The following is a 55857-nucleotide window of genomic DNA, read 5'->3' as shown; positions in this document are numbered from 1 at the left end:
CGCCTGTGGCGCACCAAACGCCGCACCCAACAGGACGGCCAAGGAAAGCGTTGCGTTCTTCTTGATCATTGCCAATCTCCTTGGGTCTTCTAGCGGCGAGCGCCGGCCGGGCCGGCAGGGGTTTCAGCGCTGGGCGTTCCTTCGTCGGAAGGCTCCATGTCTTCGTCCCGGAATTCGTTGCCTTGCGCGTTCTCGCTGGCGTCAGTAGGTTTGACGGGCGCAGGCGTGCTTGCTGCGCCGCCCTTTCCGTCTGCCGGGCCTGGTGGCAGGTCGTCCGGTGTGGAAGTCGCTTCTACAGCGTTGTCCTGAAAGGATGGCTGCCCAACGGAAGTCTTCGGTTCCATATGCGTCCCCTCGGGTTCGGTAAGGCCATCGGAATCGTGGCCGCTGGTCAGGCCAGCAAGTGGCGTGCCCGGGGAAAACCGATGGCCGCCCGGCCCCTATGACAAACCCGAATTCGCTCCCCAATTTCTGTTTGTAACCAGAGCGACTGGTGACCGGCATTCGGAAATATATTCAAAAGACCAAGCGGCGCCGGCGAGCGCCCTTCCCCCGTTGCTGGACTACCGGAGCGCGACGATGGCTGACAAGAGGAAGGACAAGAACGAGAAGGGCAAAAACGCCCCTGACGCGACTGAATCAGGCGCTTTGTCCAAGAGGGAGTACGAAAATGAACTGGCTCGCCTGCATGTCGAGCTGGTCAAGCTGCAGGAATGGGTGGTGCATACGGGGGCGAAAGTCTGCATCGTGTTCGAAGGCCGGGATGGCGCCGGCAAAGGCGGCACGATCAAGGCCATCACCGAGCGCGTCAGCCCCCGTGTCTTCCGGGTGGTCGCCCTGCCCGCGCCCACCGAGCGCGAAAAATCCCAGATGTACATGCAACGCTATCTGCCGCACCTGCCCGCGGCCGGCGAAGTGGTGATCTTCGACCGCAGCTGGTACAACCGCGCCGGGGTGGAACGGGTAATGGGATTCTGCACGCAGGCGCAGGTCGACGTGTTCCTGAAGGCCGTGCCGCTTGTCGAACGGGTGATGATCGACTCCGGCATCCTGTTGTTCAAATACTGGCTGGAAGTCAGCGAAGAAGAACAGACCCGCCGGCTGCAGTCGCGCATCAATGACGAGCGCAAGACGTGGAAGCTGACGAAGATGGACCTGGATTCGTACAGCCGCTGGTACGACTATTCCCGTGCCCGCGACGACATGTTCCGAGCCACCGACACGTCGGCGTCTCCCTGGTTCGTGGGGCGTTCCAACGATAAAAAGCGGGTGCGCCTGAATATCATCAGCCACCTGCTGGACCACATTCCCTATACGGCCCCGCCCAAGGAAAAGGTCAAACTGCCCAAGCGGCAGAAGGACAAGGGCTACACCGAGCCCGACCACCCGTTCCGCTTCGTGGCCGAAAAATTCTGACTTGCAAAGGAATTCCTCATGGCAGCCCTGCTGATCAATCAAGTCGAAGAGAGCACGTCGGACGACGACATCCGTTCGTTCTTGTTGAAATACGGATTCCCGCCACTGGACCGGGTGCAGCGCGTACCGAGCGAGGGCGCACGCCCGGCGGTGCTGGTTACGTTCGATGGCGCGACGGAAGCAGAGCTGAAGGCCCTGCTGCCCCGCATCCATCAGGTGTTCTGGAAAAACCATACGATCACGGCGCTGGTGATGCGAGCCCCGATCGCAGACTGAACCCGGGCACCGGGATGCCGGCGCCCGGGTTGCCCACTACCACGCGGCGCGGGGGCGGTAGGTCTCCCTGACATAGCTCGCCAGTTCCGCCTCTACCGTGGACATCGACGGCGCCTGCTCCCGCTCCGGATGCAGCAGCTGCTGGGCTGCGGCAAGGGTGCGCAATGCGCGACGTTCGCCAACACTCAGTTGCGCGGGGGTGGCCGAACCTGCGTTGTACGTGAATTCTTTCATGACGCTTCTCCAGGGGACTTTGAAAGACCTACGTCACGGCAGGAGCAAGTAGCGTGCCCAACCCCGCTACGGATCAGTATTTGATGCTGACCCGGGCCCACACGCGGCGTCCGGGTTCGTTCACCGCCGTGTTGGCCGGATAGCCGAAACCCGCGTTGCCGGCCAGGTTCAGGTGTTCGCTGTAGGTCCTGTCGAACAGGTTGTCCACGCCCAGCGCAAGCTTCACGTTCCGGCTCACCACATAACCGGCGTTGACGGAAAAGACGCCGAAACCCGCGCTGGGTCCGAAATCCTTGCCGACGACGTTGCCTTCGTTAAGCGCGTAGCGATTTTGCGGCGCGACGATGCGCCACAACGCGCCAGCCGACCACGTGCCATCGTCGTAGGCCGCGCTGAGCTTGGCTTCCAGCGGTGGAATTTGAGGCAGCGGGCGGCCGTCGCTGCGGTTCTGGGCCCAGGCGTAGGCCAGCGTCGCGCCCAGCTTCCAGGTGGGCGTTATGGCATAAGAGGTGCCGAATTCTCCACCGAATATCCGGGCATCCACGTTGGTGGCCTGCGATGACGCTCCCATCATCCCGCCCGACGTGTAATTGAACAGGATGAAGTCGTTCACATAGCCCGCGTAACCCGAGAACCAGACGTCCAGCGATTCCGTCCTGTATTGCGCTCCGAAATCCAGCTGGGTAGTTTTTTCCGGCTTGACGCCCTGGAACGCGTTGACGGAACCGGCCGGCCCCTGATCGGGGGAAAACAGTTCCCAGTAATCTGGAAAGCGTTCCACGTGGCCAAGGCCGATGTACACCGTGGCGGGCAGCGCAGCCAGGTCTTTTTCATAACGCAGGAAGCCGCTGGGCAGCGTGTCGCTCCGGCGCTCGTTGGCGGTGGGATTGGGCATGGGCATCATGCCGCCGGTGGTTTGCCGGAAGTCCTTTGCCGACGCCCAGTCCACCCGCGCGCCGCCGATGACGCGGCTGTCGGCCGCCGCCCGCCAGGTCAGCTCGCCGAATACGCCGGTGTTGGAAAAGTCGGCATCCTTGACCCACGGCTGATTGCGGTAGGACATGCTGTCCGTGCCGCTGCGGGACCGATGGCGGCTCTGCTGGAAGTCCAGGCCGGCCACCAGGCCCAGATTTTCCGCAAGGTTCCACGTGCTGGCGAAACGGCCGCCCCAGGTGGCGCGGTCCACGTCCGCGGCCATCGCCATCGACATGGCGCTGGACGGATCCGGCGCGCGCAGCGTGTAGTTGTCCATGACGTGGTCGGCGTAGTTGTAGTAGAGCTGCGCCTCGACCTGGTTCAGCACCGGCCCGATGTTTCGCTTTTCAAAGCGCAGCCCGAAGCTTTCGCGCTTGAACTGAGAGCCATCCATGCCGCGCCCGGCGTAGCGCGCCTCGCCGTCGCCGGTGCCCGCCGTCAGTTCATACAGCGTGTCCGCATCCGGCGTAAAGCCCAGCGTGACATCCGCGTTCCACTTGTCCCAGCGAGACGGCACGGTGTTGCCATCGCCGTCCTTGTAGTCCTGAGAGTGCGAATGGTTGGCCGTGATGCGGGTGTAGACCTTTTCGTTGCCGACGGTCAGGTCCGCTGTCTGGTCGTTGCGCCCGAACGAGCCGCCCACCAGGCTGCCGTCAAAGCGCACGCCCGCCTCGGTGAACTGGGGCGTGTCGCGGTCGAAGCGGATGGTGCCTGCCGAGGCGCCCGGCCCCCACAACACGGTCTGCGGTCCCTTGATGACCGTGAGCTCGTCGAAGTTTTCCGGAGAAATATAGGAGCTGGGGGCATCCATGCGCGCCGGGCACGCGCCCGGCATGGAGGTGCCGTTGGTCAGGATGTTCAGCCGGGATCCGAACATGCCGCGCAATATAGGATCGCCATTGGTGCCGCCGTTGCGCACCGCCGAAAAGCCGGGGATGGTCTTGAGGTAGTCGGTGCCGTCGCTGGCCGGCAGCGGCTGGCGCGGAAGCTTTGGATCCGTGGTGAAGGTCAGGGGCGCGCTGGGCGCCACGCCCATGATGACCACGGGGTCCATCGTGGCGACGCCGTCGGCCGCCGATTGGCCCCATGCGGGGAAAGTGGCGGCCACTGCGGCGGCCAGGCAGGTCATGCGTAAAAATTGCTGTTTGATGCACATATCGGGATCTCGACCATCTGGGATCGTTGAATTCAGTGATCCGGTGTCCCGCGGATTTGCCGATGCGACAGGCGCAGCCAGGCGCATGGCGCCCACAACGGGGCCATGCCAGACGCGACGTATCGGGATTCCGCTGACGGACGGCGCGTCGCGCGCCCGGCATGGGCGGCGCGATGCAGACCGGTGATGCTTAATAGCGGTCCGTCAGGCGAAGTGCGGCGGTGCGCGCGGCTGCTGCTGCAACCGGGCGACTGCGCTGGAGAAATGAGAGACGACCGCAGGGGCCGCCGCATCGGGTTGCGCAAGCGTGGGAAGCAGCCACGCCAGCAGCCAGAGTTCGGGCAGCGTCGCGCCGCCCAGCATGGCGCAGCCGGCAACGCAGCAATGCGGCAAGGCGCCGCTGTGCTGCTCGCCTTGGTCGGCGCCTGCGATATCCAATGAGACGACGCGCGGCCCGCTGGCCGTGCAGATGATGGTGGTGGCGCCTGCGCTTCCGGCTCCGCTGCGGGGAGCGGCCAGCGCCGAGGATGCGATCAGCGCCTGAAAGACGAAGAGGACCGCTGCGAACAGCGAAATCCATCGTCTACCTGTGGTGGCGCACCAGTGCATCAGCATCCCCTTGACGGCGCAGATGGTAGCACGCAGGACAACGCCGATTTGGCGTAAATCCAGGGCCTGCGCAGGCCGGGCGGCGGCAATCTGCGCCGCCCGTTGATGCAGATCAAGCGACGTTGGCCGCCGGTCTCGCCGCACGCCAGCGCACCACGTCAACAACCAGGAACACCAACAGGCTCACGCCCATTACCGGCAGGCACCAGCCCAGCGCCACCGCCACGGCGGCGGCCGCGATACGGCCCGGCCAGGACAGCTCGGCCCATGCCTGCGTCAGTGTCTGGCTTGTGGCGCCTGCGGCCGGGCGGCGCAGCCACCACATTCGGTAGCCCAGGATGATCATCGTCGTCAGCGCGATCCCGATGGCGGCCATCAATAGCTGATTCGGCCATCCGAAGAGGATGCCCATGTGCATGTCCACGCCCCACCGGATCAGCTTGGCGATGAGCGGGAACGTGTCGAAGTCCGCCCGGCTCGTGATGGCATAGGTGGTGGGGTCGACAGCAATGGTGTCGACCTGCGTGGGCCATGAGCGGTCGACTTCGCGCACCAGCCAGGCCTGGTCGGCGGCGCGCGGCGGACGGATCTCAAGTTGGTTGCTGTCGATGCCGCCCTGGCGCGCGGCCTGCACCACGCGATCGAAGCCGGCCGGGATATCAGCCGCGGCTGGCGCCATCGCGGCGTGGTCATGGTGCCCGCCGTGATGATCCGCGTGCTCGCCCGGCGCCGGCATGCCGGCGCCGGCGGCGCCCGGAAGCTTCATGGAGACCGACGGCGTGATCCAGCCAAGCTGTGCGCGCAGCTGATCCACGCGGGCCCCCGCCCAGTTCGACCACGTCAGGCCCGTGGCGGACAGGAACAGCAGCCCGATGCCCACCCAAAGGCCCAGCAGGCCATGCCACCGGCGGGCGCGCAGCCGCGGGCTGCGCGCGGCTGACGCCCTGTCCCGTCCGCGCTTCGCAAACCACAGGACGACGCCGCCCAGGGTGGCCAGCCACAGCCACGAGGCAGCCAGTTCGCTGTAGTTGCGGCCCACTTCGCCCAGCATCAGGTTGCGGTGCAGGTAGTCCAGCGTGGTCCGGAACGGCAGCGTGCCGCTGGTGCCGTAGACGATCATGTCACCCTGGATCTGCAGCGTGACGGGGTCGACGAACAGCGCGCGGCTTTCGGAATCGCCCATACCGGCCTGGGTGAACATGACACGGGTGGTCTCGCCGGGGCCCGGCGCGGGCCGCACGGCGAACAGGCGCGGACCCGGACCGATGCGACGTTGTGCGGCCTCAACCTGATCCGCAAGGGGGCGGGCCGGGCCGGTGGAAGCCGTGCGGATCTGGTCCGCGTAGATCAGGTTTTCAATCTGCGGCGTCAGCACGAAAAGCGTGCCGGTCACCGCGGCGACCAGGATGAAAGGACCGACGAACAGTCCAACGTAGAAATGCAGCCGCGTGATCAGCGCGAGCAACGCGCTGCCGCTCGCGGACCGCGCCCGCGCCGATGCGCTGGGAGTATCCAGGATTTGTGTGGACATGGTGTACTCGAAAACAACGGACGCCGCCCGCGGTGGGCGGCAATCGTGCGCGCGGCGCGCGCACGGCGACGAAGGTCATCCGAAGGTTCGAGGCGGGGCCCGTTGCCCCAGCGGCGGCCCGGCGGCCGGCATGGGCGGACGCGGGCTGTCGGACAGACGCGGTGCCTGGACGAAACCGCGCAGCAGCACGGGAGCCAGCGCGATGGCGGGAGGAAGCATCAGCGCCTGGTGCGCGCTGATTCCGAATGGACATTCCTGGCCGGCTGCGACATGGCCCGACTGTCCCGTCTGCCCTTCGTGGCCGTGGTGTCCATGATGCGGATCAGCATGCGCCAGCCCGTGAGCTTCCGCATGCGCATCCTGGACGGGCCGCAGGGCCATACCCGGAAACGCCCCGCCGCCGGCCGCGCAGAAGCCAAGGGCCAGACGCCCCTGCTGCAGCGCCTGTACGTCGGGCATGTACCCCACGGGCACGAACGCGCGCGCTGCCAGCAAGACAAGCAGCAGCAGGTGCGCCAGTGTGGTGGCGCACGCAATGCGAGGGGGTCTACAGGAAGATCGGGCGCGCATGCACTCATTCCCGGCGGCGGCCGATTCCGTCGCCAAGCGCGCATTGTAACCGTGGCTCCCCGTTCCGATCGGAAGGAATGGCCTTCAGAAGACGTTGTCCGCCAGGGGCGGAACGCAGCCGTTTAAGACAATTGAGACTTATTATTGCTAGAATTCCGCCTGACACCTCCCTTAAATGGGACCACATGCCTTGCACACGGGACAGCTTCTGAATGGCCAAGCCATCGCGCTCCAAATTATGGTTCTTAGTACACAGTTGGCTGGCTCTGCCAATCTGGGTGTTCCTTTTCTTCATCTGTGCGACCGGAACCATCGCCGTCATCAGCCAGGAAATCGTCTGGCTCATCAACCCCGCAGTGCGCGCCCAAGCGCCCGACGCCGACACGCCCCGCATGGGATACCAGGCGCTGATTGACTCCATCGCCAAGCAGGAGCCCCAGGCTTCGGTGCAGCGCCTGTCCTGGCCCGAGGAATCCCAATTCGCCCTGACCGCAGCTGTTGGCTATCCGGGCGCGCGGTTCACGTCGATCTACGTCAATCCCTATACCGGCGTGGTGCAGGGCCCTGCCCTGAGCTTCGATCTTCGACAGTTCATGCGCGCGCTGCACGGCTGGCTGCTGATTCCGTTCAACAACGGCTACAGCTGGGGCTGGTACCTGGTTTCCCTGCTGTCGCTGCCGATGCTGGCGTCGCTGATCACGGGCCTTGTCGTCTACAAGCGCTTCTGGCGCGCGTATTTCCAGAAGCCGCGCCTGCGCGTCGGACAGGGCGCGCGCATTTTCTGGGGCGACTTCCACCGCCTGTCCGGCCTGTGGTCCGTCTGGTTCATCCTGCTGATTTCGATCAGCGCGATCTGGTTCCTGGTGCAGGCGGTGCTGGGCGATACCGCCACGACCATCTCCACGCAAGGCGTGCCCGCCGTCGTGGCGCGCGACCAGGTGCCCACCGTGGCGCCCGGCCAAACCGTCAAGCGCTTGCCGCTCGATGAGGTCGTCGCCATCGCCGAACGCGAATTGCCCGGCCTGGACACGCAGCACGTGTTCTTCCCCGGCAACGCCTATGACCCGATCACCATATCAGGCCGGGGCGCCTATCCCCTGATGTTCCAGTACGCCAAGATCAACCCGTACAACGGCGATGTCGAGGAAGTGCGCCGCCTGTCGGATCGCAATGGCCTGGAGTTCTTCACCGAATCCATGCGGCCGCTGCACACGGGCGACTTCGGCGGCTTCTGGCTGAAGGTGGTGTGGTTCCTGTTCGGCCTGCTGCTGACGATGATGTCGCTCAGCGGCCTGCTGATCTGGACCAAGCGCACCGCGCAAGCCACCGCCAAGGCGCTGCGCCCCGCGCGCGCCGACCGTTCCGCCGCTCGCGAGGTGACCGAATGAGCAAGACCGCAACGCTGGACGCCGCGGCGCCCAAGACCAGTATCTGGCGCCGCTGGCGGTTCCACCTGAGCGCGCTGCTGCTCATCCTGCCCATCATCTATGTCCCGAAGTATTTCGAGAATCTGGCGCTGTCGCGCGGGTTGATGGGGCTGGGCCAGCGCCCCGCCGGCGACGTGCAGGTGGGCCCCTGGAAGCTGCAGTTTGCCGAATGGCAGGTCCAACCGCCCAAGTCGGATCCGGCCGGCATGGTCAAGACTTTCACGATGGCCCAGTGCGCCGGCTGCGAGAAACAGATCCGCGCGGTCTACGTGCGTGTCGGCAAGCCGCGCAGCCTGCGCGCCGCGGGTTCGATCTTCTTTGGCAGTCCCCACCGGGCGTTCGCCACCGTGCCGATCCCGCCGCGGACCGCCCCGGACGCTGATCTGTGGATCACCGTGGAAGGCTGGGACGGATCGATGCATCAGGCCGCCTGGCCCATCGCCACGGCGTCGCCCGTCACCGCCGAATGGCTGAAGAAACAAGGAGCTAAACAATGAATGCGTTTTTCGCGAACGGCGTCCGCGCCGCGCTGCTTGGCGCCCTGCTGAGCGCCAGCACCGCCGCCCTGGCGCACAATCCCATGGCCGAATGCAAGGCCGAGGGCAAGGAGCAGATCCAGTGCACCGGCGGCTTTTCCGACGGCAGCGGCGCCGCGGGCGTCACCATGGACGTGATCTCCTACGATGAGCAGATCCTTGTGCCGGGCAAGCTGGACCAGGATTCCAAGCTCACGTTCAAGCGGCCCAATGGCGAGTTCTACGTGCTGTTCGATGCCGGTCCTGGCCACGTCGTGGAAATCGATCACGTAGACATCCAGTAAGCGGCCGCGACAAGCAGCATGCATACTCAAGTCATCCGCCCGGCCGGCGCCGGGCACGAAACGCTTGCCGTGCTGGGCGCATGCCTGGTAATCGTCGCCGCCGCGGCCGGCTACATCGGCCTGCGCGAGGCCCCGCCCGAAAAGGCGGCGCTGGCCGCCAGCCAGATAGACGCGCGGCGCGACCTCACCCCTGCCGAACAGGGCATCTACGCGGACCTGCGCGTCGCCTACGAAGAGATCGGTTTTGCCCTGCAGGCGGGCGAACCGTTGCCTTCCGTGGCCGACCTGTCCGCGCAGGGCCTGCCCCCGTTCGTGGCGGACAACAGCACCGCGGCGCGTGGCGGCCATGCCTGGCGCCTGCAACGGCAGGCAGGCCACGCCCTGTACGTCGGCCAGACCGCCGATTCCGCCCTGGCGGGCTCCTTCCTGCTGCGCGCCGAAGACGGCGCCAAGAATGGCCACGGCCATGACCACGGCAAGGAAGCCGACGCCCAAGCGGATGTCTGGCTCGCCCGTGATGCGGGGGCGCGCGTTCCCGATCCGGCCGACGACGCCGCGCTGGCGGCGGCGGGCTGGCGGCAGGTCGTCGCCCAGTTCGATGCCGGTGTGACCCGCCAGAGCAAGCCCTGACCGCCCTCCTTCCCCATCGTCCTTCGACACGAGCCTACGGATTTATGTCTGCATTTTCGTCTTTCACCTTGATCCTGCGCCGCTGCGCCCGACCGCTGGCCGCCCTGGCGCTGCTGGCCTTTGCCGCGCTGTCGCCCGCCCATGCGGAAGACGCCAAGCGCCTGCGCATCGGCGTGACGCTGCACCCCTACTACAGCTATGTCGCGAACATCGTCGGCGACAAGGCCGAGGTCGTGCCGCTGATTCCCGTGGGCTTCAATCCGCACGCCTATGAACCGCGGGCGGAAGACATCAAACGCATCGGGACGCTGGACGTGGTGGTGCTCAACGGCATCGGGCACGACGACTTCGCGGACCGGATGATCGCCGCCAGTGAAAAGCCCAAGATCCCCGTGATCGAGGCAAACGCGCAGGTGCCGCTGCTTGCAGCAGTGGGCATGGCGGCACGCGGCGGCGGCGATTCGGGCAAGGTCGTGAATCCGCACACGTTCCTGTCCATCACCGCGTCCATCGCGCAGATCAACACCATCTCGCGTGAGCTGGGCCGCATCGATCCCGCCAACGCACAGGCGTACACGGCGAATGCCCGCGCCTACGGCCAGCGGCTGCGCAAGCTGCGCGCCGACGCGCTGGGCCAGCTGGTTTCGGCGCCCAACGCGGACCTGCGCGTGGCCACGATCCACGGCGCCTACGACTACCTGCTGCGCGAGTTTGGCCTGGAAGTGACGGCCGTTGTGGAACCCGCTCACGGCATTGAACCCAGCCCCGCGCAGCTCAAGGGCACCATCGAGCAGTTGCGCGCGGCGGACGTGAAGGTGATCTTCTCGGAACTGAATTTCCCGTCCGCCTATGTCGAAACCATCCAGCGCGAGACCGGGGTGAAGCTTTACGCGCTGTCGCATATCTCCTACGGCGAGTACAGCGCCGAGCAATATGAAAACGAAATGAAGCGCAACCTGGCGACGGTGGTGCGCGCCATCGAAGAGGCTGGCGCGTGACCGCCCCCTTCGCCGCCCACCCGAACACCGCGCTCGGGCCTGCGCTTGCGTTCGAGAACGTCTCGCTGACGCTGGGCCGCACCGACATCCTGAGCGACGTCGGCTTCACCGTGGCGGCCGGCAGCGTGCATGCGCTGGTTGGCCCCAATGGCGGAGGCAAGAGTTCGCTGGTCAAGACGCTGCTGGGCCAGATGCCGCATCGCGGCAAGCTCAGCGTGTCCTGGCCCGGCGACCGCCCCGGCGTCATTGGCTACATCCCGCAGGCGCTGGAGTTCGATCGCGGCCTTCCCATGACCGTCAATGATTTCATGGCCGCGATGTGCCAGCGCAAACCCGCGTTCCTGGGTCTGTCGCGCGCGCGATCGGGCGAAATCAACGCGGCGCTGGAACGCGTGGGCATGCAGGACAAGCGAAATCGCCGCATGGGCGCCCTGTCCGGGGGCGAACGGCAGCGCGTGCTGCTGGCCCAGGGCCTGGTGCCCAGCCCGGCGCTGGTCGTCCTGGACGAGCCCATGTCCGCGCTCGATGAAGCCGGCGTGCGCGTGTTCGAGGAACTGCTGGAAAGCTGGCGCGCGCAGCGCGTGACCGTGCTGTGGATCGAGCATGACCTGGAAGCCGTCGGCCGGCTGGCCGATCGCGTCACGGGCCTGAACCGCCAGTTGCTCTGCGACGGCCCGCCCGCGCAGGTGCTGACGCCGGACCGGCTGCTTGCCTTGTTTTCGACCCGGCCGCGCGTGGGCAGCGTGCCGCAGGAGCGCGCAGCATGAACGCCTTTTTCGATAGCCTTCGGCAACTGGTGCAAGGCGCGGCGGAATCCGGGATCTTGCCCGGTTCGCTGGCCTACGGCTTTGTCGTCAACGCCCTGCTTGCCGGCCTGATCATCGGGCCGGTGCTGGGCGGCCTGGGCACTCTTGTGGTGGTCAAGCGCTTCGCCTTCTTTTCCGAAGCCGTCGGCCATGCCGCGCTGACGGGCGTGGCGATCGGCATCCTGCTGGGCGAACCCTACACCGGTCCCTACGGCAGCCTGTTCAGCTATTGCCTGATCTTCGGCATCCTGCTGAATTTCCTCAGCAACCGCACGCGGCTTACGCCCGACACGCTGATCGGCGTATTCCTGTCGGTGTCGCTGGCGCTGGGCGCAAGCCTGTTGCTCGTCCTGTCCGGGCGCATCAACATCCACATCCTTGAGAACGTGCTGTTCGGGTCGGTGCTGACCGTCAACAGCAATGACCTGTCGGTGCTGACCTGCGTGGCGGTGCTGGCCCTGGCCCTGGCGCTGCCGAACTACAACCGGCTGATGCTGGCCAGCTTCAACCCGCAATTGGCCGCGGTGCGCGGCGTGCCCGTGAAGGCGATGGATTATCTGTTCGTGATCCTGGTAACCCTGGTCACCGTGGCCTCCGTCAAGGTGATCGGCGCCATCCTGGTGGGCGCGCTGCTGGTGATTCCAGCGGCCGCGGCGCGCATGCTGGCGCAGTCGCTCAAGAGCTTCTTCGCGCTGTCGGTGCTGCTGGCCATGGTCAGCACGCTGGCCGGCATCATGTTGCCGATCGAGCTTGAGCTGCCGGTGCCGTCCGGCGCGGCCATCATTCTGGTCGCGGGGATTTTGTTTGGGATCGCCGCCTTGGCGCGCAGCCTTGCGCCGGGCCTGAAAGGAAATGCAGCATGAATCTGAAGTCGCATTGCACAACGTTGCGCCACGCCGCGCTGGCCGTGGCCCTGGCGTCGGCATTAGGAACCGCCGCCGTCGCGCAGGCGCAGGACGCCCCCCGCAGCGGCCGTGCCGCCCGCGCGGCGCAAACCGAAGCCGCGCCAGCCACGCCCGCCACGCCGGCCTCGGCGACCGTGCTGGCCGCGCATCCGGTGGTCTACGCGTTGACGAGCAAGCTGGCCGAAGGCACGGGCATCCGCGTTGAACGGGCCGCCCCCGCCAACATGCCGCCCACGCGCCTGACCTCGTATTTCAACGGTCGCGGTGGCGCCGCGCTGCAAAAGGCAGCGGCGTCCGCCGACGCCGCAGTAGGCCTGCGCTCGATCTGGCCCGACGATCCGCTGTATCAGACCGCGCGCCGCACGAACATCCGCATCGTTGAAATCGACGCCGCGCGTCCGCTGGACGGGGCGCTCAACGGCATCGCCCTGCAGAACGACACGCGGCCCGGCGGCCAGTTTGGCGCCTACCCCTGGCTGAGCATCGTCAACCTGGGGCGCATGGCCGATATCGTCGCCGCTGACCTCGGACGCCTGTCTCCGGCGGACGACAAGCGCATCGGCGAGAACCTGGGGCACATCAAGCGCACCCTGGTCGAACTGAACGCCAAGGGTCAGGCCGGGCTGGCGCAGGCCGAGAACGTGGCGGTGATCAGCCTGTCCGAACGCCTGCCTTACCTGATCGCCGAGTTCAACCTGGACCTCATCGAGACTGACGCGCGCGATGACAAGGAATGGACACCCGAAGCGCTGGCTGCCCTGACCGGCAAGCTGAAGGACAACGGCGCGGCCGCGGCGCTGCTGCATCGCGAACCCACGCCCGAATTGCGGCAGGCCATCGAGGCCGGCGGCGCCCGCGCCGTGGTGCTGGCCACCGACGGAGCCGACCCGATAGCCGAGCTCCAGGGCAACGCGCAACTGCTGCTGCAAGCGCTGGCGCCCACCGCCCCGGCTACCGCGCAGAAATGACGGGCCGCGGCGGGTAACGCAATCACCGGCCGCGAAATTTGCGCGCTATCCCGCCGTCTCCGCCGCGCCGGCCGCGGCGGCTTCCCTCAGGCAGTCGATCAATTGCAGGCTGCTGGCCGGCAGCGCGGCGCCGCGCTGCGTGATGATTCCGACGGGTGGAAGGTGCAGCGGCAGCGGCACATCAAGAATCTTGCACAGGCCCTGCCCTTCAAAACTCCTGGCCGCAGAGCGGGCCAGGAATCCCACGCCGCCCCGACTGCCCACGAAGGTCAGCGTGGCCAGATAAGACGACGTCTCCATCAGGTCGGCCGACGGCTGCACGCCGTGCCGATGAAACTGCTGTTCCAGCTTGACGCGTAGCGACGCCCAGGGCGGCGGCATGACGCAGGGCACGGCGGCCAGATCCGCCCAGGCCGGCGCCGCCATGGCCGCCACCGCGCTGCGCGGCCCCGCCACCACCACCATCGGCTCTTCATACAGCGTCTCGGTCTGCAGGTCGGGCGCCGCATAACCCGGTTCAAGCCGGCCCACGAAGAGGTCCAGCTCGCCCAGTCGCAGCTTCGGCAGCAGGTGCGTCAGGTCGCCTTCTTCGATCTGCACCGCGGCGCGCGCGGACCGCGCCTTCAGCGCCTCTACCGCCCGCGCCATCAGCACCGGCATCGCGACGGCCATCGACCCGACGCGTGTCTTGCCCGCCGCGCCGCTCGCCGCGGCGTCGATCTCGTCGCGCGTGCGTTCGTACTGCGCCAGCACGCCGCGCGCGAATCGCACCACCGCTACGCCCGCGGGCGTGGGTTCCGTGCCCCGCACCGACCGCTCAAACAGCGCGAAGCCCAGCATGGCCTCGACTTCGGACAGCATGCGCGACACCGCGGGCTGGCTGACCGCCATGAACTCGGCCGTCCGGCCAAGATGCCGGAATTCGTCCAGCGCGACCACGAGTTGCAGGTGCCTGAGCTTGAGATTCGAACGAAACACGCGGTCCAGGTGCGCCATGACCGGTCCTTTTCATATCAAAGACGTTATCAATCGATGCGCCAATTCTATTGGATAGTTATATATAAGCTCACGAGAATAGGTCCAGGTCGCCCGGCAGCCTTATTGGCGAACCTTAAAAAATAACGACACCGGAGACAATCCATGAGGCACATCCCACCCCCTGACCTGCGCAGGCGCAGGCTGTTGCAAGGCGCTGCCGGCATCGGAGCGGCCAGCTTGCTGGCCCCCTTCGCCGCGCGCGCCGCCGACTACCCGCAGCGCCCCATCACCTTCATCTGTCCATGGCCGGTTGGCGGCACGGCCGACCAGTCGATGCGCGCGCTGTGCCAGGTCGCGTCCGGCGTGCTGGGGCAATCCATCGTGGTGGAAAACCGCGCGGGCGCCTCGGGCATGATCGGCACCAAGTCCCTGTCGCAAGCCCAGCCTGACGGCTACACAATCGGGCAGATTCCGATTTCGGTCACGCGCTTCTCGCAGCTTGGGCTGCTGCAGCTCGATCCCCGCGAAGAGCTGACCTACCTTGCCCGCACGTCCGGTCAGACCTTCGGCATCGCGGTGCTGGCCAGTTCGCCCTTCAAGACGCTGAACGACGTCGTGGCCCATGCCAAGGCCAATCCCGGGCGGGTGAGCTATGGCCACGCCGGCGTGGGCGGCGCCACGCACGTGGGCATGGAGGAATTCGCGATGGCGGCGGGCGTACGCTTCAACGCGATTGCCTACAAGGGCGGCGCGGCGGCGCTGCAGGACGTGCTGGGCGGGCAGATCGACCTGCTGGCCGACTCCAGTTCCTGGGCGCCGCATGTCGAATCGGGCAAGCTGCGCCTCCTGGCGACATGGGGCGAAGCCCGCGCGACGCGCTTCAAGGATGCGCCCACCTTGAAGGAACTGGGCTACGCCGTGGTCGTCGAAGCGCCCAATGGCATCGGCGCGCCCAAGGGCCTGGATCCGGCGATCGAGCGCAAGCTGCGCGACGCCTTCCGCACCGCGGTCAAGAGCGACGCGTTCAAGCAGGTCGCCGATCGCATCGATGCGCCGGTAATGTACCTGGACGGCCCGGACTACAAAGCCTACGTCGCGTCGGTCTACCAGCAGGAGACCGCGTTGATCGCGCGCCTGAAGCTGAAAGAAATGCTGCAAAAGGGTTGATTGCACGGTGAATCCCTCCCCTTTGATCCGGCTGCACGCCAACGACAATGTGCTGATCGCCCGGCATGCCCTGGAACTGGGCATGTCCCTGCCCGCCCTGGGCCTGCGCGTTCGCGCGCAGGTGCCGGGCGGCCACAAGATCGCCGCCAACCGCATTCCGGCGGGCGCGCCGGTGCGCAAGTACGACGCCATCATCGGGGTGGCGGCGCGCGACATCGAGGCCGGCGACCACGTGCACACGCACAATCTGGCGCTGACCGACTTCGAGCGAGATCCGGCGTTCTGCCGCGACGCCAGGCCCGTGGCCTTGCTGGACGAGGCCGAGCGCGCCACCTTCCAGGGTTTTTTGCGTGCCGACGGACGCGTCGGCACGCGAAATTTCATCGGCATCCTGGCGTCGGTGAACTGTTCCGCGACGGTCATCCATCACATTGCGCAGCACTTCACGCCGGATCGCCTGGCCGCGTTTCCCCACGTGGATGGCGTCGTGGCGTTCGCGCAGACGAGCGGCTGCGGCATGTCGTCGCCCAGCGAGCACTTCGACGTCCTGCGGCGCACGCTGGCGGGCTATGCCCGGCATCCGAACCTGGCGGGCGTCCTGATCGTGGGCCTGGGCTGCGAGCGCAACCAGGTGGCTTCGCTGGTCGAGTCGCAGGCGCTGGAGGGGGACGAGCGGGTGCGCACGCTGGTCATGCAGGATACCGGCGGCACGCGCGCGACCATCGCAGCGGGCATCCGGGCCATCGAGGACATGCTGCCGCAGGCCGATGCCGCCAGGCGCAGCACCGTGTCCGCCAGCCACCTGAAGATCGGGCTGGAGTGCGGCGGGTCCGACGGCTTTTCCGCGATTACCGCCAATCCCGCGCTGGGCGCCGCCATGGACATCCTGGTGCGGCACGGCGGCACGGCCATCCTGTCCGAGACGCCCGAAATCCACGGCGTGGAATACATGCTGACCCGCCGCGCCGTCACGCCCGAGGTTGGCCAGAAGCTGCTGGACCGGCTGGCCTGGTGGGAAAAGTACACGGCCGGGCACAACGCGCAGTTCAATGGCGTCGTGGGCCACGGCAACCAGCAAGGCGGGCTGGCCAACATCTTCGAGAAGTCGCTGGGTTCGGCCATGAAAGGCGGCACGACGCCGCTGCAGGCCGTATATGAATACGCCGAGCCCATCGACCGCGCCGGCCTGGTCTTCATGGATTCGCCAGGCTATGACCCGGTGGCGGTCACGGGACAAATCGCCAGCGGCGCCAACCTGATCTGCTTCACCACGGGCCGCGGCTCCATGTTCGGCTCGAAGCCGGCGCCAACCCTCAAGCTTGCGAGCAACAGCGCCATGTACGCCCGGTTGGAGGAAGACATGGACATCAATTGCGGAGCGGTGCTGGACGGCGAGGTGGACATCGGACAGATGGGACAACGCATTTTCGAGCACATCCTGCGCGCGGCCTCGGGCGCGCCAACCAAAAGCGAAGCCCTGGGTTTGGGCAACCACGAGTTCGTGCCCTGGCATCTGGGCATCGTCAGCTGATTCAGCCATCGGGAGCATTCACGCATGCCGGCACAAAACTCCTTCAAATCCGCATTGGCCGCGGGACAAGCGCAAGTGGGCCTGTGGCTGTCCATGGCCGATCCCTATCTGGCCGAGGTCTCCGCCACGGCCGGCTTCGACTGGCTGCTGATCGACGGAGAACATGCTCCGAACGACCTTCGCGGCACGCTGGCCGCGCTGCAGTCCGTGGCGCCTTATCGCTCGCAGCCCGTCGTGCGCGTGGTCGCGGGTGAAACGCCGCTCATCAAGCAGATGCTGGACATCGGCGCCAGGAACCTGCTGGTTCCGATGGTGGACACGGCGAGCCAGGCGCGCGCCGTGGTCGCGGCCACACGCTATCCGCCGCAAGGCGTCCGGGGCGTGGGCAGCGCCGTGGGCCGCGCGTCGCGCTGGAGCGCCCGCGAAGACTACCTGGACGTGGCCGACGACGAAGTGTGCCTGCTCGTGCAGGCGGAAACGGTCGAGGCGCTGGCGAACCTGGATGCGATCTGCGACGTGCCGGGCGTGGATGGCGTCTTCATTGGCCCGGCGGACCTGGCGGCTTCCATGGGTTATCGCGGCCGGCCCGGCCATCCCGAGGTGCAGGCCGCCATCGAACACGCCATGCAGGTCATCATCGCGCACGGCAAGGCGGCCGGCACGCTCACGTCAAACCCTGAACTGGCGCGGCGCTACCTGATGCTGGGATGCACGTTCGTCGCGGTCGGCGTGGACGTGCTGCTGTATGCGAACACCGCGCGCCAACTGGCGGCCAGCTTCCTGTCGTCGGATGCGCGGGCCACGCCGTCCGGCGTATCAGACGCCTACTGACCCTGGGCTGAACGGGTGAACCGTAAGGAATTACGGCCTTGCAAGGCCGGGCGTTCAGGCATAAATTGATCGGTACCGCTTTTCGATCGGCCATCACGATCTGTCCGCCCGATTCGCGCGCGAAGGTTGTTTTCTATCTTTTGTTCCCCCAAAGGAGCGATGCGATGCAAGTAAAACACCTGCTTGGCCCAGCGGCCGTAGCCCTTTCAATCCTGTTCGCCCCTCCCGGCGTGGCCGCCCCTCCCGAACCTGCCCCCATCATCACGGGCAAACACTGGACGGAATCGGACGCCAACTTGAAAAAGGCCTATCTGCTGGGCATGGCGAATGTCCTGCAGGTCGAACAGGCCTATCAGCAGCGGAAGGCGCTTCCGGATTCCCAGACGATCGTGCCGAAATTTGCCCGAGGCCTCCAAGGCCAGACGCTGGACTCCGTGCGCGAGACCGTGGACCGCTGGTATGCGGCCAATCCGAGCCAGTTGGATCGTCCCGTTGTAGAGACCATCTGGTTTGAGGTCGTCATGCCCGCGACGTCCAAGACGAAACGTACCCCCTAGGAGCCGCCATGAAGACTATCCGGACGATAGGAGTGGCCATCGCGATGGTATCGCTGGCCGCCTGCACGAACATGACCAAGGAACAGCAAGGCACCGTGACGGGCGGCATAATGGGCGCCGCAGCCGGCGCCGGCATTGCCGCCATCGCCGGCGGCAGCGCCTGGACCGGCGCCGCCATCGGCGCCGCCGCGGGCGGTATTGCCGGCAACATCCACGGCGCAAACCAGTAACGCCACGGCGCCGCGCCCCCGGGGGGCGTGGTGCTTGTCCCTGCCTTCCCGACGCCGGCTCGCGCGATGAGCGCCAGCCGGCGTTTTCTCGTCCTTGCACTGACGTGAGACCAGCCCGGGCCAGTACGTTCCCATCCCCCGCCGCGCCTACCGGCCATCCGGATACCCTGCTACGCTTTGCGCCGCGAACCCAACCCAGCGAAGCAGGATTTCCGATCCATGATGTACCTCTTGTGGTCCCTACCCGCGCTGACCGTGATCGGCGCGATCGCCAGCGGCCGTGTGAACACGACGACCGCGGCGGTGCTGGGACTGCTCGCGGCCATTCCCATCGCGCTTTTCGCGGCTCCCACCTCATTCACGCTTGCCCAGCTTGCCGTTGCGCTCAAACGCGGCGCGTGGATCGGCTGGATCATCACGCCCTACATCCTGGGCGGGCTGCTGTTCTGGCAAATGGCGGCACAGCGGCGCGCCGGGCCTGACCACGGGGCGCGCGAAAGCTCGGCGACGAGCCTCGATCTGCTGGAGCGCCGCAGGCTGCTGTTCTTCGCCTGCTTCCTGGTGGGTCCGTTCGCCGAGTCGGCCACGGGCTTCGGCGTGGGCATGCTGGGCACCGTGCTGCTGATCCGGCCGCTGGACTTGAAGCCCCGCGAGACCATGGTGTTCGCGCTGCTGAGCCAGACGCTGATCCCCTGGGGCGCGATGGGCAGCGGCACGCTGCTCGCCTCGGCGTATGCGCGCGTGCCGGCGCCGCAACTGGCGCTGTACAGCATGGTCCCGGTTGCCCTGCTGATGATCATCTGGCTGGCGCTGTTCTGGCGGACGGCCGACCGCGCCGGCCTGCGCGCGCCCGCAACGGAGCGCGGCCGCGAAGCCGTCTGGATGGCCGCAAGCCTGGCGCTGCTGAGCGCCGCCACGGCGGTGCTGGGGCCAGAAACCGCCTTGCTGGCAGCCTATGGCCCGCTCATCGTGCTGCGCTTCCTGGCGGACCGCAGGCCGGATCGCGCACAGGCGCTGGCGGCGGCGCGCCGAGCCTTTCCCTACATCATCCTGATTGCCTTGCTGGTCACGACGCGGCTCGTGCCCGGCCTGAATCGCGGCCTTGCCAGCCTGGCGCAGTGGCGCCCCTATGCCGACCTGCCCGCATGGACGCCCTTCCTGCATGCGGGCACCTGGCTGATCGCGGGTGCCCTCGCCATGACCGCGTGGCAGCGGCGTCCCGGGACCCTGGCCGCGCAGGCCCGCGCGGCCTGGAAGACCGGGCGCCATGCCGTCCTGTCCGTCTTTCTGTTCGCCATGATGGCCGAGGCGCTTGCAGGAGCCGGCATCTCACAGGCCTACGCCGATGGACTGTTTTCCAGCCTGCGCGACTGGACTATCCTTATCACGCCGCTGCTGGCCGGCGCCTTCGGTATCCTGGCCAACAGCGGCAATGCGCCAAACAGCCTGTTCATGCCATCCCAGCTATCATTAGCGCTTCAGGCAGGCCTGAACGTCCCCGCAGCGGCCGCGCTGCTGCATGTATCGGGCACGGCGATGGGCATTTTCTCGCCGGTGCGGATGTCGATTGCAGCCGGGCTGGCCCATGGCCACGGACAGGAACGCGGCGTGTATGTTCTACTACTGCCGTTTGCCCTGGCCGCGTTCGGCATCCTGCTGTCGCTGGCGTTGCTGGTGGTCGTTTCCACGTAGCGGTTTTCCGGGACGGCAAGCCGGCGGAAAACGCGGGAAGCGGATGGCGCTGAACGGTCGACAAATGGCGGCGTAGCGGACACGCTCGCGGCTTCAACCTTTTTTTTGTGTAGCACATGGGACTAGAACAATTAGCCGCGATCCGGGAATTGCTGATCAAGCAGAATCCTGAAAAGGCGGGCTCCAAGAAAGAATCGCGCCCAGAAGGCGCCGAGAAGCCGCGCCGCCCGCAAGGCGCCGCAAAGGGCCCGCGTCCGCAGAACGGCGACAAGGGACAGCGCGCGCAAGCTGGTGGCAAACCGCAGCGCGCGCAGTCGGGCGACAAGCCGCAGCGCGCTCCGCGCGCCGAAAAGCGCGAAGCGCCCGTGGATCCGGTCGTCGTGGCCATCTCGCGCCTGCAGCGCCATTTCCCCAAGGCCTTCCCCAAGAATCCCGCGCCCAAGCTGCCGCTCAAGCTGGGCGTGCTGGCCGACCTGGTGCAGCATGCGCAGCAGCTGCAGTTGGACGAGGCGCAGATCAAGGAAGCCGTCAAGACATGGTGCGACGGCCGCCGCTACTGGGCCAGCATGGTGGAAGACGCGCCGCGCGTGGACTTGAACGGCGAACCCGCCGGCGCAGTGACCACCAACGAAGCGCGCCACGCCAAGCGCATGGCGTCGCGCAACGCATCGCGTAACGCCGCGCGCGCCCGCGCCGAGAAAAAGGCGCAGACCGCCGCTGCTGAAGCCCCCGCTTCCACCGACGCGCCCGCCCCCGCAGCGCCGGCAGACGCAGCACCGGAAGCTTCCGAGTAAGCAACACCTGCTTTAAGAGCAATACAGGCCTGCCGCAGGCCGGGATGCGAATCCCGGCCTGCGGCAGGCCTGTATGTTTGCGGGTCCGGAGCTTGCCAGACCGGCCTAGCCGCCCGCCTCCAGCGCCGCCAGCGCTTGCTGCAGATACTCCGTCCCCTTGGGCGTATACGGCAGCGTCATGGCCTGCTGGTGGCCGGCGCCATCCATCTTCAACAGCGATTTGCGCAGGATCTCGACGATCTTGTCCGGGTGCGCGGGATGGAAGGCCTCGTACTGGTATTGCAGGAACACCAGGCACAGCGCGTTTTCCATGACCTGGACGTCGGGGTCCTGCTTGATCCCCTGCTTCATCAGGATGGCGCCCACGCGGTCGCAGGCGTCTTGCGGATAACCGGCCCGCTTCATGATGTCTTGCGCAACGCCCGCGTGATGCCGGGCCAGCGCCTTGCGCCAGGTCAGATAACCGATCCTGCCTTCCGGATAGCTGTCCCGCGTGATTTCCCAGCGGCCGATGTGTTGGCACCGTGACGCCAGGATCAACGCACCGGACGCATCGGGCGCCAGCTTCATGACCCATTCATGCAGTTTCTGCGCAAGGAACAGCTCCTGCGGACAGGTCTGGCCTTCCCACGAAAACTGGTGGGGATCGGCGGCGTTGTAGTCGTCAAAGCGGCGCAGTGTCTGCTGCAGTCGATCGTTCATGCGGGCGGCTTCCGGGACAGGCCGACGGACAACGTCGGCGCGGGTATGGGTAAGGTGCGGCAGTCATCATACCCATCACGCCGCCGATAGTGGTTTTCCCTATAAATCGCAGAAAACCGCGCGCATGCGATTCCCAACGCCGTTCTGCTCCGGTACATTTCGTCCAGTGGCCTGACCACTGGACCATCAGGCACCCTGGCAATGTCAGCTTTAGACCGCATCCGCGTCAAGACACAAGGTTCCCCAAACCCATTACGCTCTACACCCCGATCATTCCATCCGTCCAACCATGACCGCTCTCCAGGCCGTTGCCTCCACCCGCCTCTATCGCATGATTGCCGACCAGATCGCCGCGCGCATCAAGGCGGGCGACTTTCCCGCAGGCGGCAGGCTGCCCGCGGAACGTGAACTGGCCGAGCAGTTGCAGGTGAGCCGCGCCTCGGTGCGCGAAGCCCTGATCGCGTTGGAAATCGAGGGGTACGTAGAGGTGCGCGTGGGCACCGGCGTATTCGTATGCCAGCCGCGGGAAGACGGCCAGTATCAGGAAACGCGCGACGCGCAGCCCGCCGCCAACGGCGTCGAGGCCACGGACATCGGCCCCTTCGACCTGCTGGAGACCCGGCTGCTGATCGAGCCCGAATGCGCCGCGCTGGCCGCGCAGAAGGCGTCGCCCGCGCAGATCGCGGCGATCCGCGCCGCGCACGACGGCATGTCGCTGACCGAATCGCCCAGCATCCATGACCGGGCCTTTCATTCCGCGATCGGCGCGGCCTGCGGCAACGCCGCGCTGGCCGCCGCGATTTCGCACATCTGGCACCTGAGCACGCTGAGCCCCGTATTTCACCGTCTGGAAGAACACTTCGTGACCACCAAGGTGTGGATCGAAGCCCAGAAGGAACACGAACGCATCCTCGCGGCCATCGTCGACCGCGATCCCATCCGCGCGCGCCACGCCATGCACGACCATCTGGTCGGCATCCTGGCGCGCCTGCGGGAAGACTTTGGCAGTGTCGGGATCCGATGACCAGATGAACCGCTAACCCCTGATTCGCCCGCGCGCCCAAGCGCGCAGGCCCCTCCCCGTCGACCTTGCATGCACCGCCGGCGCCCGATGGCGCCGCCCGCGGCAACGGGATCGGCTTGCCGATCGAATCGCAGCATCCGCAATACCAGCAGTACCAGCAGCACCCGCAGTACCCGCAATGCCCGAAGTTCAAGACAAATACTTAAAACACATCAAGGTGAAAAAATGCAGCTGACCCGTACCGTGAAGCTAGTGAGCGCGGCGCTATTGGCGCTAGGCGCCACCGTCGCCCAGGCCAACAAGGCTGACAACTCCCTCAACATCGCCTTCGACGCGGCGCCCGCCACGCTGGACGCGTACAAGGAATCGGACCGCCCAGGCCTCGCGCTGGCGCGCATGGTCTTTTCGGGGCTGCTGCAGAAGAACCAGGACACGGGCGAGTTCGGCCCCGCCATCGCCACGGGCTACAAGTTCGTGGACGACACCACCATCGAGCTGCCGATCCGCAAGGACGTGAAGTTCCATGACGGATCGCTGCTGACGATCGACGACGTGCTGTACACGCTGAACCTGGTGTCTTCGGAAGGCTACAAGGCGCGCTTCCAGAACCAGGTGGCCTGGATCGCCAAGGCCGAAAAGGCCTCGGACGACACCGTGCGCATCACGATGAAGACGCCGTATCCGCTGGCGCTGGAGATGCTGTCGGAAAACCTGCCCATCTACCCGCGCAAGTACTACGAGGCCAACCAGTCGGACATGGGCGCCAAGCCCATCGGCACCGGCCCGTACCGCCTGGTGGAAAGCCAGCCCGGCAGCCGCTACGTGTACGAGCGCTACGAGGATTATTTTGGCGCCAAACCCGCCGTGAAGAAGCTGGTGGTGCGCGTGCTGCCCGACGCCAATACGCAATACGCCGAACTGCTGTCCGGCGGACTGGACTGGATCTGGCGCGTCCCGCCCGACGTGGCCAAGCGCATGGAGAAGACGCCCTCGGTCACGGTCAAGAGCAGCAGCATTATGCGCATCAGCTATATCTCGCTGAATCCGCGCTTCGACGACGGCAAGTCGCCGCTGGCCAAGCAGGAAGTGCGCCAGGCCATCAACTACGCGATCGATCGCGAGGCGATCCGCAAGGCGCTGGTGGGCGGCGCATCCAAGGTCATCAATGCGGCCTGCAACCCGGCCCAGTTCGGCTGCGCCGGCGACGTGCAGACCTACAAGTTCGATCCCGCCCGCGCCAAACAGCTGCTGGCGCAGGCCGGCTACCCCAATGGCGTCACGCTGGACCTGGTGATCTCGGCTCCCCCGCGCGCCATCCTGGACGCGGCCGCCGCACAGATGGCGCAGGCCGGCATCAAGCTGAACCTGGTGGAACAGCAGTACGGCACCGCCATGACCAACTGGCGCGAGGGCAAGATCGCCATGCTGTCGTCCAACTGGGGGTCCTACGGCATCGCCGACGCCGCGCTGTCCACCAGCAACTTCTTCCGTGGCGGCCCTGACGACCAGGCCCGCAACCCCGAGGTCATCAAGTTCCTGCAGACCGCGGACACCACCGTGGACCGCGACGTGCGCGCCAAGAACTACGAGGCCGCCCAGAAAATCGTGGCCGAACAGGCTTACTGGGTGCCGCTGTGGAACCACTCGCTCAACGCCGTGCAGGCCAAGGACCTGAATTTCTCGGTCGACGGCGACGAGTTCCCGCGCTTCTACAAGGCCGCCTGGAACTGATCCGGCTTGCCGGCCGCGCCGGCGCGTAATCCTTCCTTCAGGTCCGGACGCCGATGCGTCCGGGCGGGACCGTGCGCGCCGGCGCAAGAGGAAAGAGGTTGACCCATGATTGCATTCCTGTTTCGCCGTTTGCTGGTCGCCGCCCTGCTGGTGGTGTTCGTGTCGCTGATCAGCTTTTCGCTGGTGTTCGCGTCCGGCAACCCCGCCGCGCGCCTGGCGGGCGAAGGCAGCGCGGCCGACGCCGCCCGCCTGTCGCAGCTGCACGGCTTTGACGATCCCATCCTGGTGCAGTACGGCCGATGGCTGGCCGGCGTGGTGCGCGGCGACTTCGGCGACAGCCTGTACTTCAGCCGGCCCGTCGCCGAGCTCCTGGCGCAGCATTTCCCCGCCACCGCCAAGCTGGGCCTGGCCGCGATGGCGTTCGCGCTTTTGCTGGCGATTCCGCTGGGCGTGCTGGCCGGACTGCGCAAGGGTTCGCTGATCGACCGCTTCACGATGATGCTGTCCGCCTGCGCCCAGGCGATGCCGCCGTTCTGCCTGGCGTTCCTGCTGATCATCGTCTTCAGCGTGCGCAACCAGTGGCTGCCCGCCTCCGGCTTCGACACGTGGAAGCACTACGTGATGCCGGTCGTCGCGCTGGGCCTCTTCGCCATGCCGGCGATGCTGCGCCTGATGAAATCCGAAATGGAAACGGTGCTCGCCACCGACTACATCCGCACGGCGTGCGCCATGGGCCTGGGCGGCGCAAGCGTGGTCGGCAAGTACGCCCTGCGCAACGCGCTGCGGCCCCTGGTGTCCCTGGCCGCCGCCCAGATGGGCACGCTGCTGGCCGGCTCGGTCGTGATCGAGACCGTGTTCGCCATCAATGGCGCCGGGCTGCTGGCCTGGACTTCCATCCTGCGCGGCGACTTTCCCACGATGCAGGCGCTGATCCTGATCTTCGCGCTGATCTACATCGTCCTGACCCTGGCCGCCGACCTGATCAACGGCTGGCTGGACCCCCGAGTGCGAGCCGCGACATGAACGATACCCTTGCCTCTCCCCTGCCCGCCGCCCCGCGCGGCCAACGCCTGGCGCGGCTCGGCCGCAACACGGGCGTGGCCCTGCTGGCCCTGCTGGTGCTGGCGGGCCTCGTCGGCCCCTACCTTATTGCCCACGATCCCTATTCGCAGGACCTGCTTGCCCGGCTGCAGGAGCCAGTCTGGGCCGAAGGCGGCGACTGGAACCACATCCTGGGCACCGACCAGCTTGGACGCGACGTGCTGGCCCGCGCGTTGTACGGCGTGCGCGTGTCGGCGCTGATCGGCCTGTCCGTCGCGCTGATGGGCGGCCTGATCGGCACGACGCTCGGCGTGGCCGCCGGCTACTTCGGCGGCGCGGTGGACCGCGTCGTCTCGTTCCTGATCACGGCGCGCCTGGCGTTGCCCATCATCCTGGTGGCGCTGGCCGTGGTGTCGGTGGTCGGCGCGTCGCTCACGGTGGTGGTGCTGGTGCTGGGCCTGCTGCTGTGGGAACGCTACGCCCTGGTGGCGCGCACGATGGCGGCCGGGCTGCGCAACGCCGAATTCGTCACCGCGTCGCGCCTGCAGGGCTGCACGCATCTGCAGATCATCTGGCGCGACATCCTGCCCAATCTGGTCGGCAACCTGCTCATCATCGGCACCGTGGACGCAGCCATGGCGATCACGCTGGAAGCCTCGCTGTCGTTCCTGGGCCTGGGCGTGCCGGCGCCGATGCCGTCGCTGGGCCTGATGATCGCCGAGGGCAAGGAAAACATGCTGTTCCAGCCTTCTTTGGTGGTGATTCCCAGCGTCGTGCTGTTCCTGCTGGTGCTGTGCGTCAACCGCGCCGGTGAAAGCCTGCGCGCCATCCAACTGAAGAAAGGATGACCCGATGACCGACACCACCAGCCATCCGCTGCTGCGGGTCCAGGACCTGCACATCGACATCCACACGCCCACGCACGTCAAGCACGTCGTGCGCGCCGTGGACTTCACCCTGGAACGCGGCAAGACCCTGTGCATCGTTGGCGAATCCGGCTGCGGCAAATCGCTGACCGCGCTGGCCCTGCTTGACCTGCTGCCGGCCGCCGCGCGGCGCCGCGTGGCCCGCCTGGAGTTCGCGGGCCAGGACCTGGCGTCGCTGACGCCGGCCGCCCTTGCGCAGCTGCGTGGCGCGCGCATCGCCATGATCTTCCAGGACCCCATGACGTCGCTGAATCCGGTGTTCGACATCGGCACGCAGCTCATCGACGTGCTGCGCCGCCACAAGCGCGTCAGCCGGCGCGAGGCCGCCGAACGCGCCGAGTACCTACTGCGCCGTGTCGGCATCGCCAATCCCGGCGATCGCATGCGGCAGTATCCGTTTGAACTGTCGGGCGGCCTGCGCCAGCGCGTCATGATCGCGATGGCCCTGATGTGCGGCCCGGAACTGCTGATCGCCGACGAGCCGACGACGGCGCTGGACGTCACGGTGCAGGCCGAACTGCTGGACCTGCTGCGCGACATCCAGGCCGAATTCGGCCTGGGCATGGTGTTCATTTCGCATGACATGGGTCTGGTGGCACGCATCGCCGACCACGTCATCGTGATGTACGCGGGCGACATCGTCGAAGGCGGCACGGTGCGCGACGTGCTGGAGCGCCCCAGCCATCCGTACACCTCGATGCTGCTCAACTGCATTCCGCAACCCGGCCGCACCGCGCCGCGCACCGACCTGCCGACCATTTCCGGCGCCGTGCCGTCGCTGGACACGCCCATCACCGGCTGTGCCTTCCGCGAACGCTGCCCTGTCGCCGAACCGCGCTGCTCGCAGCCCTTCGCAGCTGCGGCGCAGCAGGGACACCGCTGCCTTTGCGTGAAACCCGGCGCGCTGCGCCAAGGAGTTCCGGCATGAGCCAGCCCTCTTCTTCCCAAGCCGGCATCAGTCTGAACGGCCTGTCGTTCCAGTACGCCCGCGCCAGCCTGTTTTCGCGCCGCCCCGCGCCCCGGATCCTGCACGACATCGACCTGCACGTGCCCGCGGGACGCACCGTCGGGCTGGTGGGCGAATCCGGAAGCGGCAAGTCCACCATCGCCAAGCTGATGCTGGGCCTCCTGGCGCCCACGCAGGGCGAGGCCCTGCTCGATGGCCGGCCGCTGACCGCCATGCCGGCGCGCGCTCGCGCCCGCCGCATCCAGATGGTGTTCCAGGATCCGTATTCGTCGCTCAACCCCCGCCGCACCATCAACGAAATCCTGACCGCCCCGCTCCGCGTGCACGGCATCGGCGATACCCAATCGCGCGCCGCCTCCGTGCGCCGCATGATGGACGCGGTCGGGCTGGTGCCGGCCTTCGCAGGCCGCTATCCGCGCGAGCTTTCCGGCGGACAGCGCCAGCGCGTGGCGATCGCCCGAGCTCTGATGCTGGAACCGCAGCTTCTGATCTGCGACGAGCCGACCTCGGCGCTGGACGTTTCCGTGCAGGCGCAGATCCTGAACCTGCTCATGGCCCTGCAGCGCGAGCGCGGACTGGGCTATCTGTTCATCAGCCACAACCTGGCCGTCGTGCAGCACATCGCGGACGACATCGTGGTGCTGCAAGGCGGCCGCGTGGTGGAACGCGGCGCAGCCGACCGCATCTATTTCGCGCCCGAGCATCCCTACACCCGGCAGCTGATCGGCGCCACGCTGGCCGTGCCGCAGGCCGAGGAGCTGGCCGCATGAACCCGTCCCGCGAACCGCACTACCTGTTGGTGGGTAACGACGAGAAGGTGACCTGGGACGACGGCCAGATCCGCTTCCTGGCGCCCGGCCGCGACACCCTCAGCATCTTCGATGCGGGCGCCAATGCCGCCGCGCCGGAACTGGCCGCGACCATCGCCCTGCCCAACTCGCTGTTCGGCCCCCCGGTCAACCTGGCCGTGGCGCCAGACCAGCGGCTGGCGCTGATCGCCGATTCGATGGCTTGGCTGCCTGGCGAAAGCGGCCAGAACTGGACGCCCGCGCCCGGCCGCGACGTCCACGTGATAGATCTGGCCGCCAGGCCGCCCGCCGTGGTGCAGACGGTTCAGGCGGGCTTGCAGCCGTCGGGCCTGTCGATCAACCGCGCCGGCACGCTGGCGCTGGTGGCCAACAAGGCCGGCCATTCCGTATCCGTGCTGCGCATTGCAGGCGGCCGGGTGAAGGTCTGCGCCGAGGTCGACATGGGCACGGCCGTCGTCGCGGTGTCTTTTTCTGCGGACGGCAGGCGCGCCTTTGTCGTGAAGACGGACACGCATCGGCTGGGCGTGCTGCACATCGACGAAAGCGGCCCGACGCCGCGCGTGACGCATGACCCCGCCGAAGACCTGACCACTGGCCTGGTGCCCTTCAACCTGGTGGTGTCGCCAGACGGCGCGCTGGCGCTGGTCGTGGACATGGGCAGCGCCACGGCGTCCGACGGCCACGCCGATTCGGTCAGCGTCGTGGACCTGGCCGGTTCGCCGCCCCGCGTGGTGGACCGCGTCATGGTGGAAGACGGCCCCGAGGGCATCGCCATCAGCCCGGACGGCCGCTACGCCGCGGTCGCCATCGTGCAGGGGTCGAACAATCCCTCCAGCGCCTGGTTCCACCATCCCCGCGGGCAGATCGTGCTGCTGCGCATCGACGGGCTGCGCGTGACCCGCGCCGGCGCCATCGAGGTCGGCGCATTGCCCGAAGGCGTGGCTTTCAGCCCCGACAGCCGCTTTCTCTACGTCGGGAATTTCCTCGACGCCAACATGCAGGTCCTGGCCGTGGGAGACGACGGCCTATCCGATACCGGCACGCGTATCGACCTGCCCGGCCACCCCGCCTCGATGCGGGGGCAATCCTATTGAGCGGGGCCGCACCCCGCCGACGTTCCACCATCACTCATCCCTATCCATCCCGAATCTGGAATCCCGCCATGACCTTTGCCACCCGGAAACTCTCGTCCCTCCTCGGCGTCGCCCTGCTGGCCGCCGCCCCGTTCGCCGCGCACGCCGTGGACATCAAGCTCGGCCACGTGCTGGCGCCCAGCCATAGCTGGAACAAGGCCGCCGAAGGCTTTGCCGCCGAGGTCAAGGAAAAGACCAACGGCCGCGTCAACTTCGTGCTGTTCCCCAGCGGCCAGCTGGGCAATGAAAAAACCATGCTCGAAGGCCTGCAGATCGGCAGCCAGGGCGCGGCCATCATCGGCTCGGGTTCGCTGCAGCCGATCGAACCCAAGTTCGGCGTGGTGGAACTGCCCTACACGTGGTCCACGTCGCAGCAGGCCTACAAGGCCTATGACGGCGAACTGGGCGAGGCGCTGGCCAAACTGGCCGACAAGAAGAACCTGACCATCATTTCGTGGTGGGAAAACGGCTTTCGCCACGTCACCAACAATCGCGGCCCGGTGAACAAGCCCGCCGACCTGGCCGGACTGAAGACGCGCGTCACGCCGGACAAGATGCGCCTGGACACCTTCACCGCGCTGGGCGCCAACCCGGCTCCGCTGGCCTTCGGCGAGCTGTACTCGGCCCTGCAGCAGAAGGTGTTCGACGCGCAGGAGAACCCGCTGTCCATCATCTACACCTCGTCCTTCTTCGAGGTGCAGAAATACCTGTCGCTGACCGGCCACGTCTGGGGCCCGGCCAGCCTGATCATTTCGAAGCCGGTCTGGAACCGCATCTCGGCCGACGACAAGAAGGTCGTGCAGGCGGCCGCCGACAAGTGGCGCGACGCGCAGCGCAAGATGATCAGCGAAGGCGACCAGCAGTTCGTCGCCCAGCTCAAGGACAAGGGCATGCAGGTCAATGAGGTCGACAAGGCCACCTTCGCCGCCGCCGTGGAGCCGGTGTGGAAGACCTATTCGGTGACCTACGGCCCCGAGCTGATGGCGCTGGTCCAGAAGTACCGCGAGGCCAAGTGATGCTCAACCGACTGTCCGCCGTTCTGTCGGGCATCAGCAAAGCCATCGCCGCCCTGGCGGTGGCCTTGCTGGCGATCCTGATCACCTACGTGGTGTTCGCCCGGTTCGTCACGCACACCACGCCTCATTGGGCCGAGGAGCTGCCACGCCTGGTGCTGGTGTGGTCCGCCTTCATCGGCGGCGTCGCCTGCAGCTACGAGCGCTCACACCTGATGGCCGGCCTGCTGCCCTTCGTGGTGCGCAATCCGCGCGTGCTGGCAGCCTTCGAGCGCCTGAACCAGGTGCTGATCATCGTCGGCCTGGTTGCGCTGGGCTACGCCGGGTGGCAACTGGCCGAACTTACGATGGACCAGACCCTGCCCGCGCTGGACGTGTCCGCCGGCACGGTGTACCTGGCGCTGCCGTTCGCCTGCGCGATCACCGTCGTGGTCCATCTGGCCCAGCTGTTCTCTCCCGCCCCCGCCGCAAAGGAACAATGATGTCTTCGGGTGCTCTCTTTCTGATGGGCGTGTTCACGATCACGATCCTGATCGACATGCCCATCGCGTTCGGCCTGGTGCTGTCCTGCCTGGCCTATCTGGCGGTCTACGACTCCGCCCCGCTCATGGTGGCGGCCCAGCAGTACGTAGTGGGGCTGGACAGCTTCACGCTGCTGGCGATTCCGCTTTTCATCCTGGCGGCCCAGCTGATGAACGGCGCGGGCCTGACCCAGCGCATCGTACGCCTGTGCGCCGCCATCGTGGGCGACATCAAGGGCGGCCTCGCCGTGGTCGCCGTGCTGGCCTGCCTGATGTTCGGCGCCTTGTCGGGTTCCGGCGTGGCCGACGTGGTGGCCATCGGCAGCCTGCTGCTGCCGGCCATGGCGCGCAGCGGCTACGACAAGGGCTTTTCTTGCGCCCTGGTCGGCAGCGCGGGCGCCACGTCCACCATCATCCCGCCCAGCATCGTGCTGATCGTCTACGGCACCATCACCGACACGTCGGTGGGCAAGCTGTTCATGGCCGGCATCATTCCCGGCATCCTGCTGGGGCTGTCGCTGATCGGCGTGGCCATCTGGCAGTCGCGCAAGCACAACTGGGCGGGCGGACAGCCGTTCTCGTGGCAGGAACTGCGCGCCGCGGCGATCGAGGCCCTGCCCGCGCTGATGGTGCCCGTGCTGATCATCGGCGGCATCCGCTTCGGCATCTTCACGGCCACCGAGGCGGCATCGAGCGCCATCGTGTACGCCTTGCTGATCGGCTTCTTCTGGTACCGCACGCTGAGCCTGAAATCCTTGTGGGACAACCTGAAGTCCACCGGCGAAAGCAGCGCGTCCATCCTGCTGATCATCGGCGCGTCGGGCCTCTTCGCCTGGGTGCTGGTGGCCGAGCAGGTGCCGCAGGCGCTATCCACGCTGCTGGTTGAATGGACCGACAGCCGCACCGCCGTGCTGCTGGTGCTGACGGTCGTGCTGCTGCTGCTGGGCACGTTCATGGAGGCGATTCCGGTCATCATCATCGTGGCGCCCGTGGTCATGCCGGTGCTGGCCCACTACAACATCGACCCGGTCCACTTCGGCATCCTGCTGTCCATCAACATGGCGATCGGCGCCAACACGCCGCCCGTGGGCGTGGATCTTATGGCCGCCTGCAAGATCGGCGGCATCAACATGATGCAGACGCTGCGCCCGCTGTCCTGGATGATGCTGGCCATGACCGCGGTCATGCTGCTGCTGACGTTTGTTCCCGAACTTGTCCTGTTCCTGCCGAGGCACGTGCAATGACCCCCGCCCTTACCCCTCGCCGTCCGGCCGCCCTGCGCCGCAGCTGGATGTTCGTCCCCGGCATGGATGCCGCGGCCCAGGCCGCCGGCCTGGCCAGCGGCGCCGACGCCCTGGTGGCCGACCTGGAAGAATTCACCGCGCCCAAGGACCGGCCGGCGGCGCGCCTGCGCATCGCCGCGCTGTTTGCCGACTGCCGCGCCCGCGGCGTGGTGGCCGCCGTGCGCATCAACAAGCTGGAAGAAGACGGCCTGGCCGACCTGCGCGGCGTGATGCCGGGCGCGCCCGACGCCGTGTTCCTGCCGCATGCGGAAAGCGCGGCGCAGATCGCCGCCCTGGACCAGGCCATCACCGCGCTGGAATCCGAACTGGGCCTGCCTGCCGGCGGAACGGAGATCGTGCCCACACTGGAATCCGCCCTGGGCGTGCACCGCGCCTACGAGATCCTGACCGCCAGCCCGCGCGTGTCCGCCTGCCTGCTGGCCGCCGAAGACCTGACGGCCAGCCTGGGCGCCGAACGCGGCAAGGACGGCGTCGAATTGCACCACGTGCGCGCCCGCTTCCTCGTCGATTGCACCGCGGCCGGCTGCATGCCCATCGATTGCCCGTTCAACTACCGCGACCTGCCGGCGCTGGAAGCCGACGTGCGCTGGGCGCGCCGCATCGGATTGAAATCCAAGTGCGCCACCGTGGCCGAACAGATTCCGGTGATCCACGCGGTGTTCACCCCCGCGCCCGCCGAGGTGTCCGCCGCCCTGGATTGCGTCTCGCGCTTCGAGGCGCAGCGCGCCGGACGCCAGGACGCCGAACGCATCGATCCACCCGTCTACAACACCGCGCGCCGCTTGCTGGCGCGCCATCGCCAATTCGAACAGTGGGCCGCCGAGCGCCGCGCGCAGGCCGTCCCGCCACAAGGAGACTCCGCATGACGTCAGCAGCAATTCCCGAACGCAATGGCGGTCAGATCCTGATGCAGCAGCTGCGCATCCATGGCGCGCGCCGCGTATTCATGATTCCGGGTGAAAGCTACCTGCCCTGCATCGACGCGCTGAATGAACACACCGACGCGATCGAGCCGATCGTCTGCCGCCAGGAAAGCGGCGCCGCGTACATGGCCGAGGCCTACGGCAAGCTGACGGGCGAGCCCGGCATCTGCTTTGTCACCCGCGGCCCGGGCGCCACCAACGCCAGCATCGGCGTCCATACGGCCTACCAGGACTCCACGCCCATGATCCTGTTCGTGGGCCAGGTCGGCAACGACTTCATGGAGCGCGAGGCGTTCCAGGAGATCGACTACCGCCGGATGTTCGGCCAGATGGCCAAGTGGGTCGCGCAGATCGACCGCACCGATCGCATCCCCGAATTCATTTCGCGCGCCTTTGCGGTGGCGACCAGCGGCCGTCCCGGGCCCGTGGTGCTGGCGCTGCCCGAAGACACGCTGTGGGGCCGCGCCCGCGTGGCCGACCTGCCGCGCTACCCGCGTGTGCACAGCCATCCCGGCGCCGCCGATCTGGCTCGCATGACCGCGCTGCTGGACGCCGCCGAACGCCCGTTCCTGCTGCTGGGCGGCAATGGCTGGCGCCAGGAAGCCGTCGACCAGATCGCCGGTTTCGCCGAACGGTTCGAGCTGCCCGTGGGCACGGCCTGGCGCCGGCTGGAATGCTTCGACCAGCGCCATCCCCACGCGGCCGGCCACGTGGGCTGGGCCATGACGCCCGCGCTGCGTCAGCGCCTGCGCGACGCCGACCTGGTGCTGGCGGTGGGCACGCGCCTGGGAGAGGCCACGACGGAAGGCTACACGCTGATCGAAAGCCCCCTGCCGCGCCAGAAGCTGATCCATGTGTACCCGGACGCCGCCGAACTGGGCCGCGTGTTTTCGCCCACGCAAGCCATCGTGGCCGACGTCGCCAGCTTTGCCGCCGCCGTGGCGGACCTGGCGCCCGGCCATGCCGCGCCGCGCGGCGACCTGGTGCGCGCCGCGCATCAGGAACTGGTCGACAGCCTTTCGCCCCTGCCGTCGCCCGGCCCCATGAGCCTTGACGCTGCCGCCGCCTATGTCGACGCGCACCTGCCGGCGAACGCCTGCGTCACCGTGGGCGCGGGCAACTACGCCCTGTATCCGCACCGCTACCGCCGCTACGCGGGTCCCGGCACCAGCCTGACGCCCACCGTCGGATCGATGGGCTATGGCCTGCCGGCGGCGATCTCCGCCAAGCTGGAAGACCGCCAGCGCCACGCGGTGTGCTATGCGGGCGACGGCTGCTTCCAGATGAACATGCAGGAGCTTGGCGTGGCCATGCAGTACCGCCTGGGCATCGTCGTGCTGGTGTTCAACAACGGCATCTGGGGCACCATCCGCGCCCACCAGGAGCGCGAGTTTCCCGCGCGGCCGATTGCGCTGGGCTTCGAGAACCCGGACTTCACGCAGATCATCCGCGGCTACGGCGGCTACGGCGAAGCGGTGGAGAACACAGCCGACTTCGGGCCGGCCTTTGAACGCGCGCTGGCCTTCGCCGAACGTGAAAGCCTGCCCGCGCTGCTGGAGATCCGCTACGACGCCAACGGCATCGCGCCCGGCGAGACCCTCATGGGCATCCGCGAGGCCGCGCAACAACGCATCGCCCGCACGGGCCACTGACAACACGGTGATTTCGACATGACGACGACTATTTCGATCAATGGACAGCGGCTGTGGCAGTCGCTGATGGACCTGGCGCAAATCGGCGCCACGCCCAAGGGCGGCAACTGCCGCCTGGCGCTGACGGCGCTGGACGGCCAGGGCCGCGACCTGGTCACGGGCTGGATGCGCGACGCGGGCATGACCCTGCGCGTGGACCAGGTGGGCAACATCTTTGCGCGCCGCGCCGGCCGCAACAACGACCTGCCGCCGGTCATGACCGGCAGCCATATCGACACCCAGCCCACGGGCGGCAAGTTCGACGGCTGCTACGGCGTGCTGGCCGGCCTGGAAGTCATGCGCAGCCTGAACGACCACGGCGTCGTCACGGAAGCGCCGCTGGAGGTCGCCATCTGGACGAACGAGGAAGGCTCGCGTTTCCTGCCCGTGATGATGGGCTCGGGCGTGTTCGCCGGAAAGTTTCCCCTGGAAGTGGCGCTGTGCGCCCGCGACCATGACGGGAAATCGGTCGCCGACGAGCTGGCCGCCATCGGCTACGCCGGCGCGGACCCGGTGGGCGGCCGTCCGGTGGGCGCCTATTTCGAAGCCCACATCGAGCAAGGCCCCATCCTGGAACACGAGGAAAAGGTGGTCGGCGTGGTGACCGGTTCCCTGGGCGTGCGCTGGTATGACGTGTCCGTGACCGGCATGGAAATGCACGCCGGCCCGACCCCGATGCCGATCCGGCGCGACGCGCTGTACGCCGCCAGCTTCCTGCTTCAGGCCGTCGTGGGCATCGCCAACGACAACCAGCCCCACGGCCGCGGCACGGTGGGCGAAATCCACGCCCACCCGGGCTCGCGCAACGTTATCCCGGGCCAGGTGCGCTTCACGGTGGACCTGCGCCACGAGGACGAAACCACGCTGGCGGGCATGGACGCGCGCTGGCTCGCCGCGTGCGCCGAGGTCGCGGAAGGCCATGGCGTCACCGTGGACGTGAAGCAGGTCCAGTACTTTCCGCCCACGCCGTTCGATTCCGATCTGGTGGGCAAGGTGCGCGACGGCGCCGCCCGCCGCGGCCTTGCCGCGATGGACATCGTGACGGGCGCCGGCCACGACGCCGTCTACATGGCCAGCGTCACGCCCACCGCCATGATCTTCGTGCCGTGCAAGGACGGCGTCAGCCACAACGAGATCGAGGACGCCAAGCCCGCCGACCTGGAGGCGGGCTGCAACGTGCTGCTGGACGCCATGGTGGCGCGCGCCAACGATACGCAGGTCCGCTCATGACCGCGCGCGACGCCGACTACTGGCGCAGCCGCGCCGCCGCCCTGTCCATCCGCGGCCAGGCCTACATCGACGGCGCCTATTGCGACGCCGCGGACGGCGCGACCTTTCTCGCCGCGAGTCCGATAGACGGCCGCAAGCTGGCCGACGTGGCCGCGTGCGGACCCGCCGACGTGGACCGCGCCGTGGCGGCGTCCCGGCGCGCGTTCGAGTCGGGCGTGTGGGCCGGCCTTGCCCCGCGCCAGCGCAAGGAACGCCTGCTGCAGTTCGCCCGCCTGATCGATGCGCATCAAGAAGAGCTGGCCCTGCTGGAGACGCTGGACATGGGCAAGCCGATCCGCGATGCCCTGGCCTTCGACCTGCCTGAGACCGCGCGCTGCTACGCCTGGTACGCCGAGGCCATCGACAAGATCTACGACGAGATCGCCCCGACCGGCCCCGACGCCCTGGCCACGATCACCCGCGAGGCCCTGGGCGTCGTGGCGGCGGTGGTGCCCTGGAACTATCCGCTGATGATGGCGGCGTGGAAGGTCGCCCCTGCGCTGGCCGCGGGCAACAGCGTGATCCTCAAACCTGCCGAACAGGCCTCGCTGTCGGCGATCCGGTTGGCCGCGCTGGCGGAAGAAGCCGGCATTCCGGCGGGCGTCTTCAACGTCGTGCCCGGCCTGGGCGCGGTGGCGGGCCAGGCCCTGGGACGGCATCCGGACGTGGACTGCATTGCGTTCACCGGCTCCACCGCCACCGGCAAGCGGTTCATGGAGTATTCCGGGCAGTCCAACCTGAAGCGCGTCTGGCTGGAATGCGGCGGCAAGTCGCCGCACATCGTCTTCGACGATTGCCCGGACCTGGACCGCGCGGCGCAGGCGGCCGCGCTGGGCATCTTTTCGAACCAGGGCGAAGTCTGCATCGCCGGCTCGCGGCTGTACGTGCAGGACGGCATCTACGACGCGTTCATGGAGAAGGTGGCCGCCTACGCCGCCGGCCTGCAGCCCGGCGATCCGCTGGACCCGGCCACGGTCATGGGCGCCATGGTGGACGAACGCCAAATGCGCGGCGTGCTGGACCGCATCGCGGCCGGCAAAGCCGAAGGCGCAACCCTGCGCATGGGCGGCGGCCAGGCCCTGGGCGCCACCGGCGGCTACTACATCGAGCCCACCATCTTCGAATGCGCGAGCCAGGACAATTCCCTGGTGCGCGAAGAAATCTTCGGCCCGGTGCTGGCCGCACAGCGCTTCACCACCGAGGACGACGCCATCCGCCTGGCCAACGACTCCATCTACGGACTGGGCGCGGGGCTGTGGACGGCGAACCTGTCCCGGGCCCATCGGCTGTCGCGCCGCCTGCGCGCGGGGCTGGTCTGGGTCAATTGCTACGCCGAGGGCGACATCTCCGTGCCGTTCGGCGGAGTCAAGCAATCGGGCTTCGGACGCGACAAGTCGCTGCACGCGCTGGACAAGTATTCGGACCTGAAAACGACGTGGATCAGCCTGACGGTCTGACCAAGACGCGGGGCTACCGCGGCAGTGCGGGCGCCGGGGTCAGCGGCCCGATCGGCGTCTGGCCCGGCCGGGCCGGCATCGGCGGCAGCCAGGTCTTGGTCGGCGACTTCAGGCCGGGCTGGTCCTGGGGCCGTGCAGGCGCTGCCTGCGCGGGCGGATAGCGCGAGCCCGGGCACGACGTGCCCAGGCAATCGCGATTGATCTTTCCCGGATCCACGATGCGCGGGCAGTCCGTGCCCAGGCAGGTATCCGGCAAGGTGCGCGCGGACGACGGCGGTTGCGGAACGGTGGGCAGCGGATCCCGGGCTTGCGCCGGCCCGCCATAGGCCATTGCCGACAACGCTGCCGCAACGATCAGGGATTTCATCGAGGGCTCCACCGGGTTGGCCCGGCCTGCGCCGGGCGGTCTAACGTCCCAGTGTGCGCCCACCCCCGCCCCGTTGCAAGGCGGGGGGCACCGCGCCGGAATCAGTCCAGGCGGATGTCGGCGCTGGCCACCACCTTGGCCCAGCGGGCGCGTTCGCTGTTGAAGAACTGCGAAAGTTCGGCCGGGTTCTTGGTGACGATTTCGGCGCCCTGCTCGTTGAGCTGCGCGGCCACGTCGGGCTGGCTGACGATCTGCGCCATCAGGGTCTGCAGGCGCGCGGCCACTGGGTCGGTCATGTTGGCGGGCGCCATCACGCCTTGCCACGTGCCCGATTCGAAGCCGGTCACGCCCTGTTCGGAAATGGTCGGGATGTCCGGCACCAGCTTCATGCGCTCGTTCTTCGAAATGGCGATGGCGCGCAGCTTGCCGGACTTGATGTGCGGCAGCGTCGCCAGCAGACCGTTCATGATGATCTGCGTCTGGCCGCCGATCGTGTCGGTGACGGCCTGCGAGCCGCCCTTGTACGGCACGTATTCCCACTGCGCGCCGGTGGCCTGCTGCACCGCCACGGCGGCCAGGTGCGGCGCGCTGCCGATGGCGGTCACGGCGAAGTTCAGGCGCTGCTTCTTGGACAGCGCGACGAGTTCCTGCACCGTCTTGGCCGGAACGTCCGGATGCACGGCCAGCACGTGCGGCGAATAGGCCAGCATGCCGACCGCGCGCAGGTCCTTGGACGGGTCGAAGGTCAGCTTGGTGTAGACGGACGGGCTGATCGCCAGCGCGCCCACGTCGCACAGCAGCACCGTATGGCCTTCCTGCGCCGACTGCACCACCAGGCCGGCGCCCAGGTTGCCGTTGGCGCCGGGCTTGTTCTCGACCACGACGGTCTGCTTGAGCACTTCAGCCAACCGGGGCGCCAGGATGCGCGCGATGATGTCCGACGAGCCGCCGGGCGGGTAAGGCACGACGATGCGGACGGGCCGCGTCGGCCATTCCGACGATTGGGCCCATGCCGGCACCAGGGGCGTCAGGCAAAGCGCCGCGGCGCTGCCCAGGAACTGTCTCTTGCTCGGGTTCATGCTGTCTCCACACTGTTTGGTATGTGTGCTGAATTTCCCGCGGCCTGGTGAGGCCGCGGTGGGGTATTTCTATGCCGCGCCGCGGGTCTCCACGTACAGGGCATAGAGTGAATGGCTGCTGGCCATGAACAGGCGGTTGCGCTTGGCGCCGCCGAAGCACAGGTTGGCGCAGCGTTCCGGCAGCCGGATGTGGCCGATGGGCTTTCCGGCGGGGTTGAACACCATCACGCCGTCCAGGTCCTCGGACTTGGCGTCGGGCGAGCCGTTGCTGCCCCAGCCGCACCAGAGGTTGCCGGCTTCGTCGCACTTGATGCCGTCGATGGCGCCGGGACCTTGGGCGTCGATGTGCAGGCGCTTGCCCGACAGCTTTCCGTCGGCGCCGACGTCATAGGCCCAGACCACGCGGTTCGGCTGGTGGCGGGATTCGACGATGTACAACACCTTTTCGTCGGGCGAGAAACACAGGCCGTTCGGCCCGGCCAGGTCGCCCACGGCCAGCGTCACGGCGCCGCCGGCGGGATCGATGCGATAGACGGAATGCGGCAGCTCGGGCGTGGCCTTGTCGCCTTCCCAGTGCCCGCCGATGCCGAATGGCGGGTCGGTGAACCAGATCGCGCCGTTGCGCTGGCACACGATGTCGTTCGGCGAATTGAAGCGCTTGCCGTCAAAGCGGTCGGCCAGCACGGTGATGCTGCCGTCGTACTCCGTGCGGGTGACGCGGCGCGTCAGGTGTTCGCAGGTCAAGAGGCGGCCCTGGCGGTCGCGGGCGAGCCCGTTGCTGAAGTTGGCGGGATGACGGAACACGCTGATCTCGCCGGTCGTTTCATCCCAGCGCAGGATGCGGTCGTTCGGAATGTCCGACACGAGCAGATAGCGTCCGTCGCCGAACCACACCGGACCTTCCAGCCAGCGAAAGCCCGTGGCCAGCTGCTCCACGCTGCTGCTGTAGATGCGGTACTTGGCGAACTCCGGATCCAGGATCCGGACCGAAGGGTCCGGATAGCGTTGCTGCGGGGTAAAGCTGAAGGACTGCGCCTGCGCAAGGCTGGCGGGTCCCAGCGCAAGCGCGGCGCCCAGCAGCCGGCGCCGGCCGGCCTGGACTTCGGGGGTCATCTCCATCGGCTGTCTCCTCTCGGTGGTTTTATTCTGCGATGGCGCTACGGGATGAACTGGCGTCGTTCAGGTCACTGGACCGGGATTGAACAGCGCCAGGGCGTTGTGCAGCTTGAGTTTTTCCGCACAGGTCTGCTGTTTGCCGCTGGCGACGTCCAGCATCAGGCGGAAAAGCTGCCAGCCCACGTCTTCGATCGAGGCCTGGCCGGTGGCGATGACGCCGGCGTCCACGTCCATCAGATCGTGCCAGCGGCGCGCCAGCGCGGATCGCGTGGCGACCTTGATCACCGGCACCTGCGCCAGCCCGTAGGGCGTGCCGCGGCCGGTGGTGAAGATGTGCAGATTCATCCCCGCCGCCAGTTGCAGCGTGCCGCAAATGAAATCGCTGGCGGGGGTGGCCGCGAAGATCAGGCCCTTGCGCGTCAGGCGGTCGCCGGGCGACAGCACGCCGTGGATCGGCGAAGACCCCGACTTCACGATCGATCCCATCGCCTTTTCCACGATGTTCGACAGGCCGCCCTTCTTGTTGCCGGGGCTGGTATTGGCGCTGCGGTCGGCCATGCCGCGTTGCAGGTAGGCGTCGTACCAGGCCATTTCGCGCACCAGCGCGTCGGCGACTTCGGGCGTCTCGGCGCGCGCGGTCAGCTGGTCGATGCCGTCGCGCACCTCGGTGTTCTCGGAGAACATCACGGTGCCGCCCGCGCGCACCAGCAGATCGGTGGCGAAGCCCACGGCCGGATTGGCGGTGACGCCCGAAAAGGCGTCGCTGCCGCCGCACTGCACGCCCACGGTCAGGTCGGACACCGGGCAGGTTTCGCGCTTGCGGGCATTCAGCTTTTGCAGGTGGCGCTCGGCCGTGCGCATGATGAGCTGGATCATCGAATCGAAGCCGATGTTCTCTTCGTCCTGCAGCACGATGGTGTCGACGCCATTCGTGTCCGCGCCCATGCCCTCGCCCGCCCGGATCGGGATGGCGTTGGGAGCCAGCAGGCGATCCGGCTGCAGCTTTTCACAGCCCAGGCTGACCACCATGGACGTGCCGCCGAAGTTCGGATTGCGGGCGATGTTGTGCAGGGTCTTGATGGGAATCGCCGCGCCAGGCGCATCGATCGCCACGCCGCAGCCGTAGGTGTGCTCGATGCCCACCACGTCGTCCACGTTCGGGTACAGCGGCAGCAGTTCGCGCTTGATGCGCGCCACGGCGTGCTCGACCACGCCCTGCACGCACTGCACGGTGGTGCTGATGGCCAGGATGTTGCGCGTGCCGACGGTGCCGTCGGCGTTGCGATAGCCTTCGAAGGTATAGCCCTCCAGCGGCGCCAGCGGCGCGACCCGGGTGGAGACCGGCAGGTCTTCCAGCGTGCGGGCGGACGGCATGGTGGTGACGCGCTCGTTGATCCAGCTGCCGCGGGGCAAGGCCTTGGCGGCGTAGCCCACGACCACGTTGTAGCGCACCACCGAGTCACCCTCGGCCAGGTCCGCCAGCGCAACCTTGTGCCCTTGCGGGACCGAGTCCACCAGTTGCAGGCCGTCAGGCAGGACGGTGCCTGCGGGCAGGCCGCCCTCGTTGGCCACGATGGCCACGTTGTCCTGGGGGTGAATCTTGATAAGCACTGGCGCCTGCTCTGCTGCAACCTGCATGAAAAATCCTTTTGCCTGATGGACGCCGCGCTACGGGCATCCCGTACGTTATCGTACAACCAAGAGAATATCGCTGAAAGGCTTTGGAAAGGAATTCCGGGTTTCCCCTTGTAAACGGCCAATCTGCTGGGGACACGTATTGAATCCGGCAAATTCATGTTGTACGATGACTCACCTTTCTCCACCGCATCCCGTTCGCAAGCGCCATTCATCGCCTGCGACGGCCATTTTGGGATGAGCGCAACATGACGACTCCGCAGGAACTCAAGGGCATTGTTTCGGAAGGCTTGCTGTCCTTCCCCGTGACCGACTTCGACCAGAACGGCGACTTCAACGCCAAGAGCTATGCGGCCCGCCTGGAATGGCTGGCTCCCTACGGCGCCACCGCCCTTTTCGCCGCCGGCGGCACCGGTGAATTCTTCTCGCTGGCTCCTGAGGAATATTCCGACGTCATCCGCACCGCCGTGCAGACCTGCGCCGGCAAGGTGCCGATCCTGGCCGGCGCTGGCGGCCCCACCCGCACCGCCATCGCCTACGCGCAGGAAGCCGAACGCCAGGGCGCCAAGGGCGTCCTGCTGCTGCCCCACTACCTGACCGAAGCCTCGCAGGACGGCATCGCCGCCCACGTCGAACAGGTCTGCAAGTCCGTCAAGATCGGCGTCATCGTCTACAACCGCGCCCAGTCCCGCCTGTCGGCCGACAGCCTGGCCCGCCTGGCCGACCGCTGCCCCAACCTGGTTGGCTTCAAGGACGGCATCGGCGATATCGAGTCCATGGTCCGCATCCGCCGCAAGCTGGGCGACCGCTTCTCGTACCTGGGCGGCCTGCCCACCGCTGAGGTCTATGCCGCCGCTTACCGTGCGCTGGGCGTGCCGGTGTACTCGTCGGCCGTCTTCAACTTCGTGCCCAAGATGGCCATGGAGTTCTACCGCGCCATCGCCGCCGGCGACAGCGACACCACCAACCGCCTGCTGGACGACTTCTTCCTGCCGTACCTGGAGATCCGCAACCGCAAGGCCGGCTACGCCGTCAGCATCGTCAAGGCCGGCGCCAAGCTGGTCGGCCACGACGCCGGCCCGGTCCGCGCGCCGCTGACCGACCTGACCGGTGAAGAACTGGAAATGCTGAACGCCCTGATCAAGAAGTCGGGCGCCGAATAAAGCGTCGACGTCGAATCGGCCCGCGCTGACATTCACTGCCTGCCCCCGCTCCGGGGGCATTTTTTTCCCCGGACCGCGTAGGGGCGCAAACGCCCGCCGCTTGGACCGGGCGCCTATTTTCTGGAGATGACCATGAACCTGACCGGCCAGATGTTGATCGGCTCGAACGCCGTCCTGGGCGCGGGCGCTGCCCAGCACGCCATCAATCCCGCCACGGGCGACCGCCTGGAACCCGCCTACCCCGCCGGCTCGTCCGACGACGTTTCGCGCGCCGCCGAACTGGCCCGCGCCGCCTTCGACCCCTATCGCGCCGTTCCGCTGGAAACGCGCGCGCAATTCCTGGAAAGCATCGCCGAGGGCATCCTGGCGCTGGGCGACGCGCTGATCGAGCGCGCCCACCAGGAAACCGGCCTGCCGGTCGCGCGCCTGCAAGGCGAGCGCGGCCGCACCGTCGGCCAGCTGCGCCTCTTCGCCCGCGTGGTGCGCGATGGTTATTTCCTGGACGCCACCATCGATCCCGCACAGCCCGAGCGCCAGCCGCTGCCGCGCGCGGACCTGCGCCTGGCGAACGTCCCGCTGGGCCCGGTCGCCGTGTTCGGCGCCAGCAACTTCCCGCTGGCGTTCTCGGTGGCGGGCGGCGACACCGCGTCGGCGCTGGCCGCCGGCTGCCCGGTGATCGTCAAGGCGCACAACGCCCACCCCGGCACGTCGGAACTGGTCGGCCGCGCGATCCAGCAGGCCGTCGCCAAGCACGGGCTGCCCGAGGGCACGTTCTCGCTGCTGTTCGGCGCGGGCAACGAAATCGGCACGGCGCTGGCCACGCATCCCGCCATCACCGCCATTGGCTTCACGGGCTCCCGCCGCGGCGGCCTGGCGCTGGTCTCTGCCGCCAACGCCCGCCCGGTGCCGATCCCCGTGTACGCGGAAATGTCCAGCATCAACCCGGTATTCCTGCTACCCGCCGCACTGGAAGCCCGTGCTGAATCCATCGCCAAGGGTTTCGTCGATTCGCTGGCGATGGGCGTCGGCCAGTTCTGCACCAACCCCGGTCTGGTCATCGGCATCGAAGGTCCGGCGCTGGACCGTTTCCGCCAGGCCGCGGCCGAGGCCGTCAAGGCCAAGGGCGCCGCCACCATGCTGACGCCGGGCATCTTCTCGGCCTATGAGCAAGGCTCGGACGCCCTGGCCCGCAACGCCAGCGTGTCGACCCTGGGCCGCGGCGAGCCGTCCAACCCGGCGTGCAACGCGGCAGGCGCCGTGGTGTTCGGCGCCACCGCCGACCGGTTCCTGGCCTCGCGCGAACTGGAAGCCGAAGTCTTCGGCCCGGCCTCGCTGGTCGTGGCGTGCAAGGATGCGGCGCAGGTTCGCGACGTGGCCGAACACCTGGAAGGCCAGCTTACCGCGACGCTCTTCGTCGACGAGGCCGATGTCGAAGACGCGCGGTCGCTGCTGCCGGTGCTGGAACGCAAGGCTGGCCGCATCCTGGCCAATGGTTATCCGACGGGCGTTGAAGTCAGCCATGCGATGGTTCATGGCGGCCCCTTCCCGGCCACGTCCAATCCGGCCTCGACGTCGGTGGGCGCCACGGCCATCCGCCGTTTCCTGCGCCCGGTCTGCTACCAGGATCTGCCCGACGCGCTGCTGCCCGACGGCGTCAAGCGCGCCAATCCGCTGGGTTTGACCCGCATGGTCGACGGCAAGCTGGCCGACGCCTGATTGCCGCCGCTGCAGCGCCGCGACGCGGCGCTGCAGCAAGGGCCACGCCCCAACGGTCAGAACGGGGCGACCCAGCGTACATAGCAGAATGCAGAAAGGCCCTCCGTCGCCATGCAACGGAGGGCCTTCTTTGTAGTGCGTGATTGTCGTGCGCGGTTCTAATGCGCGGTTGTAGTGCGCGGTTGTAGTGCGCGGTTGTAATACGCGGTTGTAGTGCGCGGTTGTAGTGCGCGGTTGTAATACGCGGTTGTCGTGCGCGGCGGCCGCTGCCGGCCGCGCGCATCCTCAACCCATTACTGCGCCTTCAGCTTGCCATCGGCGATGATCTTGGCCCACTTGGCCTGTTCGCCCGCCTGGAATGCCGTGAATTCCGCCGGGGAATTCGGCGTGTAGGCCAGGCCCAGACCTTCCATCTTGGCTTTGACTTCGGGCTTGGCCACTATGTCGGCGATCGTCTTGTTCAGCTTGTCGACCACGGCGGGCGGCGTATTGGCCGGCGCGTAGATGGCCTGCCAGCTGCTGACGTCGAAGCCGGCGACGCCCGCTTCCTGCATGGTCGGCACGTCGGGCAGCACGGCGGTCCGCTTGGCCGACGTGACGGCCAGCGCGCGCACCTTGCCGCTCTGCACGTAGGGCAGCGCGACCAACGCGGTTTCGAAAGAGCTGGGGATCTGGCCGCCGATCAGGTCCTGGATCGCGGGCGCGCTGCCGCGGTAAGGCACGTGAGTCAGATGGGCGCCCGTCAATTGCTTGAACACTTCACCGGACAGATGCTGCGACGTGCCCTGCCCGGCCGAACCGAAGGCGATGGTGTCGGGGTTGGCCTTGGCGGCCGCGACCACCTCCTGCACGGTCTTGTAGGGCTGGTTGCCGCCCACCAGCAGCACATTCGAAATGCTGCCCAGCAGGATCACCGGCGAGAAATCCTTGGCCGCGTTGTAGTTGATGCTGGGCAGCAGCGACGGGTTGATCGCATGCGTGGCGATGGTGCCCAGCAGCAGCGTGTAGCCGTCGGGCTTGGCCCGCGCCACTGCGTCCGCGCCCAGCACGCCGCCCGCGCCGCCCTTGTTTTCGACGACGACCGTCTGTTTCAGCGTGGTGCCCAGTTCCTGCGCGATCAGCCGGCCCAGGATGTCGGATGTGCCGCCCGCGGCGAACGGAACCACCAGCGTGATGGCCTTGCCGGCCGGCCAGTCGTCGGCGGCATGGGCAGAGCCCGCGCCCAGGGCGGCAACGGCGAGGACGGCGGACAGACGGCGAAACAGGGGGAATGCCTTCAAGCTTGTCTCCTAGAGATATGGGATTGTCGTCCTTCTTGTACGTTGTCGTACGACAATGAACCGGGAGAATAACTGGACCCATCAGGGTTTCCTACTAGGGAAATTCCGGAATTTCACGCACTGAGCCGGTAATGTTGTATGACAACTCTGCCCAGACATTGCAGTTGCCTCTTCAACTTGTATGTTGTACGATGACATACATCATGGGAACAGCGCAGACGGCTGCGCGGCCCGCCCTGCTTCACACCCCAACTCCTATTTGGAAGACAGCCATGACGACTCCCCAGGAACTGAAAGAAATCGTCTCGGAAGGATTGCTCTCCTTCCCGGTGACCGACTTCGACCAGAACGGCGACTTCAACGCCAAGAGCTATGCGGCCCGCCTGGAATGGCTGGCTCCCTACGGCGCCACCGCCCTTTTCGCCGCCGGCGGCACCGGTGAATTCTTCTCGCTGGCTCCTGAGGAATATTCCGACGTCATCCGCACCGCCGTGCAGACCTGCGCCGGCAAGGTGCCGATCCTGGCCGGCGCTGGCGGCCCCACCCGCACCGCCATCGCCTACGCGCAGGAAGCCGAACGCCAGGGCGCCAAGGGCGTCCTGCTGCTGCCCCACTACCTGACCGAAGCCTCGCAGGACGGCATCGCCGCCCACGTCGAACAGGTCTGCAAGTCCGTCAAGATCGGCGTCATCGTCTACAACCGCGCCCAGTCCCGCCTGTCGGCCGACAGCCTGGCCCGCCTGGCCGACCGCTGCCCCAACCTGGTTGGCTTCAAGGACGGCATCGGCGATATCGAGTCCATGGTCCGCATCCGCCGCAAGCTGGGCGACCGCTTCTCGTACCTGGGCGGCCTGCCCACCGCTGAGGTCTATGCCGCCGCTTACCGTGCGCTGGGCGTGCCGGTGTACTCGTCGGCCGTCTTCAACTTCGTGCCCAAGATGGCCATGGAGTTCTACCGCGCCATCGCCGCCGGCGACAGCGACACCACCAACCGCCTGCTGGACGACTTCTTCCTGCCGTACCTGGAGATCCGCAACCGCAAGGCCGGCTACGCCGTCAGCATCGTCAAGGCCGGCGCCAAGCTGGTCGGCCACGACGCCGGCCCGGTCCGCGCGCCGCTGACCGACCTGACCGGTGAAGAGCTGGAAATGCTGAATGCCCTGATCAAGAAGTCGGGCGCGGAGTAAACGCGTCGTTTCGGCAATGTCAGAACGCCCTCCCGCCGGAGGGCGTTTTGCTTCTTGATGCAAAGAAAAGTTGGCGGATTTCGTGCCGTATGTTGTCATATGGCTCATCGCTTTTCTGCGGCCGCGTCGATTTGCGCGCCGCGCAGCCCCGGGCCGGACACCCGCGGGCGGTTGACGGAAGCGCGTACACTTGCGGCTGCTCGCGGGACCCACCCCGTCCCTTGCACAGCGATTTTTCCTATAAGAGAGACAATGCAAACTCCTGCCCGGCCTCCCCGCTCGCGCCTGACCGACTTCGTCATTGAAGAACTGACCAAGCGCCTGGATGCACGCCAGTACCGCGCCGGCGACAAGCTGCCTTCCGAGCACGCGCTGTGCGACGAATTCGAAGTCAGCCGCACCGTCATCCGCGAAGCCGTCGCCTCGATGCGCCTGAGCGGCCGGCTGGTCAGCAAGCCCGGCATCGGCGTCTTCGTCACCGAAGACCGCGAAAAGCCCATCGATTTCGTCGTCGAACCCGCCACCGACCCGCGTTGGGCGCTGCACATCATGGAGTTGCGCGCCGGCCTGGAAGTAGAGGCCTGTGGGCTGGCGGCGGAGCGCCGCAGCGCGACGGACCTGAGCGGCATCGTCGAGGCCTTCGACGCGTTCAACCGCGCCACGCGCGACATGGAAGCGGCAGTCAAGGCCGACTACGAGTTCCACCTGGCGATTGCCCGGGCGTCCAACAACCCGCACTTTCCCGCCCTGCTGAAGGCCGCGGTGCGCGACGTGATGCTGGACCTGAACATCAAGCACGGCGGCAAGACGCCCGAAGAACTCGAGACCTACGAAATCCGCAACGTGCGCGAGCACGAAGCCATCCTGACCGCCATCATGCGCCGCGATCCCGGCGCCGCGCGCGCCGCCATGGCGCGCCACCTGGGCGACAGCATCGCGCGCTACCGCAAGCTCCTGTCCAACCCGCCGGCCGCCTGAACACCGCGCCTTATCACTTCCCGTTATGCGAATTACGGGAATCCCCTTACTTGTCTACTTGTATGACGGCTGCCATCATACGTCTTATTGGATAGCGTCTTGCGTGGCCGTCGGTTCCCCGTCGTGCCACCGCAATGCCGCAAGACCCACGCCGTACAAGTGCAGCCGATGAGCCCGATTCTGTCCCTCCGCAGTACGCACCACCCCTACGCCACCCGCATCCAGCGGCGCGCCGCCTGACCGGCTTTTCGCCGACCTCCCCTTTTCCCTACCTCGTCCGAATGCGCGACGCGCCATCCCCGGCTTTGCCGGGGCGGCTCCCGCACGCTTGGCCGTTTCCCTCCCTATCGCTTTTCAAACACTTTCGACCCCCAGGAGAAATCTCCATGCGCAAGTTTCTGAGCTCCGCCATCGCGGCGACCCTGCTGTGCGTCGCCTCTGGCGCACAGGCCGGCGTGACCTTCGACGCCGTCAAGAAAAAGGGCTTCCTGCAATGCGGCTTTGCCGGCATCCCCGGTTTTTCGGTGCTGGACAGCAGGGGCGAATGGACGGGGCTGGACGTGGACATGTGCCGCGCCGTCGCGGCCGCCATGTTCGGCGACGCCTCCAAGGTCAAGGGCAACGTGCTGACCGCGCAGGCCAAGTTCACGGCCCTGCAGTCCGGCGAAATCGACATGCTGTCGCGCAACACCACGCAGACGCTGACCCGCGACACCACGTTGGGCCTGATCGGCGTGGGCGTGAACTTCTACGACGCGCAGGGCCTGATCGTGAAGAAGGCGATGAACGTCAAGAGCGTGAAGGACCTGGACGGCGCCACCATCTGCGTGCAGCCCGGCACCACCACCGAACTGAACCTGGCCGACTACTTCCGCAGCCGCGGCATGACCTTCAAGCCGGTGCTGGTCGAGAACTACGACGAGAACTTCCGCCTGCTGGAGTCCGGCCGCTGCGACGCCTACACCAACGACAAGTCCAACACCGCCGCCAACATGCGCACTCGCCTGGCGCAGCCGGATGACTGGGAAATCCTGAGCGAGAACCTGTCCAAGGAGCCGCTGGGCCCCATGGTGCGCCAGGGCGACGAGCAGTGGTTCAACATCGTGCGCTGGTCGCTGAACGCGATGCTGGAAGCCGAGGAGTACGGCATTACGTCGAAGAACGTGGACGAAATGCTGAAGAGCACCAACCCCAACATCCAGCGCATCCTGGGCGTGACGCCGGGCATGGGCAAGAACCTGGGTCTTGACGACAAGTGGGCCTACAACATCATCAAGCAAGTGGGCAACTACGGCGAAAGCTATGACCGCGCCATGGGCAAGGACAGCCCGCTGAAGCTGGACCGCGGCCTGAACAAGCTGTGGACCCAGGGCGGCCTGATGTACGGCTGGCCGGTGCGCTAAGCCAGACCTGAGCGGCTTCGCCTGGCGCGAGGCCGCTTGGATTTTTCACGCGCGTTTTTCACTTAAGGCGATGGGACCGATCCCCGTCGCCATTCCTCACGCAGCAACACCATGAACAGCATCGTCAACGCCCGCCTCAAACAGATCAAACCCTCGCCCAGCATGGCCGCCAAGATCGTCGTGGACGAACTTCGCCGCCAGGGCCGCGAGATCGCGGACTTCACCCTGGGCGAACCCGACATGCCCACGCCCGCGCACATTGCGCGCGCCGGGCAGGACGCCATCGCCGGTGGCGACATCCGCTATACCAGCCCCAACGGCACGGTGGGCTTGCGCGCCGCCATCGTCACGAGCCTGCAGCAGAGCCTGGGTGTGCGCTACGGCATGGACCAGATCGCCGTGGGCGCCGGCGCCAAGCAGATCATCGCCGCCGCGCTGACGGCCAGCCTGGAGCCCGGCGACGAAGTCATCGTGTGCGCCCCGTACTGGGTGTCGTATCCGGACATGGTGCTGCTGAATGAAGGCAAGCCCGTGGTCGTGACCGGCCCCGAGTCGCAAGGGTTCAAGCTGGACGCCGCCACGCTGGAAGCCGCCATCACGCCGCGCACGCGCTGGCTGATCCTGAACTCGCCCAGCAATCCCAGCGGCGCCGTCTACAGCGCCGCCGAGCTGCGCGCGCTGACGGACGTCCTTGTCCGCCATCCCCAGGTCTGGATCCTCAGCGATGAGATCTACGCGCCCTTCTGCTACAACGGCGAATCGCACGCCTCGCCGGTGCAGGTCGAACCTCGCCTGACCGAACGCACGCTCATCGTCAACGGCATGTCCAAGTCGTACGCGATGACCGGCTGGCGCGTCGGCTATGGCGCCGGCCCGGCCGACCTGATCAAGGCCATGAGCACGGTCATGTCGCAAAGCACGTCGTGCCCCAGCGCGATCTCGCAGGCGGCGGCGCAGGCCGCCCTGGAAGGCGACCAGTCCAGCGTTGCGGAAATGGTCGAGATCTTCAAGGGCCGCCGCGACCTGATCGTGCGCCGCCTGAACGCTATTCCCGGCATCTCGTGCGCCATGCCCGACGGCGCGTTCTACGTGTACGCCAACGTGCAAGGCCTGATCGGCCGCAAGGGCCCTGCCGGAGAACTGAAGACGGACCTGGACGTGAGCCTCTTCTTCCTGCGCGAAGCCGGCGTGGCGGTCATCGACGGCGGCTCGTATGGCCTGTCGCCCTACGCGCGCTTTTCCTTCGCGACCTCCACCGAGGTCATCGAGCAAGGCATGGACCGGCTCGCCGCCGCGGTCGGCGCCCTGATGGCAGGCTGACCGTGACCCAGCACACCCTTCAATCGGCGGCGCAGCGGCCGCCGCGCCGGGTCTCCTGGAACGATCCGGCCACGCGCGCGCTGGTGTACCAGGTGCTGGCCCTGACGCTCGTCGGGGCCGGCGTCTGGTTCCTGGTGCACAACACCCTGCATAACCTGTCGCTGCGCAATATCGCGACAGGCTTTGGCTTCCTGAATCGCGAAGCGGGCTTCGCCATCGGCGAGTCGGTGATCGCGTACGGTCCGGCGGACACCTATGGACGCGCGATCTTCGCGGGCGTCCTGAACACGCTGCGCGTCGGCCTGCTGGCGCTGATGGCCGCGACCATCCTGGGCGTCTTCATCGGCGTCGGCCGTCTGTCGAAGAACTGGCTGGTGGGCAAGATCACCTCGGTCTACGTCGAAGTGATGCGCAACGTGCCTTTGCTGCTGCAACTCTTCTTCTGGTATGCGCTGATCACGGAAAACATGCCCGGCCCGCGCCAGGCGCACAACCCGCTGCCCGGCGTCTTCATTTCCAACCGCGGCCTGAAGGTTCCCGGACTGGAAGGCGCGTCGCTGGACTGGATCCTGGGCGCCCTGGGACTAGCCATCGTCGCGATCGTCGCGCTGGGCCACTGGGCCGCGAAGCGCCAGGAAGCCACCGGACAGCCGTTCAAGCTGGGCCGCGCGGCCATCGGGCTGCTGATCGCCTTGCCGGTCACCGGCTGGCTGGCCAGCGGCGCGTCGCTGACGCTGGACATGCCGGCGCTGAAGGGCTTCAACTTCGTCGGCGGCCTGACGCTCACGCCGGAGTTCGTCGCCCTGTTCCTGGGCCTGACCGTCTACACCTCGGCCTTCATCGCCGAGGTCGTGCGCTCCGGCATTCAGGCCGTCAGCAACGGCCAGTGGGAAGCCGCGGGCTCCTTGGGCCTGCCGCGCGCCAAGGTGCTGCGCCTGGTGATCCTGCCGCAGGCGCTGCGCGTCATCATTCCCCCGATGACCAGCCAGTACCTGAACCTGCTGAAGAACAGCTCGCTGGCGGTCGCCATCGGCTATCCGGACATCGTGTCGGTGGTGAACACCACGCTGAACCAGACCGGCCAGGCCATCGAGGGCATCCTCATCATCATGGGCGCGTACCTGACGGTCAGCCTGTCGATCTCGATATTCATGAACTGGTACAACAAGCGCATCGCGCTGGTGGAGCGTTGAGATGAGCAGCACTACGCAAACCCTGGGCGTGGAGCTTGCCCCGCCCGGCGCGCAAACCGGCGCCTGGGCCTGGATCCGGTCGCGCCTGTTCTCGTCGCCGTTCAACATCCTGGTCACGGTGCTGCTGGCATGGTGTCTGCTGATGGCGGCGCCCGCGCTGGTGGAATGGGCCGTCATCAAGGCCAACTTCGACGCCGCCAACGCACAGGAATGCCGGGCCACCGGCGGCGCCTGCTGGGCTTTCATCATTGAAAAGCACCGGCTCATCCTGTTCGGCACCTATCCGTTCGACGAGCAGTGGCGGCCCCTGATCGCCACGCTGATCCTGATCGCGGTGATCGTGGCCAGCGGCATGCGCCGCTTCTGGAACGGCAAGCTGGCCCTGATCTGGACGCTGGGCCTGGCGGCTGTGGCCGTCCTGATGTGGGGCGGCGTGTTCGGCCTGACGTACGTCGAGAACGCGCGCTGGGGCGGCCTGCCCCTGACGCTGATCCTGGCCACGTTCGGCATCGCCTTCGCGTTCCCGGTCGGCGTGCTGCTGGCCCTGGGCCGGCGGTCGAAGATGCCCGCCATCAAGGCGCTGTGCGTTGTGTACATCGAGCTGATCCGCGGCGTGCCGCTCATCAGCCTGCTGTTCATGTCGTCGGTGATGCTGCCCTTGTTCCTGCCGGAAGGCTTCACCATCGACAAGCTCCTGCGGGCGCAGATCGCGATCATCATGTTTGCCGCCGCCTACATCGCGGAAACGGTGCGCGGCGGCCTGCAGGCGATTCCGAAGGGTCAGTACGAAGGCGCCGATTCGCTGGGGCTGAACTACTGGCAGCAGATGCGCAAGATCATCCTGCCGCAGGCGCTGAAGATCGTGATTCCGCCGCTGGTGGGCATCTTCATCAGCCTGTTCAAGGACACGTCGCTGGTCGTGATCATCGGCATCTTCGACCTGACGCTGGCGGCCAAGGCGGCCCTGTCCGACGCGGCATGGCGAGGTTTCGGGGTGGAGGCCTATCTCTTCATCTCGCTGATCTACTTCGTCTTTTGCTATTCCATGTCCAAATACAGCCGCGCGCTCGAACAGCGCCTGGCTACCGGGCACGCCCGGTAAACCTGAAGGAGACCAGGCATGTCGGATGCCATCATTCGTTTGCAGGGCGTGAACAAGTGGTACGGCCAGTTCCACGTCTTGCGCAACATCAATCTGGACGTCGCCCAGGGCGAGCGCATCGTCGTGTGCGGGCCTTCGGGTTCGGGCAAGTCCACGATGATCCGCTGCATCAACCGGCTGGAAGAACACCAGAAGGGCCAGATCATCGTCGACGGCACGGAGCTGACCAACGACCTCAAGCACATCGAGACGATCCGGCGCGAGGTGGGCATGGTGTTCCAGCACTTCAACCTGTTCCCGCACCTGACCGTACTGGAAAACCTGACGCTCGGACCCATGTGGGTGCTCAAGCAGTCCCGCGCCAAGGCCGAGGCCGCCGCCATGAAGTACCTGGAGCGCGTCCGCATCCCCGACCAGGCCGGCAAGTTCCCCGGCCAGCTGTCGGGTGGGCAGCAGCAGCGCGTGGCGATCGCCCGGTCGCTGTGCATGAACCCCAAGGTCATGCTGTTCGATGAACCGACGTCCGCGCTGGACCCCGAAATGGTGAAGGAAGTGCTGGACGTGATGGTGACGCTGGCGCAGGAAAGCGGCATGACCATGATCTGCGTGACCCACGAAATGGGTTTTGCGCGCAAGGTCGCCAACCGCGTGATCTTCATGGATCGCGGGGAGATCATCGAAGAGAACAATCCCGACGACTTCTTCGATAATCCGCGCAACGAACGGACCCAGCTCTTCCTGAGCCAGATCCTGCACTGACGCCGCCGGGCGGCCGTTGCCCCGCCCCGACGTCGACGCCGCCTGCCATGCAGGCGGCTTTTTTTTCTCGTCCCGTTTGCGCGCTTCACGACGGACGAAAGAACCAGAACGCGCACTGCTGCGCGCTATCCCCCACGAATACGCATTAGTGATTTGGTTATTCCGCAGCGGCTCCGTGGTTGCGATCAGAAAACAGATATCGACATGAGAATTCAATCGTTCTAGCCCGCTGGCGCATCGGCCAGACTGCGTCTTTCTCAAAGCGCATACAGGAACACCGATGTCCCTTCCTTCAGTCACCGGCCTGGACCACTACATCATCCGGGTCAACGACCTGCAGGCGGCGACCGACCGCTACGTCAAGCTGGGATTCAGCCTGGCGCCGCAAGGCCGGCACCATCGCGGCACCCGCAACCAGACGATCATCCTGGATGCGAACTATCTGGAACTGCTGACTTTCCCCGAGGAACTCAAGGCGCAGTCGCGCTTCGCGGGATTCGACGACGCCTACGAAGGCCCCGTGGCGACCGCCCTGCAAACGACGGACAGCACGGCGGTGCACGCCGAACTGGCGCGGCTGGGCATCGCCGCCGAACCTCCCGTCAGCGGCGGCCGTCCCGTGCACCTGCCCGAAGGCAGCGAGGACGCGGCCTGGAACAACACCCAGTTTCCCGCCGGGCTGCTTGGCGTGCCGGACTTCTTTACCTGCGGCCACCTCACGCGCCACCTGGTCTATCGGCCGGAATGGCAGGACCACGCCAATGGCGCGCGCCGTATCGAAGCGCTGATCGCCGTGTATCCGCAACCGCAATCGCTGCGGGCCGGATACGAACGCGTGTTCGGCGCCATCTCCACCAGCGATTTGCCCGACGGCGGCCTGCAGGTGCGGCGCGGCAGCCTGCGCATCGACTTCCTGACACCGGCCGCGTTCGAGCAACGCTATCCGCACGTGCGCGTGCCGGCCGGTTTGCCGGAAGCGGCTGAAGGCGGATGGTTCGCGGGCTCGGTGATTGGCGTGCGGGACCTGGAACGCACCCGCAAGCTGTTCGACACGAATCAGGTGACCTACCGGGCCAATGCGCGCGGCGAGCTCGTCGTGGCGCCGATCGACGCCGGCGGCGCCCTGCAAGTCTTCGTGCAGGAGGCCTGAAATGAGCAGTGCATTGCCTGACTACTGGGACTGCTTCGCCGGCGACTACGCCGCCGCCCGGCGCGCATTCGTGGACGAGTCCGCGGCGCGCGGCGCGGCGCTCTTTCGCTATGAACACCCCTCGCTGAAGGATCCGCACGGCGACGACCTGAGCGTCGACGTCGCGGTGCTGGGCCGGCGCGATGCGCCGCGCACGCACCTGGCCATCAGCGGCACCCACGGCCTGGAAGGCGCGGCCGGATCGGCGGTGCAGCGCGCGTGGCTGCATGCGGACGGCGGCCGGCCCTTGCCGGACGACGTGAACGTGGTCCTGGTCCATGCGCTGAATCCGTACGGCTATGCGCACGACACCCGCACCACCGAGAACAACGTCGACCTGAATCGGAACTTCGTCGACCACACCCGGCCCTACCCGTCCAACCCGCATTACGGCGCCCTGCACCCGCACCTGATCCCCGCGCAGTGGACGGAAGCGACACTGGATGCCGGCGCAGAAGCGCTGGACGCGTTCAAGCAGGCGCACGGCGCCGACGTGTTGTTCAACGTGACGGCCAGCGGCCAGTACACGCATCCGGATGGCCTCGTCTATGGCGGCCAGGGCCCGGAATGGTCGAACCGCACGCTGCGCCGCATCGTCGACGAGCACCTGGCGGCCAGCGAACGCGTGGCCTTCATCGACTGGCACACGGGCATCGGCGAATACGGCGAACCCTTCTTCCTGTGCTTCAACGACGAGAACAGCCCGGAACAGGCGCAGGCCGCCCGCTGGTGGGGCGCCGAGCGCGTGCGCGACCAGC

Annotated in this window: 55 protein-coding genes (2 of these 55 only partly in view); 42 read left to right on the top strand and 13 right to left on the bottom strand. The window is 67.0% G+C overall.

Annotated features, from left to right (window positions below; all coding sequences use genetic code 11):
* Positions 1-69 carry the 5' end (the start) of a PRC-barrel domain-containing protein gene (locus RT614_RS04510; protein WP_313620576.1) on the bottom strand. The gene continues 324 nt to the left of window position 1, outside the view, so the window shows 69 of its 393 coding nt (coding positions 1-69); the start codon lies at positions 67-69; the stop codon falls past the left edge of the window.
* A gap of 510 nt (positions 70-579) precedes the next feature.
* Between RT614_RS04510 and ppk2 the strand changes: the two genes are divergently transcribed.
* The gene (ppk2, locus tag RT614_RS04505) at positions 580-1416 is read left to right on the top strand and encodes a polyphosphate kinase 2 (RefSeq protein ID WP_313620575.1); all 837 of its coding nucleotides are present in this window, start codon (positions 580-582) and stop codon (positions 1414-1416) included.
* Positions 1417-1434: 18 nt separating this feature from the next.
* Positions 1435-1692 carry an RNA-binding protein gene (locus RT614_RS04500; protein WP_313620574.1) on the top strand — a complete coding sequence of 86 codons (258 nt, stop codon included), beginning with the start codon at positions 1435-1437 and terminating at the stop codon, positions 1690-1692.
* A 36-nt stretch (positions 1693-1728) separates the two neighbouring features.
* Here the strand turns inward: RT614_RS04500 and RT614_RS04495 are convergent, their stop codons facing one another.
* The 5 genes from RT614_RS04495 to RT614_RS04475 form a co-directional block, all read right to left on the bottom strand.
* On the bottom strand, positions 1729-1926 hold the full coding sequence (locus RT614_RS04495; protein WP_313620572.1) for a hypothetical protein: 198 nt from the start codon (positions 1924-1926) through the stop codon (positions 1729-1731).
* A gap of 73 nt (positions 1927-1999) precedes the next feature.
* Positions 2000-4057: a TonB-dependent copper receptor gene (locus tag RT614_RS04490; RefSeq protein WP_313620571.1), complete on the bottom strand. Its 2058-nt coding sequence runs from the start codon at positions 4055-4057 to the stop codon at positions 2000-2002.
* A 204-nt stretch (positions 4058-4261) separates the two neighbouring features.
* A complete protein-coding gene (locus RT614_RS04485) occupies positions 4262-4666 on the bottom strand; it encodes a DUF2946 family protein (protein ID WP_313620569.1) in 405 nt (134 codons plus the stop codon).
* Positions 4667-4778: 112 nt separating this feature from the next.
* Complete coding sequence (locus tag RT614_RS04480) at positions 4779-6197, bottom strand: PepSY-associated TM helix domain-containing protein (protein ID WP_313620568.1); 1419 nt, start codon at positions 6195-6197, stop codon at positions 4779-4781.
* A 75-nt stretch (positions 6198-6272) separates the two neighbouring features.
* Complete coding sequence (locus tag RT614_RS04475) at positions 6273-6767, bottom strand: DUF2946 family protein (protein ID WP_313620567.1); 495 nt, start codon at positions 6765-6767, stop codon at positions 6273-6275.
* A gap of 212 nt (positions 6768-6979) precedes the next feature.
* Here RT614_RS04475 and RT614_RS04470 point away from each other — a divergent pair, with 212 nt between their 5' ends.
* Genes RT614_RS04470 through RT614_RS04435 form a run of 8 tightly spaced genes read left to right on the top strand, consistent with a single transcriptional unit; the run spans position 6980 to position 13321 of the window.
* The gene (locus RT614_RS04470; RefSeq protein ID WP_313620566.1) at positions 6980-8155 is read left to right on the top strand and encodes a PepSY domain-containing protein; all 1176 of its coding nucleotides are present in this window, start codon (positions 6980-6982) and stop codon (positions 8153-8155) included.
* On the top strand, positions 8152-8691 hold the full coding sequence (locus RT614_RS04465; RefSeq protein ID WP_313620564.1) for a thiamine pyrophosphate-binding protein: 540 nt from the start codon (positions 8152-8154) through the stop codon (positions 8689-8691). Before RT614_RS04470 ends, RT614_RS04465 begins: the two co-directional genes overlap by 4 nt.
* Positions 8688-9014 carry a hypothetical protein gene (locus RT614_RS04460; protein ID WP_313620562.1) on the top strand — a complete coding sequence of 109 codons (327 nt, stop codon included), beginning with the start codon at positions 8688-8690 and terminating at the stop codon, positions 9012-9014. Before RT614_RS04465 ends, RT614_RS04460 begins: the two co-directional genes overlap by 4 nt.
* Positions 9015-9032: 18 nt before the next feature.
* On the top strand, positions 9033-9644 hold the full coding sequence (locus tag RT614_RS04455) for a DUF6162 family protein (RefSeq protein ID WP_313620561.1): 612 nt from the start codon (positions 9033-9035) through the stop codon (positions 9642-9644).
* A 44-nt stretch (positions 9645-9688) separates the two neighbouring features.
* A complete protein-coding gene (locus tag RT614_RS04450) occupies positions 9689-10642 on the top strand; it encodes a metal ABC transporter solute-binding protein, Zn/Mn family (RefSeq protein ID WP_313620559.1) in 954 nt (317 codons plus the stop codon).
* A complete protein-coding gene (locus RT614_RS04445) occupies positions 10639-11409 on the top strand; it encodes a metal ABC transporter ATP-binding protein (protein ID WP_313620558.1) in 771 nt (256 codons plus the stop codon). The genes RT614_RS04450 and RT614_RS04445 overlap by 4 nt, the downstream gene beginning before the upstream one ends.
* On the top strand, positions 11406-12311 hold the full coding sequence (locus RT614_RS04440; protein ID WP_313620556.1) for a metal ABC transporter permease: 906 nt from the start codon (positions 11406-11408) through the stop codon (positions 12309-12311). Before RT614_RS04445 ends, RT614_RS04440 begins: the two co-directional genes overlap by 4 nt.
* The gene (locus RT614_RS04435) at positions 12308-13321 is read left to right on the top strand and encodes a metal ABC transporter solute-binding protein, Zn/Mn family (protein WP_313620554.1); all 1014 of its coding nucleotides are present in this window, start codon (positions 12308-12310) and stop codon (positions 13319-13321) included. Before RT614_RS04440 ends, RT614_RS04435 begins: the two co-directional genes overlap by 4 nt.
* Before the next feature lie 45 nt (positions 13322-13366).
* On the opposite strand, the gene RT614_RS04430 is transcribed toward RT614_RS04435, so the two are convergent.
* On the bottom strand, positions 13367-14317 hold the full coding sequence (locus RT614_RS04430; protein WP_313620552.1) for a LysR substrate-binding domain-containing protein: 951 nt from the start codon (positions 14315-14317) through the stop codon (positions 13367-13369).
* A gap of 144 nt (positions 14318-14461) precedes the next feature.
* Between RT614_RS04430 and RT614_RS04425 the strand changes: the two genes are divergently transcribed.
* The 7 genes from RT614_RS04425 to RT614_RS04395 all read left to right on the top strand — a co-directional run bounded on the left by RT614_RS04425 (position 14462) and on the right by RT614_RS04395 (position 21101).
* Positions 14462-15466: a tripartite tricarboxylate transporter substrate binding protein gene (locus RT614_RS04425; RefSeq protein WP_313620551.1), complete on the top strand. Its 1005-nt coding sequence runs from the start codon at positions 14462-14464 to the stop codon at positions 15464-15466.
* A gap of 7 nt (positions 15467-15473) precedes the next feature.
* Positions 15474-16997: an altronate dehydratase family protein gene (locus RT614_RS04420; RefSeq protein ID WP_313620550.1), complete on the top strand. Its 1524-nt coding sequence runs from the start codon at positions 15474-15476 to the stop codon at positions 16995-16997.
* Positions 16998-17021: 24 nt separating this feature from the next.
* On the top strand, positions 17022-17828 hold the full coding sequence (hpaI, locus tag RT614_RS04415) for a 4-hydroxy-2-oxoheptanedioate aldolase (RefSeq protein WP_313620549.1): 807 nt from the start codon (positions 17022-17024) through the stop codon (positions 17826-17828).
* A 65-nt stretch (positions 17829-17893) separates the two neighbouring features.
* Positions 17894-18385, top strand: coding sequence for a hypothetical protein (locus RT614_RS04410; RefSeq protein ID WP_313620548.1), 492 nt, complete (start codon positions 17894-17896; stop codon positions 18383-18385).
* An 8-nt stretch (positions 18386-18393) separates the two neighbouring features.
* Entirely contained in the window at positions 18394-18615 is a 222-nt protein-coding gene (locus RT614_RS04405; protein ID WP_313620547.1) for a hypothetical protein, read from the top strand.
* Positions 18616-18834: 219 nt separating this feature from the next.
* Positions 18835-20307 carry a hypothetical protein gene (locus RT614_RS04400; protein WP_313620546.1) on the top strand — a complete coding sequence of 491 codons (1473 nt, stop codon included), beginning with the start codon at positions 18835-18837 and terminating at the stop codon, positions 20305-20307.
* Positions 20308-20423: 116 nt separating this feature from the next.
* Positions 20424-21101, top strand: a complete 678-nt coding sequence (locus RT614_RS04395) for a ProQ/FinO family protein (protein WP_313620545.1) — start codon at positions 20424-20426, stop codon at positions 21099-21101.
* 105 nt (positions 21102-21206) lie between these two features.
* Here the strand turns inward: RT614_RS04395 and RT614_RS04390 are convergent, their stop codons facing one another.
* On the bottom strand, positions 21207-21803 hold the full coding sequence (locus tag RT614_RS04390; RefSeq protein ID WP_313620543.1) for a DUF4202 domain-containing protein: 597 nt from the start codon (positions 21801-21803) through the stop codon (positions 21207-21209).
* 289 nt (positions 21804-22092) lie between these two features.
* On the opposite strand from RT614_RS04390, the gene RT614_RS04385 reads away from it, so the two are divergent.
* The 14 genes from RT614_RS04385 to RT614_RS04320 all read left to right on the top strand — a co-directional run bounded on the left by RT614_RS04385 (position 22093) and on the right by RT614_RS04320 (position 37612).
* Positions 22093-22827, top strand: coding sequence for a FadR/GntR family transcriptional regulator (locus RT614_RS04385; RefSeq protein ID WP_313620542.1), 735 nt, complete (start codon positions 22093-22095; stop codon positions 22825-22827).
* 225 nt (positions 22828-23052) lie between these two features.
* On the top strand, positions 23053-24558 hold the full coding sequence (locus RT614_RS04380) for an ABC transporter substrate-binding protein (protein WP_313620541.1): 1506 nt from the start codon (positions 23053-23055) through the stop codon (positions 24556-24558).
* Positions 24559-24663: 105 nt separating this feature from the next.
* On the top strand, positions 24664-25581 hold the full coding sequence (locus tag RT614_RS04375; RefSeq protein ID WP_313620540.1) for an ABC transporter permease: 918 nt from the start codon (positions 24664-24666) through the stop codon (positions 25579-25581).
* Positions 25578-26447 carry an ABC transporter permease gene (locus RT614_RS04370; RefSeq protein WP_313620539.1) on the top strand — a complete coding sequence of 290 codons (870 nt, stop codon included), beginning with the start codon at positions 25578-25580 and terminating at the stop codon, positions 26445-26447. Before RT614_RS04375 ends, RT614_RS04370 begins: the two co-directional genes overlap by 4 nt.
* A gap of 4 nt (positions 26448-26451) precedes the next feature.
* On the top strand, positions 26452-27453 hold the full coding sequence (locus RT614_RS04365; RefSeq protein ID WP_313620538.1) for an ABC transporter ATP-binding protein: 1002 nt from the start codon (positions 26452-26454) through the stop codon (positions 27451-27453).
* Positions 27450-28262 carry an ATP-binding cassette domain-containing protein gene (locus RT614_RS04360; RefSeq protein WP_313620537.1) on the top strand — a complete coding sequence of 271 codons (813 nt, stop codon included), beginning with the start codon at positions 27450-27452 and terminating at the stop codon, positions 28260-28262. The genes RT614_RS04365 and RT614_RS04360 overlap by 4 nt, the downstream gene beginning before the upstream one ends.
* Positions 28259-29395 carry a YncE family protein gene (locus tag RT614_RS04355; protein WP_313620536.1) on the top strand — a complete coding sequence of 379 codons (1137 nt, stop codon included), beginning with the start codon at positions 28259-28261 and terminating at the stop codon, positions 29393-29395. Before RT614_RS04360 ends, RT614_RS04355 begins: the two co-directional genes overlap by 4 nt.
* A 68-nt stretch (positions 29396-29463) precedes the next feature.
* Positions 29464-30450, top strand: a complete 987-nt coding sequence (locus tag RT614_RS04350) for a DctP family TRAP transporter solute-binding subunit (RefSeq protein ID WP_313620535.1) — start codon at positions 29464-29466, stop codon at positions 30448-30450.
* Positions 30450-30929, top strand: a complete 480-nt coding sequence (locus RT614_RS04345; protein WP_313620534.1) for a TRAP transporter small permease — start codon at positions 30450-30452, stop codon at positions 30927-30929. Before RT614_RS04350 ends, RT614_RS04345 begins: the two co-directional genes overlap by 1 nt.
* The gene (locus RT614_RS04340) at positions 30929-32212 is read left to right on the top strand and encodes a TRAP transporter large permease (protein ID WP_313620532.1); all 1284 of its coding nucleotides are present in this window, start codon (positions 30929-30931) and stop codon (positions 32210-32212) included. Before RT614_RS04345 ends, RT614_RS04340 begins: the two co-directional genes overlap by 1 nt.
* On the top strand, positions 32209-33138 hold the full coding sequence (locus RT614_RS04335; protein ID WP_313620531.1) for an HpcH/HpaI aldolase/citrate lyase family protein: 930 nt from the start codon (positions 32209-32211) through the stop codon (positions 33136-33138). Before RT614_RS04340 ends, RT614_RS04335 begins: the two co-directional genes overlap by 4 nt.
* Positions 33135-34847 (top strand): thiamine pyrophosphate-binding protein, encoded by a 1713-nt coding sequence (locus tag RT614_RS04330; protein ID WP_313620530.1) that lies wholly within the window; start codon positions 33135-33137, stop codon positions 34845-34847. Before RT614_RS04335 ends, RT614_RS04330 begins: the two co-directional genes overlap by 4 nt.
* Before the next feature lie 18 nt (positions 34848-34865).
* The gene (locus tag RT614_RS04325; protein WP_313620529.1) at positions 34866-36116 is read left to right on the top strand and encodes a Zn-dependent hydrolase; all 1251 of its coding nucleotides are present in this window, start codon (positions 34866-34868) and stop codon (positions 36114-36116) included.
* Positions 36113-37612, top strand: a complete 1500-nt coding sequence (locus RT614_RS04320) for an aldehyde dehydrogenase (RefSeq protein ID WP_313620527.1) — start codon at positions 36113-36115, stop codon at positions 37610-37612. The genes RT614_RS04325 and RT614_RS04320 overlap by 4 nt, the downstream gene beginning before the upstream one ends.
* Positions 37613-37625: 13 nt before the next feature.
* On the opposite strand, the gene RT614_RS04315 is transcribed toward RT614_RS04320, so the two are convergent.
* From RT614_RS04315 to garD, 4 genes are all read right to left on the bottom strand, one after another.
* Positions 37626-37979, bottom strand: a complete 354-nt coding sequence (locus tag RT614_RS04315) for a hypothetical protein (RefSeq protein ID WP_313620526.1) — start codon at positions 37977-37979, stop codon at positions 37626-37628.
* A gap of 101 nt (positions 37980-38080) precedes the next feature.
* A complete protein-coding gene (locus RT614_RS04310; RefSeq protein ID WP_313620524.1) occupies positions 38081-39058 on the bottom strand; it encodes a tripartite tricarboxylate transporter substrate binding protein in 978 nt (325 codons plus the stop codon).
* Between the two features lie 69 nt (positions 39059-39127).
* Positions 39128-40177, bottom strand: a complete 1050-nt coding sequence (locus tag RT614_RS04305) for an SMP-30/gluconolactonase/LRE family protein (protein WP_313620522.1) — start codon at positions 40175-40177, stop codon at positions 39128-39130.
* Between the two features lie 60 nt (positions 40178-40237).
* Positions 40238-41812 carry a galactarate dehydratase gene (gene garD, locus RT614_RS04300; RefSeq protein WP_313620520.1) on the bottom strand — a complete coding sequence of 525 codons (1575 nt, stop codon included), beginning with the start codon at positions 41810-41812 and terminating at the stop codon, positions 40238-40240.
* 245 nt (positions 41813-42057) lie between these two features.
* Here garD and kdgD (RT614_RS04295) point away from each other — a divergent pair, with 245 nt between their 5' ends.
* Both kdgD (RT614_RS04295) and RT614_RS04290 read left to right on the top strand, forming a co-directional pair.
* Positions 42058-42972, top strand: coding sequence for a 5-dehydro-4-deoxyglucarate dehydratase (gene kdgD, locus RT614_RS04295; RefSeq protein WP_313620519.1), 915 nt, complete (start codon positions 42058-42060; stop codon positions 42970-42972).
* A 132-nt stretch (positions 42973-43104) separates the two neighbouring features.
* On the top strand, positions 43105-44688 hold the full coding sequence (locus RT614_RS04290; RefSeq protein WP_313620518.1) for an aldehyde dehydrogenase (NADP(+)): 1584 nt from the start codon (positions 43105-43107) through the stop codon (positions 44686-44688).
* A 293-nt stretch (positions 44689-44981) separates the two neighbouring features.
* Here the strand turns inward: RT614_RS04290 and RT614_RS04285 are convergent, their stop codons facing one another.
* A complete protein-coding gene (locus tag RT614_RS04285; protein ID WP_313620516.1) occupies positions 44982-45968 on the bottom strand; it encodes a tripartite tricarboxylate transporter substrate binding protein in 987 nt (328 codons plus the stop codon).
* A gap of 272 nt (positions 45969-46240) precedes the next feature.
* Between RT614_RS04285 and kdgD (RT614_RS04280) the strand changes: the two genes are divergently transcribed.
* The 9 genes from kdgD (RT614_RS04280) to RT614_RS04240 form a co-directional block, all read left to right on the top strand.
* Positions 46241-47155 (top strand): 5-dehydro-4-deoxyglucarate dehydratase, encoded by a 915-nt coding sequence (kdgD, locus tag RT614_RS04280; protein ID WP_313620514.1) that lies wholly within the window; start codon positions 46241-46243, stop codon positions 47153-47155.
* Positions 47156-47407: 252 nt separating this feature from the next.
* Positions 47408-48133, top strand: a complete 726-nt coding sequence (locus RT614_RS04275) for a FadR/GntR family transcriptional regulator (protein ID WP_313620513.1) — start codon at positions 47408-47410, stop codon at positions 48131-48133.
* A 386-nt stretch (positions 48134-48519) separates the two neighbouring features.
* Positions 48520-49536, top strand: coding sequence for an amino acid ABC transporter substrate-binding protein (locus tag RT614_RS04270; RefSeq protein ID WP_313620511.1), 1017 nt, complete (start codon positions 48520-48522; stop codon positions 49534-49536).
* A 111-nt stretch (positions 49537-49647) separates the two neighbouring features.
* Positions 49648-50856, top strand: a complete 1209-nt coding sequence (locus tag RT614_RS04265) for an aminotransferase class I/II-fold pyridoxal phosphate-dependent enzyme (protein WP_313620510.1) — start codon at positions 49648-49650, stop codon at positions 50854-50856.
* Between the two features lie 2 nt (positions 50857-50858).
* Entirely contained in the window at positions 50859-52049 is a 1191-nt protein-coding gene (locus RT614_RS04260; protein ID WP_313620508.1) for an amino acid ABC transporter permease, read from the top strand.
* A 1-nt stretch (position 52050) separates the two neighbouring features.
* Complete coding sequence (locus RT614_RS04255; RefSeq protein ID WP_313620506.1) at positions 52051-53151, top strand: amino acid ABC transporter permease; 1101 nt, start codon at positions 52051-52053, stop codon at positions 53149-53151.
* Between the two features lie 18 nt (positions 53152-53169).
* Entirely contained in the window at positions 53170-53910 is a 741-nt protein-coding gene (locus RT614_RS04250; protein ID WP_313620505.1) for an amino acid ABC transporter ATP-binding protein, read from the top strand.
* Between the two features lie 280 nt (positions 53911-54190).
* Positions 54191-55060: a VOC family protein gene (locus tag RT614_RS04245; protein ID WP_313620503.1), complete on the top strand. Its 870-nt coding sequence runs from the start codon at positions 54191-54193 to the stop codon at positions 55058-55060.
* Position 55061: 1 nt separating this feature from the next.
* Positions 55062-55857 carry the 5' portion of a M14 family metallopeptidase gene (locus RT614_RS04240; protein ID WP_313620501.1) on the top strand. Its footprint extends 314 nt past the window's final position, so the window shows 796 of its 1110 coding nt (coding positions 1-796); it begins with the start codon at positions 55062-55064; the stop codon falls past the right edge of the window.

Origin of the sequence: Achromobacter sp. (genome assembly GCF_032102605.1) — a bacterium.
Lineage (GTDB): Bacteria > Pseudomonadota > Gammaproteobacteria > Burkholderiales > Burkholderiaceae_B > Achromobacter.
The sequence above is the reverse complement of the archived record's forward strand: the minus strand, read 5'-3'. Positions and strand labels throughout refer to the sequence as shown.

Excerpts from the sequence above, each read along its gene's own strand:
- ppk2 (WP_313620575.1), top strand. The coding sequence starts at position 580 with ATGGCTGACAAGAGGAAGGACAAGAACGAGAAGGGCAAAAACGCCCCT.
- RT614_RS04500 (WP_313620574.1), top strand. The coding sequence starts at position 1,435 with ATGGCAGCCCTGCTGATCAATCAAGTCGAAGAGAGCACGTCGGACGAC.
- RT614_RS04495 (WP_313620572.1), bottom strand. The coding sequence starts at position 1,926 with ATGAAAGAATTCACGTACAACGCAGGTTCGGCCACCCCCGCGCAACTG.
- RT614_RS04490 (WP_313620571.1), bottom strand. The coding sequence starts at position 4,057 with ATGTGCATCAAACAGCAATTTTTACGCATGACCTGCCTGGCCGCCGCA.
- RT614_RS04485 (WP_313620569.1), bottom strand. The coding sequence starts at position 4,666 with ATGCACTGGTGCGCCACCACAGGTAGACGATGGATTTCGCTGTTCGCA.
- RT614_RS04480 (WP_313620568.1), bottom strand. The coding sequence starts at position 6,197 with ATGTCCACACAAATCCTGGATACTCCCAGCGCATCGGCGCGGGCGCGG.
- RT614_RS04475 (WP_313620567.1), bottom strand. The coding sequence starts at position 6,767 with ATGCGCGCCCGATCTTCCTGTAGACCCCCTCGCATTGCGTGCGCCACC.
- RT614_RS04470 (WP_313620566.1), top strand. The coding sequence starts at position 6,980 with ATGGCCAAGCCATCGCGCTCCAAATTATGGTTCTTAGTACACAGTTGG.
- RT614_RS04465 (WP_313620564.1), top strand. The coding sequence starts at position 8,152 with ATGAGCAAGACCGCAACGCTGGACGCCGCGGCGCCCAAGACCAGTATC.
- RT614_RS04460 (WP_313620562.1), top strand. The coding sequence starts at position 8,688 with ATGAATGCGTTTTTCGCGAACGGCGTCCGCGCCGCGCTGCTTGGCGCC.
- RT614_RS04455 (WP_313620561.1), top strand. The coding sequence starts at position 9,033 with ATGCATACTCAAGTCATCCGCCCGGCCGGCGCCGGGCACGAAACGCTT.
- RT614_RS04450 (WP_313620559.1), top strand. The coding sequence starts at position 9,689 with ATGTCTGCATTTTCGTCTTTCACCTTGATCCTGCGCCGCTGCGCCCGA.
- RT614_RS04440 (WP_313620556.1), top strand. The coding sequence starts at position 11,406 with ATGAACGCCTTTTTCGATAGCCTTCGGCAACTGGTGCAAGGCGCGGCG.
- RT614_RS04435 (WP_313620554.1), top strand. The coding sequence starts at position 12,308 with ATGAATCTGAAGTCGCATTGCACAACGTTGCGCCACGCCGCGCTGGCC.
- RT614_RS04430 (WP_313620552.1), bottom strand. The coding sequence starts at position 14,317 with ATGGCGCACCTGGACCGCGTGTTTCGTTCGAATCTCAAGCTCAGGCAC.
- RT614_RS04425 (WP_313620551.1), top strand. The coding sequence starts at position 14,462 with ATGAGGCACATCCCACCCCCTGACCTGCGCAGGCGCAGGCTGTTGCAA.
- hpaI (WP_313620549.1), top strand. The coding sequence starts at position 17,022 with ATGCCGGCACAAAACTCCTTCAAATCCGCATTGGCCGCGGGACAAGCG.
- RT614_RS04405 (WP_313620547.1), top strand. The coding sequence starts at position 18,394 with ATGAAGACTATCCGGACGATAGGAGTGGCCATCGCGATGGTATCGCTG.
- RT614_RS04400 (WP_313620546.1), top strand. The coding sequence starts at position 18,835 with ATGATGTACCTCTTGTGGTCCCTACCCGCGCTGACCGTGATCGGCGCG.
- RT614_RS04395 (WP_313620545.1), top strand. The coding sequence starts at position 20,424 with ATGGGACTAGAACAATTAGCCGCGATCCGGGAATTGCTGATCAAGCAG.
- RT614_RS04390 (WP_313620543.1), bottom strand. The coding sequence starts at position 21,803 with ATGAACGATCGACTGCAGCAGACACTGCGCCGCTTTGACGACTACAAC.
- RT614_RS04385 (WP_313620542.1), top strand. The coding sequence starts at position 22,093 with ATGACCGCTCTCCAGGCCGTTGCCTCCACCCGCCTCTATCGCATGATT.
- RT614_RS04380 (WP_313620541.1), top strand. The coding sequence starts at position 23,053 with ATGCAGCTGACCCGTACCGTGAAGCTAGTGAGCGCGGCGCTATTGGCG.
- RT614_RS04375 (WP_313620540.1), top strand. The coding sequence starts at position 24,664 with ATGATTGCATTCCTGTTTCGCCGTTTGCTGGTCGCCGCCCTGCTGGTG.
- RT614_RS04370 (WP_313620539.1), top strand. The coding sequence starts at position 25,578 with ATGAACGATACCCTTGCCTCTCCCCTGCCCGCCGCCCCGCGCGGCCAA.
- RT614_RS04365 (WP_313620538.1), top strand. The coding sequence starts at position 26,452 with ATGACCGACACCACCAGCCATCCGCTGCTGCGGGTCCAGGACCTGCAC.
- RT614_RS04360 (WP_313620537.1), top strand. The coding sequence starts at position 27,450 with ATGAGCCAGCCCTCTTCTTCCCAAGCCGGCATCAGTCTGAACGGCCTG.
- RT614_RS04355 (WP_313620536.1), top strand. The coding sequence starts at position 28,259 with ATGAACCCGTCCCGCGAACCGCACTACCTGTTGGTGGGTAACGACGAG.
- RT614_RS04350 (WP_313620535.1), top strand. The coding sequence starts at position 29,464 with ATGACCTTTGCCACCCGGAAACTCTCGTCCCTCCTCGGCGTCGCCCTG.
- RT614_RS04345 (WP_313620534.1), top strand. The coding sequence starts at position 30,450 with ATGCTCAACCGACTGTCCGCCGTTCTGTCGGGCATCAGCAAAGCCATC.
- RT614_RS04340 (WP_313620532.1), top strand. The coding sequence starts at position 30,929 with ATGTCTTCGGGTGCTCTCTTTCTGATGGGCGTGTTCACGATCACGATC.
- RT614_RS04335 (WP_313620531.1), top strand. The coding sequence starts at position 32,209 with ATGACCCCCGCCCTTACCCCTCGCCGTCCGGCCGCCCTGCGCCGCAGC.
- RT614_RS04330 (WP_313620530.1), top strand. The coding sequence starts at position 33,135 with ATGACGTCAGCAGCAATTCCCGAACGCAATGGCGGTCAGATCCTGATG.
- RT614_RS04325 (WP_313620529.1), top strand. The coding sequence starts at position 34,866 with ATGACGACGACTATTTCGATCAATGGACAGCGGCTGTGGCAGTCGCTG.
- RT614_RS04320 (WP_313620527.1), top strand. The coding sequence starts at position 36,113 with ATGACCGCGCGCGACGCCGACTACTGGCGCAGCCGCGCCGCCGCCCTG.
- RT614_RS04315 (WP_313620526.1), bottom strand. The coding sequence starts at position 37,979 with ATGAAATCCCTGATCGTTGCGGCAGCGTTGTCGGCAATGGCCTATGGC.
- RT614_RS04310 (WP_313620524.1), bottom strand. The coding sequence starts at position 39,058 with ATGAACCCGAGCAAGAGACAGTTCCTGGGCAGCGCCGCGGCGCTTTGC.
- RT614_RS04305 (WP_313620522.1), bottom strand. The coding sequence starts at position 40,177 with ATGGAGATGACCCCCGAAGTCCAGGCCGGCCGGCGCCGGCTGCTGGGC.
- garD (WP_313620520.1), bottom strand. The coding sequence starts at position 41,812 with ATGCAGGTTGCAGCAGAGCAGGCGCCAGTGCTTATCAAGATTCACCCC.
- kdgD (WP_313620519.1), top strand. The coding sequence starts at position 42,058 with ATGACGACTCCGCAGGAACTCAAGGGCATTGTTTCGGAAGGCTTGCTG.
- RT614_RS04290 (WP_313620518.1), top strand. The coding sequence starts at position 43,105 with ATGAACCTGACCGGCCAGATGTTGATCGGCTCGAACGCCGTCCTGGGC.
- kdgD (WP_313620514.1), top strand. The coding sequence starts at position 46,241 with ATGACGACTCCCCAGGAACTGAAAGAAATCGTCTCGGAAGGATTGCTC.
- RT614_RS04275 (WP_313620513.1), top strand. The coding sequence starts at position 47,408 with ATGCAAACTCCTGCCCGGCCTCCCCGCTCGCGCCTGACCGACTTCGTC.
- RT614_RS04270 (WP_313620511.1), top strand. The coding sequence starts at position 48,520 with ATGCGCAAGTTTCTGAGCTCCGCCATCGCGGCGACCCTGCTGTGCGTC.
- RT614_RS04265 (WP_313620510.1), top strand. The coding sequence starts at position 49,648 with ATGAACAGCATCGTCAACGCCCGCCTCAAACAGATCAAACCCTCGCCC.
- RT614_RS04255 (WP_313620506.1), top strand. The coding sequence starts at position 52,051 with ATGAGCAGCACTACGCAAACCCTGGGCGTGGAGCTTGCCCCGCCCGGC.
- RT614_RS04250 (WP_313620505.1), top strand. The coding sequence starts at position 53,170 with ATGTCGGATGCCATCATTCGTTTGCAGGGCGTGAACAAGTGGTACGGC.
- RT614_RS04245 (WP_313620503.1), top strand. The coding sequence starts at position 54,191 with ATGTCCCTTCCTTCAGTCACCGGCCTGGACCACTACATCATCCGGGTC.